The following is a 57,671-nucleotide window of genomic DNA, read 5'->3' as shown; positions in this document are numbered from 1 at the left end:
CCGCGATCTCGCAATGCGGCGAGGATTGCCCGGGCGATGCCGAACACAGCGGGACTGGCGTTGATCAGGCGCAGGGCATCGGGCTCGCGCCACGTTTCCAGGCCGACGGCCTCGACCACGCTCGCCTCTTCCACGAAGGCGCCATCCAGGCACAGGCTCACGGTACGCGTACCACCCATGGCCGCAAGTGGCAGATCAGCGGATGCTCGTAGACAATCCTGCTCTTCTGCGTTTATCACCAAAAAGACCACTCTGCCGTCGTGCGTGTGAGCACCGATCACCAAGATGTCATTGAGCCCCCACCCGGTATACCAGTTGGTCCTTCCGGTGATTCGCCAACCGTTCTCCTCCTGCACCGCGACAAGGGCCGGTGGCCCGGGTCGCCGAAGATGTGACACGGCCGCGCCCGCGATGATTGAGCCGGAGCACATCTTCCCCAGTATCTGCTCCTTCAGGGCATCGTTGGGGGAATCCGCGACCATCCGCATCGCCGGGAAATGCTGCCCAGCGGTCAGCCAGGTCGACGCGCATGCACCGGCGAGAATCTCCATGAACTCACGCATGACCGCTGCGGGCACGTCCGTTCCCCCGAAGGCCGTCGGGCCGCCCAGGCCGAAGGCCCCGATCTCGGCGAGCGCTGTGAGGTGCGACGGAGGGATAGCTCCTTGGTCGACCAGCTGGGCATTCGGTATGAGCACCTTGTTAGCGACTTGGGCGATCGCGACGATGAAAGGATTCTCGCGGCACTCTTCCGCGGGGGGCAGCGGCCACGACATCACATCCATCTCAATTGCCTTCCTGGAATTCCTGGTCGCGCGCCAGACCGGTTCGGGAAGTGACAACGCCCATGTAATGCATGATCTCTTCGTGGTTGGTCGAGAGCACCGAGTTCAGGGCGCCCGTCTTGTAATAGAGGTCGATTCGCGTCTTCTTCGGCGCCGAGGAAACCTCCCTCCCTGCTCGCAGCTCGGCAAGCAGTGAGGGAACGTCGAAATCGAGGTCTATGCCAGCTCTGACGTAGTGGTCAACGCCGTTGAGACACACTATGGGCAGATCAGGGCCACGGGCGGTGCCGACAGAACTCGGGTTCGTCGGGCAGACGGGCCGGGTGAGGAGATCATAGCGGAACACCTCGTCCAGCAGAGGTCTGAACGTGGCGGGAATCAATGGCGCCAGTCCGGCACTCCACCATTTCTCGAGTGCTCGTGTGCCGTCAGGGTCGACGAAGAGGTAAGCGATGGCTGCGGCGTAGGCCGGCGCGCCGCCACCATGTGCACGCCGAGCCATGTCACGCAAGGGCAATACCGCCTCATCATCGCTCTTCTCGACCCAGGTGCAGATATTGTCGAGTACTTGCGACTGCGTTATGCCCACCAGGTGCCTGAGCGGCGCCCAGATATGGCGCAGAACGGCATTCTCGGCGATAACACGAGCCCAGAAGAGGAAGTGCAGCATCTGCTGGTTCTCGTCGAACGTGAGATGCCGGTGGGCCAGGACGTACTCGAAGTCGTCGCTGTCGCCGCGAATCGAAATGATGCCAAGCTCTTCCTTCTTCTCGCTGAACCCGGTGTTCGGCAGGAGCATGAGCGGATAGACGGCGATGCGTGATACGACTTCCGAGAGCTCGTCATAGCCTCGGAGAAACGAGTCGACGGTCTCGCCCGGTAGGCCCCAGATGAGCTCCGCATAGCAGTCGAGGCCTTCGTCCTGCAGCCAGGCGGCCAGGTCCTTCCACTTGTTGAGCCTCATGTTCCTACGGTCCATCAGCCGCAGAGCCTCTTGATCCAGTGACTGGAGCGCCATGGTGAAGGAGCTCTTCAGGCCGGCGTCCTTCATCTTGCGGACGATGTCATAGAACAGGGCGGATTTGTTCTTCGCCCACGAGGTCTCGAAGGCTTTCGGGAAGCCGTACGTCTCTTTGACCTCCAGGAGATCCTGGACGAACTCCCCGTCGATGGGCAGCATGCCGAAGTTGGCGTCGCAAGCCACGATCGTATGGACGCCAAGCTTCGCGAAAATCTCTATTTCGGCGCGGAGCCGCTCTCGGGAGAAGGCTCGGACGCGCTGACCTATCGCGCCTCCCCAATAACAGAAAGAGCATTTGTACGGACATCCACGATTGGTCTCGAGGAGTGCCACGTCATATCGAAACTGCCCTGCCGCGTCGATCATGTCGATCGCGCCTGTAAGATACGGAGAAGGGATGACATCGAGTTGGTTCAGCGGCGGGCGTGAGGCATTGGTGACGGCCAGACCGTCTTTACGCCTCCACGAGATTCCCGCGATTTGTGGCAGCGACTCGGTCCAGGTCCCGGCTGTTCTCGCCCTGAGCAGCTCTCGAAAGGTTATTTCTCCCTCCCCGTTCACGACGATATCGACGTCCGGACACAGGCGAAACACCCGTACCGCCTGCTGGGACACGTGCGTACCGCCGAAAACGACCAGGCCTTGGGGATTGAGCCGCTTGTAAACAGCCGCCAGCGCGCTGAACGCAGAGAAGTTCCAGCCGAACACCGAGAAGGCAAGAACATCGGGGATCTCCTGGCGGAAGAGCTTGAACGCCATCTCGGTATGCGTCACTTTTCCACGAAAATTTTGAATCTCTATTGCTGTGGCCGCGCAGACCGTTTCGTCGGCCATGGCCGTGGCCTTGAGATACCCGGCTGCCAGAGGGACGGATTCAAGAGGCATGTCCCATACGCCCTGCTGCACAATGACCACACTCAACTTACTGTCCGACATCAGTCGCTCACCATATTCTTCGCTTATGCGTGCCTGGCCCTGCCCTCGGGTCTCCGCGCGGCAACAGACAGTCGACGGGACGGCCAATTGGAACAAACTGACCTTCGAGACGGTCTGGATACTCTCTGCACACGGGCCTGGAGAATGTTCGGCAGAGATCCGCTGTGTGACGGCCTCTGTCAAGCGCTACTGTTCAAGTGAGAATCGGCCGCAGTTGAACGCGGCGCCGCCCACAGGCTGACCTCTAAGGCTGACGTTGTGGCAGCTGAATGCCAGCCGAATCCACCGGTGGCCGCAGATTCGCCAATCTAGCACCCGGTGCACTTGCCAAGCAGCTGAACACGATCGAATGTGCGGGCCGGCCATGCGGCTCATCGGTCGCTGGTCATGGCCGCAGGGGCGCTTCGTTGCTGGCGAACTTCGACCTGTGCAACGAGCCCTGGCCTGGACCGGAACGTCTCGGCAGATCCCTTGCCATATACTTCGAGAAGAAATTGTTCCTCATGCCGGCTGAGAAGAGTCAGGCCCGGCTGTTCGGCAAAACCGAGATGAACTTCGTCGGCACTCAACGGCGTATCATCGTGAGGACGCCAGTGAACGAGCAGGAGAATGCCCCCCTCTATGAGGCTGTCGACGGTTTTGGTGACGAATTCTCGGTAATCGCTGCGCTCGAAGTAGCAGAGTGTCTCCAAGACTGCAATGAGATCGAACTTCTCATCTGGCCAGTCGCGAGGTAGCTCCAATCTGGAGAAATCCACTCGCCCGAGCTGATCCACGTCCTGTTCCTGTGCGTACCGTCTGCGAGCATGCTGCAGTGCCGATTCGGAGAAATCCGCGGCAAGCACCCTCTTGCATCGCCGCGCGAACTCGAGTGTGTGCACACCCGTTGCGCAGCCAGGCTCGAAAGCGTTATCGTACCGCTGATCTGGAAGTGCCGCGAGTGTGATTCGGCGTTTCCGTTCTTCATACCATCTGGATTCGAAGAGGAACGGGTCGGAGGATGTTTTGTAGCGCTCTTCGAAGTAGTCAACGCCGAATGACAATGTGGCCCCCTGTCGGGCTTGAGGCAGGTGCTTCGTGAGCACGCGGCACCCCAGAAAGGGGCGGCATCGGGATCCCAACGGCACGACACCCCCAGGACTTCTCAAGAAGTTACCTGAGCGGCTGATAGTTGGGAAGCTGCTTGACGCCTCCGGGGTCCGTGATGGGTGGCTGTAGGGCGTGATGGCATGCCGTAGGCTCTGCAGCCGTCTGAAAGTCTGGGCCTGCGGGCGGAATAGGTCGACTCCCGGAGGGATCAACATGAGAGATGTAGCGCTTACGTTCGACGTCGAGCACCCAGATCAGCCGAATGGCGACCCGCTCATCGTGCAGGCCACCCTTGACCGCCTTAGTGAAGCGGCAATACAGGCGTCCTTCTTCATTCAGGGCTCGTGGGCTGCCGCATACCCCGAAATAGCCCGGCGTATCGCGAAGGAGGGGCACCTCATCGGTCTTCACTCCCAGTGGCACACTGCTTATACCTATCTCACCGACGAGGGCATCGACGCAGACCTTTCTCGTGGCCACAAGATCGTCAAGAATGTTACCGGCCGAGATCCACTGCCTTGGTTCCGGCTGCCCTTCGGCCGTGGCTCGGACGATGCACATGTGCTTGGGCTTCTGGCTGCGTCCGGGTTCAGAAATGTCTACTGGAATGTTGATCCCGTGGACTGGGACTGTACGGCTACGACCGCTGAGGTCTGTCATGCCATGGCGGCCGGCACACGGGAGGTAGGGGGCCCTGCGGTGATTGTTTGCCACTCTTGGTCGCAGCTGACCATGGCGGCCTTACCTTCGTTCATCAAAGGTGCGAGAGAAGGGTTTCAGTTCGTGACCCTTGATCAACTGCCGGACGAGGCCGTTTCCCGGCTGAGTCCCACATCAGTATGGACCCGAGCGGGCTCACAGGGCCCATTCGTTGGCTGACTGATCCAGCCTACGAGTCCACGTGGCGTTCTCTCGCGCACCGGGCCCAGGATTCGGCTTATGGACATCGGGGATGCGGAGTCCGTGCTGCGTTGTATGGGAAGGCGGAGCAGAAACGCGCATGATTCAGCCGCGTACAACTGAGGCCACGCGGCAGTTGCACGGGGTGGTACAAACCTCACTTCCAGCGGCAACGGCCTGGTGAATGATCTGTGAGCTGCTTGCGGTCGTCAGTGAGGACTCGACGGGTACGCCATCCGGTCGCCGTCGATCGGAAACGTCCTGATCATGGCGTAGTCGGCCCGCCTGCGTGCCGCAGACCCTGTAGGACTCTGCTGGTTAGGTCGGATTGGTGGCTTGAGTTCACGACCTGATAGTCCATCTCCTGATCATGAACGGCATGGCAGCAGTCGTGGTTGTCTTCGTCCTGCCTGCCGGAACGGATGGAAGCGGTGATGTCGATACAGCCGATGCCGTGGCCGGAACTGGCGCCCGAGGTCGCGGCGGCGATCCGGGCCATCTGCCGAGGTAAACGGCAGGTGCCGTTACCAGTGCGGGTACGTGATGAGCTCGGCGAGGTGTTCGCTGATGAGGCGTTCGCAGGTGCCTTCGGCAAGGAAGACAGGCCAAAGCTGATCACCAGGACGGCTAGCAGTGATCACGGTGCCGCAGCGGGTGGCCAACCTCACCGACTGGATCTGCTGCTGGCCGCGGGTGGCAAGCAGTGCACCGCCTCCACCCATGTGGTCTTCGCGGTGCGGGATGTGAATCGGGTGGAGTCGGCCAGGGAATGCGTGCGTGGTGCGTTGGAGGCGCTGGCGATGGCCGCGCCCGGATGGGTGCAGCGGGTGCTGGAGGCGCTTGGCTGGGCCGAACGCTATCGGCTGCGGGCCGATTCCTGGCGGAGGCTCACCTCCAAGACCAAGCAAGAGGAACTGGCGCGAGTCTATGAGGCCGATGGGTACGCGCTGATCGAGGCTGTATGTGCGCCGTTCTCCCCGGCCTGGCGGCGCCACCTGCCGGCCGTCGATGTGCCGCGCATCGTGTTCCAAAACTATGCGCGCGTCGCCGACCGGCGGGGACGGCAGGTGATCGAACGGCGCCAGGACCTCAACCAGGGCGGCGAGGGCCTGCCATCGGGCAGATGCTGGCTGAGTTTGCCCCATGACCTGAATGCGCGCTGGGCGGCCAAGGGCAGCGAGTCGATGTGGAACAGCTACAAGGTGCACATCAGCGAAACCTGCCGACGCAGCGCCGCCCCTCAAGGCATCGTCTCCGACACCGGCGGCATCGACCACGGCACAAGGCCGCCGAATCTGATCATAAACATGGCCACCACCGACGCCACTGTGCCCGACACGGCGATGACCGAGAGCATCTATCAGCACCTGGCTAGGCGCGGCGGTGTCGATCAGCACCCCACCGCATCACCGAGCATCACCCCGACACCGCAAGGGATCCGCAGATGACATTACAACCAGAGCGCGGCACGCGCTGCCGGCCGCCCTCGCGCCCAGCAGCCCGAACTATGGAGGACGCAGCCGCCGGAGGGCGGCGATGATCGGCCGCGAGGTGAGGGTGGCGCTGGCCGGGGTCGGATCATGCGCTTCAAGTTTGGTACAGGCGGTAGAACTTGCCCGGCAGAGCGACGCCGACATGCCCGGCATCATGTACGCGTCGATCGGCCCCTATCGGCTGGCGGACGTCCGCTTTGTTGCCGTCTTCGAGGTCGACCGCAACAAGATCGGCCTGGATCTGGCGAAAGCGATCTTCCAGATGCCGACTGCCGCCGTGGCTCATGTGCATGTGGAACCGAAGGGGCTGACAGTCGAATGTGGCCCGGTGCTAGACGGCATCGACGGCAACCTCCGCAGGCTGATCGAACCCCACGAGAAGTGCGCATCCGTCTCGATAGACGATGTACGTGGCAGGCTGGTCGAGTCGCGCGCCGACGTGCTTGTATGTGTCCTGCCCACCGGCGCCACCGCTGCCGTCCAAGCGTACGCACGCGCCGCTGCGTTGGCCGGGGTGGCCTTCGTCAACGCCACCCCCGAGCCCGTAGCGCACGAGCCAGAGCTGGTGACGCTGTTCGAGGCGAACGGCGCACCGCTGCTCGGCGACGATCTGCGTAGCCATCTGGGGGCGACTACCCTGCACACGGCCTTGCTGGAGCTGCTGCAGTCCCGCCATCTGGCCATCACGAACACTTACCAGCTCAACATCGGCGGCAACAGCGACTTCCTCAATCTCTCCGACACGCAGCGGGCCGCCGGGAAGTTGCGGTCCAAGCGCAACGCCCTTAACGCCGCTGGCATCAACGCGAGAGACGTCTCGGCCGGCCCCAATGGGTATGTCGCCTACCTTGGCGACACGAAAGCGTGCTTCATCCGCATCGAGGCGACCTCGGTGCTGGATTCGACGCTTGTCCTCGACATCCGATTGGAGGTCGAGGACAGCCCGAACGCCGCTGGAGTGTTGGCCAATGCCATCAGACTCGCCAAGGTCGCAGCGGATCAGGGCCACGCGGGCGTGCTCGACCCAGTGTGCCCGTTCCTGTTCAAGAGCCCGCGCTATGGTGCGACCGAGTCGGAAGGACTGCGCCGGTTCACCGAGTTCGTCGAGTCTGTGGCCGTCCTGGCTGAGGGGGATGGGAGTTGACGACCGCAGCCGAGCAGACCCGCACCTTGCGCTTCGCCGCCTTCGATCTCGATGGAACCGTGCTCGATCGCTCCGGACGGTTCGTCGCCGGCCTGGACGCCGGGCTACGCCGCGTGCGCGGCAGCGGACTGATCCCGATCATCATCAGCGGCCGGTCGTACCAGAGCTTCCTGCTGCTGGCGCTAGCGGCGAACACGATCGAACTCTGGGACCATTGCGTCCTGCTGGACGAGGGCGACGTGGTGTACGACCGCGCCAACGACAACCTGCACTACCGACGAGTGCTACCGGCGCACACCGTGGCGACCCTCCTCGGCCTGGGCCAGTCTGATCTGGTCGTGCAGTGGCGGGGTACCCATCACGCGAGCAGCGCTCGGGCCGCGGCCGCGTTCGCGATGGCCTACGAACTGCCCCGTGTCGGCATCAGAGTGGGGCTGCCACCCGAAAGTGCCCGGCCCACGCGGGTGACGGTATTCGGCACTCACTCCGACCTATGTACGGCCGTTGGTAGCGAGGTCGACGTCGACGTAATCCGTCCGTTCGGAGCCACGGTGCTGCGACCGCGCAGTGCCGGCAAGGCGGCCAGCCTGGCCGCGCACCTGGCCGCCGCGTTCGGCGAACCTGATCTCACGCGCGTGATTGCTTTCGGCGACGGGGACAGTGACGCGTCAATGCTCGCAGCCTGCCGCATCGGCGTGGCCGTGGCCGGCAGCTCCGCCGCCGCTTTGGCAGCCGCTTCGATCCAACTCGACCACGACCTCCCCGGCTTCCTGGCCAATTACGACTTCACGAGCGCGCCGACAGCACGGAAGGGAGGAGCACGATGAGTCCGCCACCGGAGATCGAGACGACGCTCATGCTGTCCAACTCGAGACTGACCGAGGCCGAGCGGCCCCGGCTGCGCGAGCTGCTGCACCAGGCGAGGGACTGGTATCGAGTGCTCCGCCTACTTGCGGTGCATCAAACCGCGGGCATCGCCTCAGCCACCGTTCTCCACCATGCCATAGACGGGCGCCGCCATGTCAAAACCACCTACTTCCTCAAAGGGCTGGAGGTCGTCCATGAGGGCCAGTCGCTCATGGCGGAGGAGCAACTGGAGTTCGGCGCTTGTGGAGCGCGACCTCGATGCAGGCGGCATACCCAGCGCTCTGCTCAAGGGGGCCGCGGTGGCCTGCATGGGCTACCGGCGGATGGGCATGCGGCGGTTCAAAGACAACGATCTGCTGATCGACCACACGAACTTAGCAGCTGCCGTCGCCGCGTTAAGACAGCTCGGCTACGTCCAAGGGGACGTCCACTTCTATGAGGCCGTTTGCCACGGTGAAGTGCTGAAGCGCAAGGACCCCTTATTAGCCGAGCTCAGCGACGTGATGGTCCTGCTGAACGAGCAAGTCCTGGCGACACTTCCAGATCGGGCCGACGACCTGGGGCTGGCACAGGCGGTCCACTACATCCTGCACGCCGTCAATACGCTTTATCCCGGGCAGGTACCGCAGTCGCTGATCGGACGCTTCTTCGACGCGCACCGCGTGCTAGAGCTTCTCGAGACAGAGGATACCTATGGCTGACACGCTGGCGTTGCTTGGCGGCCGGCCCGTTCTCGAGCAGGCACCGCCGAACCGGTGGCCGATCGTGACCGATGCCGACATCAAGGTCGCCACCGAACTACTGGAGCGGGGCGAGATCTCCTATGTCGGCCGACAGGGCAAGGTGTTTGAGCTCGAGGAGATGTTCCAGCAATACCTGGGTGTCGAGTTCGCGCTGGCGGCCAACAGTGGCAGCTCAGCTCTGCACTCGGCCTACTTCGGCCTTGACCTGAGACCCGGCGACGAGGTGCTGGCGCCGACGTACACCTTCATCTCCACAGTGATGCCGATCTTCATCGTCAACGCGGTGCCGGTGCTCGTTGACGCCGACGAGTGGACCGGCAACCTCGATCCGTCGGCACTGGAGGCCCTGATCACGCCCCGGACCAGGGCCATCGTGGTGACCCACATGAACGGCTATCCAGTGGATATGCCGGCCGTGATGCGAGTGGCGCAGCACCATGGACTGAAGGTGGTCGAAGACTGCTCACTCGCGCATGGTGCAGTATGCGCCGGTCGGAAGGTCGGCACGTTCGGCAACGCGGCGGTGTTCAGCCTGCAGTCGAACAAGCTGGTCACTGCGGGCAACGGAGGGATGCTGGTCACCCGAGATCGCAGGATCTACGAGCGGGCGATCCTGCTCGGCCACTTCCTCGACCGGTCGCGGGACGACGTCCACAGCGAGGAATACCTGCCTTTCGTACCCACAGGCTTCGGACTCAACAACCGCATCCATCCTGTCGGCGCGGCGCTTGCGATCGGAAGCCTCGGACGGCTGGAGGAAGTGCTCGCTGCACGGCGCGCCAACGCCGAGCTGCTGGACCAACTACTGGTGGACGTATCGGGCCTGCACCCTCCGGTCCGCCAGCCACACATGGAACGTCCAGTGCACTATGGCTACCAGCCGCTGTATTGCCCTGACGAGCTCGACGGACTGCCGATCGACCTGTTCGTGCGCGCCGCCAAAGCCGAGGGGGTGCCGATCGCGCAGGCCAGAACCCCGCCCCTGCACCGTCAGCCAGCATTTCAGCGCGCGGACACTGGTATCGGCACCTACGGCCACTTCGACCGGCAGGGTGCGCACTACCGGGTCTACCGCGACGGCGACCTGCCCGGCAGTGAGGCCTATGTACAGCGGGTGCTGCGTATGCCCGCATACTCCACAGTCGAGACCCCGGCGCATGAGCTGTTCGCGCAGGCGCTGGCCAAGGTCGCCGCGAATGCCGAAGCGCTGCGGAATTGGGCCCGGCATGAGAAGTAACCGCGCACACATAATGGCGAAAGGGCTGCCATGAGCTGGAAAGAGAGCGACGATCCGCTGGTGCCCAAGATCCTTCGGGACGAGTTCCGGCTCGGAGCCGTTGGGGGCGTCGAGTGGTATGACCGGGAGAGCACCAACGGCGTCTTTCGTGCACAGACTACGCATGGGCCGGTCATCATCAAGCGGCTGGGTCGGCCCGGCACCATCGAGTGGCTCGAGTTTCAAGCTGACACGCTGCAGGCGCTACACGAGTGCGGGTTCCCGGCACAGCCACTGCTGCGCTGCCCCGATGGCCGGCGCACCGTACTGGCCCACGACGAGCAGTGGCAGGTCACGCCGTTCATCGCCGGCCGACCGTTCACCCCAGGCAGCGAAGCCGACGTCGATGTGGCAGCAGCGTGCCTGAGCCGTCTACATGGATTATCGGCACTGGCGCCCGAACCGTCGCCGACCAGCCCGATCCGCGACGCCGAGGCCTGGCTGCATCTGGATGAGACGGACCTCTCCGAGGTCGCTGCGACCATCCAGGAATTGGCACCGCACACGCCGTCGGAAGTGTTCGACAAATACCGGGCAGCGTGGCAGCGGGCACGCCAGACCCTGTCGCTGGAGGGCTACCAGGCTCTGCCGCACCGACTCACCCATGGTGAGTACGTGGGTTCCAACCTGCTTTATGGCAGCGACGATGTGATCTGCATCGTCGATTGGGACGGCCTGCAGGTCCGCCCTCGGCTGGCCGATCTCGCCCGCGCCAGCCTCTTTTTCCCGCGTCGGGTTCGGGGCGGCATCGAGGTCATCGAGTCGCTGGTGCCTCGGTTCCTGCGTGTGGCGACCCAGTCGGAGCCACTGCTCGACAACGAGCGGGACGCGATCATCCCTTTCCTCGAGCTCTACTTCGTGCCGATCCCGGCGTTCCTTCGCATGATTGCTGAGCGTAATCCGACGATGCTGGACTGGTACCTCGGCTGGAGCTCGGCGGCGGCCGGGCGTGTACGGCAGATTCTCACGCGGCTGTTAGAAGGGTGCTAACAGCGCATGCTGCTATGTGAGGCGGCCGGCGGTCGGGTCTGCGTACGCCTACCCGACCGATGGGAGGCATGGGCGATCCGACGTTTGGAGCCGTTCCTGCACACGACCCCGATAGCGTCGCGTCCTGCGGGCTGTTGGCTGCTGTCAGTGGACAGGCCGCCGTCGGCGGGCAGTTTCGAGCCGGTCGACGTCACGCCACCGGGCTGTCCGATCATCATCCTGTGGTTCGACCCGGCCGCCCGCGAACTGGTGATCCCGGCCGGAGCGGATTCCCGGCTCTCTGCGCACCTCACTGTGCGCTACACACGTATCCTGCTGCGGTTGATGGCGGCCGCGTACGGCGGGGCGTTCCTGCACGCGGGCCTGGTGCACGCCGGGCGTGGTGTGGCCGTGCTTGGCGGCAAGCGGGCGGGTAAGACCTCCACCATCCTGGCGGCGCTACAGCATGGCGCGACGTTCGTGAGCAATGACGACCTGTCGGTGCATCGCGTCGACGGCGGTTGGTGGGCGCAGGGCTGGCCGCGTGCGGTGTCCGTGCGTGGCCACACCTTCACCGCGCTGGGCATGTCGGTCGCTGACGTCCTCCGCGAGCAGGGTTGGTCGCTGGAACACCCCGAATCGGCGGGGATCGAACTGCCTGCGGCGGACAGCGACGAGCGGATCGTGCTCTATCCGCACGAGCTCACCGCCTTGTGCGGCGCACCCATGGCCGGTGCCGCCAGCCTGGACACGCTGGTCTTCCCCTCGTTTGGACCAGGCCCGGCAAGGCTGCTTCCGCTCACACCGGCACAGACCGCTGCGCTCCTCCGCCACAACCTTCTGCCGGTTCCTGTCAAGGATGCTGACTTCCTGCTCGCCTGCTTCCCCCCTGCCACGCCTGAAGCTGTGGCCGACGAGCTACACCGCCTTGCCCATGACCTGTCCGGCTTTGCATTGGAACAAAGCTTCACTGCCCTTTACGAGGGTGCGGTGCTGCTGCAGAACCTGTTGAGAGGATCAACATGACCAACGCGACCCCTGACATTCTCCGTATACATGCCGACCAGGGGAACGACATCGAGGCCCTGCCGTACGAACTAGTCGAGCGCAAGGGTGTGGGCCACCCCGACACGATGTGCGACGCCATTGCCGAACGCGCATCCAGCCTCTACGCCCAGTATTGCGTCGAGAACTTTGGCCGGGTCGCGCATCACTGGTTCGACAAGGTGATGCTCTTCGGCGGCGAGGCCGACATCGACTACGGCAAGGGCGAGATGACCAAGCCGTACACCGTCCTGTTCGCGGGCAAGGGTGCGTACTCGTTCGGGGACCACCTGATCCCGCTGCACGACATCCTCTTCGAGGCCACCGCCAAGACACTCGCCGAGGTGACCACTGGTTTCGAGCCGCACCGCCACCTGAATCTTCGCTGCGAGATCGTGGACCACCAGGGCGCGGGCCGCGGGCGCTCACGCTACCGGCCCGAGGAACTGGACGATCTGGTGGCGATCGGTGACGACAGGCTCGTGTCCAACGATTGCAATCTGCTTCACGGCTACGCGCCGTTGAGCCGACTGGAGATTGCCGTGCTGCGGGTAGAGCAGCTGATCAACGGACCGGAGTTCAAGTTGGCTAATCCCGACACCGGTTGGGACGTCAAAGTGTTCGGCAGCCGCCGCAACGGGCAATTCCGGCTTATCGTCAACATGCCGTTCCTCGGCGCACGCATCCACTCGCTCCACGAGTATTTCGCCCGCAAGGACGAGTGCACTGAGCAGATCTTGGTGTTCCTCACCGAGTTGCTCGGCCAGGCGCCTGAATTGCTGGTCAACCCCACGGACCGCAACGGCAGGCCATACCTGACCGCGCTCGGTTCCGTCGCCGACACCGGCGACGTAGGCGTGGTTGGCCGCGGGAATCGGCTCAATGGGCTCATCACGCCGATGCGCTCCATGAGCATCGAGGCGCCTGCGGGCAAGAATCCGCTTGACCACACCGGCAAGCTCTATGGCGTCCTGGCCCACGAACTCGCCACGCAGCTGTACACCGCACTTGGCAAGCCCACCGAGACGCACATCTTCACCTCGAAAGAGGCACCGCTCGATCGTCCAGACGAGGTGGTGATCCGCTTGCGGGACTGGACAGCCAACGCCGAGGATGAAAAGAAGATCATCGAGATTGTGCAGCACCGCCTCGCAACGATGGCGGACATCACGCGGACGCTGGTGTTCACCGGCATCACGATGTGGTGAAAGCGATGCTCACCGAGATCACCGCCAGCGTCGCCGCTTGTGTCGCGGTGGGCGATGATGTGCGCAGCGACTGGGTCAGACCATACACCCCGCCCCGGGAACGGGAACTCAACCAGTTCCTAGTGCTGCTGAAGCCGGAACTCACCGCGCCAGGCGGGACCCCCGCCACAGCCGCCCTCGCCCGGGTCTTGGGCCTCCTGGCCGAGCACCGAGTGCAAGTCGGCGCAGTCCGAGTGGTGTCTTCAGGCTACCTGTCCACGTACCGGGTGGTCGAACACCAGTACCGTATGCTCAACGAGGTATCCCGCGGTGGGCTGCCCGCCACGTCCGCCGCGGCGCGCGACAAGCTAGCTGTGGCTTACCCTTACGCCGCGGCGGACGCGAGGCGGGTCCTCGGTGGGCACCAGTTCCTCCAGCAGTGCCCCGAAGTATCGGCATTTGCGCTCGACCTGCTGACCCGCAACGTCTCAGTGACCAAGCTCGGCGCAGGTACGTACGCGATCGAGATCCTGTTTGACGGTGAGCGGCTGGTACTGCTCAACCCGTTCCACCCGCAGCAGCTGGCCCACTTCACCCGTCCCGGCCAGTCGATCGTGCTGCTGGAGTGCACTTCGGCTCGACCCCTACGCGATCTGCGGCGGGAGGTGATCGGTGCCACCGATCCCCATGACGCGGTACCGGGATCGATCAAGCGGATCCTGCTGGACGAGCAGGACAGACTCGGACTGAGCGGCATCTGCACTCGGCAGAACGCTATACACATGTCACCCGGGCCGGTCGAGGGCATGGTCGGCCTGCGCAGGTTCTTTTCCACTCCCGACGCGGAAATCGCCGTTGGGGACACCGCGTTCGGGGCGGCGCTGCTCACGAAGGGCCACGATGCCGGCGCTGTTGCGGCGCTATCCGCCGACCCCGAGGTCCACCTCGACGGACGCGTCGGGCCGCTGTTCGAAGTCACCGAGGATATGAACTGGGACGAGGCGCTGGAGTTCACAGATCACGTGCTGACAAGGGGGATGTCATGACGTTCCCGTGGGGTGAGCGGATCTGGCTCGTCGGCCCTTCGGGCGCCGGGAAGTCGACGTTTGCGCGGGCGTTGCAGGCACGGCTGCAGGTGCCGCTTATTGAACTCGACCGTATGTTCTGGCTGCCCGACTGGCGGCGGGCCGACGTATCGACGTTCGAGTCCGCCGTGTTGACGGCGGCAGCCGCCGACCGCTGGATCATCGACGGGCAGTACGACATCGCGCACCATCTGCTGCGTGAGCGGGCGGACATGGTGATCTGGCTGGACACGGCAGCGGGCACCGTCTTCCCCCGGCTGGTTCGGCGGACGGTTCGCCGGCTGACCACGCGCGAAGAGCTGTGGAACGGCAACCGTGAGCGCCTCTTAGGAGCCCTCCAGTTGCTGGGTTGGTCTGCGAGAGAGTTCCGCCGGGTGCGGGTGTGCAACGAGCACCTGCTCAACTTCCTCCAGGAACGGCAGACGTGCTGCCTGCGGGTGCGCACGCGCGAGGACCTGCGCACGTTGCTGGCGGCGCTGGAGACTTGATCCATGCGCAGGATGCGCGGTGTCAGGGAGGTGCTGGTCTGTCCTTGCGGGCAGGTGACCTGTCGGTGTTCCACGTCGATGGTGAAGGCGGTGCGGTCGTCGCCGTTGCGGGTGCGGGCTTGCACGGAGTTGTCGCTCCGCAACGGCGTTGACCAGCCTCACCTGGTGCTGCTGCCGGACGGTAACGATCAGTTCAGCAGAGGAGTAGCCGGCATGCACGTAGTGCTCTGCGGGCAGGAGGCTGGCGACGGCGCGGAGGAGGCGCCCACCTCACGAACCCATGTTCGCGGGGCCGCCGTCAGCGAGTTGCTTCTTGATATCTCTGCTGATGCGCAGGCGTCTGCGCATCTCAGCGAGTGAGAGTCGATGCTCGTCGTCCCAGGTGACGGCGTTGTGCATCAGCTCTCGCAGGGGGGCTGGCAGCCCGTCGAGATAGCCTGGGGTGCGCATGAACCGCCATGACGCATGACCGCCTGTGGGCTCGGCGTACGGCTGGAGAGAGACGTGAAGGGTCTGCCGTGCCACCCCCACGTCGCAGCTGCCTCGGTGCAGCGCATGGGCGTTCATCATAAGTACGTCGCCCGGTGCGCACTGCACCGACACCTCGCCCGGCAGCGGCGCGATGCCCTTGGTGCGCTGCTGCTCGGCCTCCTCGACGGTGAGCGGACGCCGGTGGGATCCGGGGATCACACGGAAGCATTCGTCGGCCAGCAGGCAGGCGTTGAACTGCACGTGAGTGGAGCGCCCTGACGGATCGAATGCTTCATGCTCGCCGAAGTCTCGGTGCCAGTTGAGCTGGTAAGCAACTCTGCGCGGGCCCCACAGGGCATGGCCGCCCCAGAAGCGCACCGGCTGTCCAAGCACAGCGTGGACGAATCCCATCACCCGCGCGTCGTCGAACACCGACGCGAGTTCGGGCTCGTAGAGATCAGGGGCGAACACGTGGTTGACCCCCCACGTGTCGGCACCGCCGTCGCGGGCGGTGTATCTGGTCGCGTAGCGGTCTGGTGCGACTCGCACACTGTCCTCGATTCGGATGAACGCCTTGCGCATCCGACTCAGCTGCGCGCTCGAGAAAACGCGACGCAGGAGCGTAAAGCCGTCACGGGCGAACGCGTCGATCTCCTCCTCCACGCTTCGTCCTCCGATCCTCAAAGCGGCAGGCTGACCCGACGCCGCTGTGTAAAGACGTACCAGTGGCGAAAGCCCAATTCGCGCAGGGTTTCCCGCACTGCTTCGTGCTCGTCGCCGACCCTGCTCGGATCATGCGCGTCGGAGCCGAAGGTGATCTTCACTCCGTAGCGCCGTGCACGTTCAAGTAAGTCAATGGATGGGTACCATCCGCCGCAGTCCTTGGTCTTGCCTGAAGTGTTCACCTCGATGACCGCATCGGCGTCTGCGATGTCGCGCATCATCCGATCCACCGCACCGGTGGCCACCTGCATGATCTCCGGGCAGGCAGCCTTGACCACGTCGATGTGTCCCAACACATCAAACATCCTCGTACGCGCCGACTGCGCGACCAGGTCGCAATACTTCTCTCGGGCGGCTTTCAGCGCGACCTGGTCGGCACCCATCCACCGCTCGCGGCGGAAAAGATCGACCCCGTCCATCACATGTACGGAGCCGATGACGTAGTCCAGGGGGTATTGGTCGAAGACAGCGCGGTAGACGGCGGCGTGCTCAGGAAAGAAGTCCGACTCCACGCCGACGAGAACCTCGATGCGGCCCCGGTACTCCTCACGTAGGCGCATCGCCTCGGCGATATACCGGGGAAACTCGTCCTTGGCCATCGCCACGCCAGGCTTGTGATGCTCCTCCGGCTCACAGAAGAACGGTGAGTGATCGGACAGTCCGATGATGTGCAAACCGTTGTCGATCGCAGCGTCCAGGTACTCGCGCAGGCCACCCGATGCATGACCGCAGCGGTCATGATGCGTATGCAGGTCGAACATGGTCACATCGCCGTGTAGCCGCCGTCGACCATCAGATTCTCGCCTGTGATGTAGCTGGCTTCCTCCGACAAGAGGAAGGCGACGGCCGAGGCGATCTCCTCAGGGTCCGCGGTGCGATGGAGCATGTGTCGGCCGCCGATCTCCGGGTGCCGATCCGCCTGCGCGCGGTCCAGCCCTAGTTCTTCCCGGTGGTAGCGCTCGTTGTTGGCGTTCCAGACCGTGCCTGGGTTGACGGCATTCACCCGAATGCCGAGCGTGGCGAGATCGAGGGCCATGCATCGCGTCATGTTCGCCACGGCAGCCTTGGTGGCGTTGTACGTCAGATATCCCGGCTGCGCGATGTGGCCGGAGATCGAGGCGATGTTCACAATGGAGCCACCGCGTGCGGGCATGTACGGCACAACATGCTTGACGCACAGCGCTTGACCCATGATATTGACGTCCATAATCCTCCGCCACTCGTTCACAGTGGCCTCGATCCCGCGCATAATGAATATTGCGGCACAGTTGACCAGCAGGTCGATTCCACCGAAGCGGTCTGCGGTAACCGCCGTGGCGTTCTCCACGGACGCTTCGTCGGCGACGTCGGTGTGCACGAAGCAGACGGCACCGCCGTCCGCCTCGAGCTCCTTGGCGGCGCTGCGCCCGAAATCCTCGTGGATATCGGCGATGGTGACCGCGACGCCCTCGCTAACGAGACGATTGGCAATGGCGCGACCGATGCCCTGCGCTCCGCCGGTGACTATGGCTTTCTTCCCAGTTAGACCGCGCATCAGGCTCCCGTGTTGCTTGACATTTCGTATCACATTTACCGTGTGATCGCCCTTACAGGAGCCGAACCCTAAGTCACATCCACCGACCGATCAAGCCTGTGACATTTTGTTGATCCGTGGTAGCGTCCGCGCTCGTGGGCTCCAATGTTGAGCGTTAATCCCAAAGGAGGCCAGTGACGCATGAGCATGCTTCGGTGCCGACACCGCGCTATCCGTCCGAGAGACCGAGCACGCTGATGGCGTCGTCTGAGCTGTTAGCGCGCATGTTTGGCAGCCCGCTCTACGTGTATCAGCTTCAAGAGGTCGATAATGCACTGACGGATCTGCGGTTAGCGCTGCCACGCGACACGATCGTCTACTATTCAGTGAAAGCCAATCCACACCCGGAGATTATTCGTCGGCTGCACTCGGCGGGCTGCCGTGCAGAGATCAGCTCCAGCGGTGAACTGGCGAACACGGCCCTCGCCGGAGTACCCCCGACCGACTGCCTCTACACCGGCCCCGCCAAGACGGTAGAGGAGCTTACGCTGGCCATGGAGGCGGGGGTGCGCCGCTTCTCCGCCGAGTCCATCGACGATCTGCGCCGGATCGGCGCCGTGGCCACGAAATTGAGTACGAAGGCAGAGTGCCAGCTGCGGGTGAACGCCGCTGCGGCCGGAGCTACCAGTCTGCGGATGACCGGTGCACTCACCCAGTTCGGCACGAGTGCCGCCGAGCTGGCCGCGCGAGCCGATGAGTTGTACTCGGTCCCTGGCACGAGCATCGTTGGATTGCACTTCTTCCCGCTGAGCAACGCTCGCGACGAGCAGAGCCTGATTGCCGAGTTCCGGGCCAGCCTCGCCACCGCGGCCGCGCTAAACCTGCCGATGCAGTGCCTCGACCTTGGAGGCGGCTTCGCCGCACCGTTCGCGGCCCCCGGTCGGCGGCCGCGGTACGAGCTGCTGGCCACCGCGCTCGAGCAAGCGCTCGACGAGTTCGTGCCTGCCTGGCGGGTGGGCTCTGTGGAGATCGCCTTCGAGTCCGGCCGCTACCTCACGGCCGGGTGCGGCAGTCTGGTGTGCACGGTGACTGAAGTGAAGCAGCCAGGCGGCAACGTGTTCGTGCTGCTCGACGGCGGTATCAACCATCTCGGCGGCATGGCGGGCTTGGGCCGGCTGGCGCGTCCGGCAGCCGTACCGGTCGATGTGTCAGACGACGCAGGGCTACTGGGCACGATCACCGGCCCGCTGTGCACACCGGCTGACGTACTCGGTCGATCCGTCCCCATTGGGGAGCCGGCCGCCGGCGATCTCGTGATCTTTCCCAACGTCGGCGCGTATGGGTTGACCGCCAGTCTGCTCGGCTTCCTCGGCAGGCCGATAGCTCCTGAGGTTGTGGTGGACGGGGCGGCCACGGTCTCCGTGTCGCGGCTACGGCTCGTGCGCGAAACCGAGAAAGGTTTTCAGAGATGACCGGACAGAACCGTTCCGCCGAACTCGCCCGCGCTGTAGTCCCCATACTCGCCAAGTACGCGCCTGAATGCGATGCTCAGGCGACCTTCCCCCAGGCGAGCCTTGACACGCTACGGGAGTCGGGACTGATGGGCCTGCTAGTGCCCACCCGGTTTGGCGGCCGCGGCGGCGACCTGGCAGATCTGGTCGAGATCGCCCAGATCCTTGCTGCGGGCTGCGGGTCCACCGCGATGATTTGGGCCATGCATTGCCAGCAGGTCGAGACGCTGGTGCGACACGGCTCGCCGCGACTGCACGACCGCCTGTTGCCAAGCGTCGCCTCAGGCGAGCTGTACCTCGCCTCAGTCACGACCGAGCCAGGGACGGGGGGCCACTTGCTGAGCGCAGGGGCTCCGCTGACCGCCGAGGGCCGGCGCCTGCGGTTCACCCGGGATGCGCCCATCGTCACCGGCGGCGCGTACGCCGATGGCTTCCTCATCACGCTGCGCGAGTCGCCCGACGCGCCAGCGAACCGCGTGACTCTCGTCTTCGCCGCGCGTGACCAGCTCAAAATCACCTCGCGCGGCGCCTGGAACCCGCTCGGCATGCGCGGCACCCATAGCATTGGTATGAAGATCGACGGCTGTGTCGATGAGGAGCAGATAGTAGGAGCGCCCGGCCGCTTCCGCGAGGTGGCGATGGACAGTCTCATCGTCACCGGCCACATCGCGTGGGCTGCCTGCTGGCTCGGGTTGGCGAGGGCGGCGCTGACCGAGCTGGTGGGACTGCTGCGCTCACCCCGTCGGCCGCGGAGCATCGACCTGGAGTCGGATCTGCTCGCCGCTCGGCTCGCCCGAGTGCGCATCGACCAGGAGCTGGTCAGCGCCTACCTGTCACAGCTTGTGGAACAGGTGAACCGGCACCGAGCCGCTGGGCAGTCGCTGGACACGCCCGCGACACAAATCCAAATTAACACGCTGAAGGTCGCGGCGGCGGAGCTCACCTTCGCGTCGGTCGACCGGCTCGTGCAACTGGCAGGCATGTCCGGCGGATACCTCAAGAACGCACCTATTCCACTCGAGCGTCACTTCCGTGATCTCAGGTCGGCGGCGCTCAACTACTCCAACGACCGGCTTCTCGTCGCGACCGGTCGGCTTTCCCTACTCGACCGAGAAGTACGACTCGCAGGAAGGAAAGGAGCGTGAGTTTGCCGGTGAGCTTGGGAGCCGCATCTCAACCTGGACCGGCGGCTTTGCCGACGGCGCAGGCGGCATCTATTGAGGAAGGGCAGCGACCGCCGGACGGCGAGCTGCTTCTGGTCATAGCGCCTGAACTCGTCGACATCGATTGCCTGCGGATCAAGCTGGCGCCCACGCTCGCCGAGAAGTGGCGCCAATACTCACGAACAGACTCAGGAGCGGGTGCATGACAACTACACCATGGCCGGGCCAGTTCGAGACGATGCTGCGGTCGTACCTTCCACTGCTCAGACCGGACAAACTCTTGGACGCCGAACTGAGCCTGACAGATCACGGACTAGACTCGCTGGCCACGGTCAGCCTGCTTCTGGACCTGGAGGACGCATTTGGGGTGACCGTCCCTGACGACCGGCTCACCATGACGACTTTCGCCACGCCGCAGGAACTGTGGAACGTCATTGACGAGCTGCTGATGACGGGAAGCGCAAGCTGATGGCGCCCAGACGCTTATGGTCGTGGGGGCACGAGCACTTCGGCGGTGTCGTCACCGCAGTGAAGTACCGGATCCCAGGCGACCAGCAGGCCGTGATGGCGCCCTGCGACGGCGGCCAGCTCCGCCGGCAGGCCGTCGGCTGTCTCAGGTGTTGGATCGGCGCTCAGCCAACGGCTGCGGTAGTCCGGATCCGGCATGAACGTGTGCTCGCGCAGCGCCGCTGCGGTTTCGACCGAGGCCAACTCGGTCGACTTCGGGGTCTCGTGTGCGCCGTTGGTGAACACGAGCACCGTATCAATCGCGGTGGCGGGTGCGAAGCCACAGCCGAGCAGCTCAAAGACTTCCGCGTTGCTCAGCGACAACTTCTGCTCCTTTCCCAGCGTCGGCTCCGGCCGCGTGGCAGTGCCGAACGGGTTGTGCGCCCTGATCGGAGACCGGGCGCCGAGGGCATGGAGCACGCCGAGCGCACTTGCCGAACCTTGGCCGAGGCGGATGGACATGGGCATACCCACAGCGAGCCACTCGCCGCCGACGGGGACGAGCGCGGTGCGGTCGGTGCCCACCGCGAGGCCGCCGGACTGGCCGATTCGTACCGCCGCCGAGGTCTTACCACTGCCGGAGGCACCGACCAGCAGCAGACCTCGACCATCTGCGGTGCGGGCGGCGGCGGCGTGCAGCATAATAGCGCCGCGCCGCAACAGATCCTCGCGCACCAGTTCGCGGATGGCGCGGGTAACTGCCAGCCCGAGTTCGTCGGCCTTCTGGCAGACGATCGCCCAGGATTGGAAGTCACGGGTCAGCAGGGCGTGCTTACTCATATTTGGCCGGTCGGCCACCATCGCGAACACAGCGCCAGGCAGGTCGCCGCAGCGGTACCACTCGCCCTGGAATGCCTCGCGGTAGTAGCTGGCGCCCGCGTGGATCGCACTGTACACCTCCTCCAGAAGTGGGGAGTTGGTGCAGGCGTATATCTGGGCGTCGAACAAGACGCCGTCGGCAGGGACGTGGGTCTCGACCAGGTGATGTTGGCTGGCCACGTAGTCATGTAAGGCGGCATCCGCAGCGTGGACCGTCGCAGTGACGCCAAACCATGCGACTTTCGTGACTGAGTCAGATGCCTGTGCCGCCACGCGGTCGTATACGGTCACGTCGGGTTCCTCTCCGAGATCGGCCGCCGTGCAAACCTCCCGGTGCCGGACGGGTGGCACGTCGCCGATATCCAATGAGCCATTGTCATCCTCGTGGCGGTGGTCCGCTGGTCACGGCATGATCGCGAGGTGAACGTTCGCCTGGCGAAGCGAGGAACCCCTAGTAGACGGGTTGATCACCACATCCATCGCCGTCGCAACCAGGGGCTCCGCATGCTGTTTTATCGTGCGGCCGTCGATTTGTCGCATCAGACCCTGAACTACGTCGCCGGAATGATCCAGCGCCGACGTAAGGTGATCGGGTCGATCTGGCGGCTGCTCAACCGTGGCCAGCAGGCCCTGCTGGTGCTGGACGGCACGCTGATCCACGCCGGCCGGGTCAAGGCTGCCCGGCCGTACTTCTCCGGCAAGCACCGGATGCATGGGATGAACGTCCAGGTCATCGCCTCGCCGAACGGGACGATCCTGTGGACCTCCGGAGCGCTGCCCGACAAGGCCCACGACCTGAGCGCCGCCCGCATCCGAGGCATCCTGCGCGTACTGAGAAGGCCGGGATCATCCCCCTGGCCGGACAAGGCGTATCAAGGGACCGAAGGTCTCGTGATCACCCGTACAAGGGCGAAGGGCAATACAAGCCCGAGTCCCAGAAGCAGGCCAACCGCTCCCTCGCCACGCTCCGCGGACCCGGCGAACGCCCAGCTGAAGAGCTGGAAGATCCTCCGCAAGCAGGCTGCAGCCCATCCAAGGCCAGCCACCTCTGCAAGGCCATCGCTGTCCTTGAGAACCACCGTGTCGCACAGGCCGCCTGAGATGAAAGAGGTCAATGATTCGGCATGTAAGGGACGTATATGGCGGACTCGCCACAATATCGCATGACTCGAACGCTCCAGAATGGGTTACAGTGATCGACGGGTATTAGATTCGTTCCTCATCTCGGCAGCTGGTGAATGGCAGCCGAACTCGAGGGAAGTCAATGGCGGCGCGGGGGCGCGCAGCCGAGACGCGTTTGGCGACGCGATGTCGGTACGCATTCCCGCTCGATGGCGCTAATCGTCCCAGAAAGGTCGTGATGCAGGTTCGGCCATCGGCACGCGGTGTCGTAATCAACGAGGCGGGTGAAATCGTTCTGCTGCGGTGCGAGGACAAGACACCGGTGGATCCGCGTAACCCGCACATCCTGCGTTATTGGGTTACTCCCGGTGGCGGCACGAAGGCTGGTGAGACGGCGGAGGAGTCACTGGCCCGCGAGCTATACGAGGAAGCGGGACTGCGTGACATCGAGATCGGGCCCTGTATCTGGGTGCGCGAACTCGAACTGCTCCTGTCACGCGGGCCGGTACTGTCACACGAGCGCTACTTTCTGTGCCGCAGCCGGCAGACGGAATTTTCGTACGACTTCATGACAGCCAATGAGAAGGATGTCATTCGCGATATCCGCTGGTGGGCCCCGGCACAGATTGCGACCTCAGACGAGACGTTTCGCCCCGGGGGGTTCGTCTCGCTGCTGCAGCGGCTGCTAGTGGAGGGGCCACCAGCTGATCCGATTCGGATTGAGGGCTAAGGCGTGCGACTCGAAGCACTCGGCGACGCTGCGTGGCAGCACGTGAACAATCGCTACTACGACGGCGCCCACTACGACCGCCGCTACGAGGACTACGTGCACGACGTGCAGTTTTGGTGCGATCTGGCCGAAGCGAGCGGACGGCGGGTGCTCGAACTTGCCGCAGGCACCGGCAGGCTGAGCCTGCCGATCGCCGCGCGAGGCATCGACGTAGTAGGCCTGGACATCGCTCAGGCTATGCTCTCACGCGCCAAGTCGAAGGCCGGTGCAGACGGGCCCCGGTTCCTGGTCGGCGACATGCGGGATTTCGACCTTGACCAGCGGTTCGACCTCATCATGATTGCATGTTCCAGCATCTGTCACCTGCTGTCCGACGACGACGTGCTCAGCTGCTTCGCCTCAGCGCGGCGGCACCTCGACGCCGGAGGCACGTTCGCAATGGATCTCGTCCTGCCTGCGCGGGAGACCGCGATCGCCGACGGGCAGTGGCGTCCCCGGTTCGGCTACCTGGACCCGGCTGGCAGGGGTGATGTGACAGTGCGCGGGCGCCGCAGTTACGATGTCGCGTCTCGGATCCTTACCGACGAACTCGACTATGAGTTCAGTGATGACGGCAGGGTCGAGCGTGCGACCCGGGTCAGCCGGATGTACCCCTTCGACCAGCTGTGTCCCCTGCTCGAACGATCCGGCTTCGCGATCCGCGAGTGTCATGGTGGCTTTGGTGGCGAGCCGCTCACCGACACCTCTGCCATCCAGGTCCTGATCTGCGAGCGTGCTCCCAGAATGGCCGGCTGAGTACGGCGGTAAGGGACCACCCAATGAAGACAGGGAGACGATCCCACTCCGCACGAACCAACTCCCCCCGCACATGGCGACACCGACGCAATGTCAGGAGGAAGGCATCATGCTTTCAGAGCTCGCGACCTATCGGGTCGACGATTGGAACGACATCGAGAAGACCCACACGCAGAACTTACAGTTCCTGGTGGCGCTCGCAGCTGACAAGCAGGCAATGGGCGTGCTGGTGGACCGGGTCGTTCACGATTCAACACTGCGTGATATGTGCGAGCACAACCGCACGCTGGACAAGCTGGTCCTGCATGACGCACCCGAGCGGGGCTTCCGGATCCGCTTGCACCTGTGGTCGGACAAGGAGACCGGACACCCCCACAACCACCGGTGGTCCTTCACTACCCTGCTGCTGACCGGCCACTACGATCACGTGTTCTACCGTACGACGGGGGGTTACGAGACGCTGGACCCCTCCGAGCTGACCGCCGACGGGGGATTGCCCCGGGGACGCGATATCCAAGTGCACGAGACATTCCGGACGACGGAGCGGGCGGGGGACTCGTACACCCTGCATCACGACATCGTGCACTGTACGACGACGATGCCGCAGACGATCACGCTCATGGTCCGCGGGCCGGTCGCGAAGGCCAATTCGCTCACCACCGACCCTGAGACTGGCCGATTCTGGTTCGGCCTCGGTCGGCAGCGGGTTTCCGCGACGGAGGCCAAGCGGCGAGTCATGCGTGATGAGCAGTACGACTTCTGCCGCAGTGAGCTCCTACGTCTAGGCGTCATCGTGTAAGGCCCACCATCGGCCCGGTGGCGCGGACGCGTCAGTCTCGGCGGTACCGCGTCCCTGCCACCAGATCATCCCGGCAGCCCACCGCCTGTCCAACCGTTATCATCGCACCGTAAAAGGGGCCCTTGTGATGCTCGCGCCAAACGAGCTGCGCCGCGACATGATTCGCATGATAGCGAAATCGAATGGGTTTCACATCGCACCCAACCTTTCGGTAATCGAAATTCTGTACACGCTGTACTTTCGTGTCATGAACGTAGATCCGGCGCATCCGGCTGCCCCGGACAGGGATCGGCTGTTCGTCAGCAAGGGACATTGCGCTGCCTCTACGTACGTCGTGGCCGCGCTGCGCGGCTTCTTCAACCCGGCGCTGTTGGCCACGTACAACACCGAGGGAAGCGCGTTCCCACCGATTGTCGACACCAATAGCGCGATCCGGTCCGAGATGTCCTCCGGTTCGATTGGGCGGGGCATCTCGGTAGGGATCGGCGCGGCGCTGGTGGCAAAGCGCGAGTCCCGGCCCTTCCGGACCTTCGTCCTCATTGGCGACGGCGAGTGTCAGGAAGGTTCCGTGTGGGAGGCGGTGATGTTGGCTCCCGCACTGGCTCTGGACAACCTCGTCGTCATCGTCGACGCGAACCGGCTGCAGGGGTCCTCGACCATTGACGAGATCATGGACATGTCCAACCTGACGGAACGGTTCGCTGTCTTCGGCTGGACCGCTATCGACGTCGACGGCCACGACGTCGACGCGCTCGAGAAGGCGCTTCAGCAGCCTGCGCCCGGCCCCAAGGCGGTCATCGCCCACACGGTCAAGGGCAAGGGCGTCTCAATGATGGAGAACGAGGTTGGTTGGCACTACCGGTCGCTGACCATGCCTGAACTTGTCAGGACCCTACGGGGCCTGCGATGACCAGGCCCGCGTCACCTATCTCGGCCGGAGGCGTGATCGGTAACTTCCTGCGGGAGCGCGCGGTGACCGCCGGGGACACCTATTTCATCAAAGCCGATGGCAATCTGCCGGGGACCGAGTCGTTCGTTACCGACTTTCCAAACTTCTGCCTCAACGTGGGGATCGCCGAGCAGAACGGCATGTCCATCGCCGGAGGCATCGCTTCCACCGGCAGGCACGCGTACTTCTGGAACAACTGCACCTTCCTCATATTCCGCCCCTACGATCAGATCCGATGGGACGTCGACTACGCCAATACGCGCATCCGGCTCATCGGCACCAGCGCCGGATATACCCGAGGTCCGGCAGGAATGGCCGGTGTCGTCATCGATGACATCGGCGCATTGCGTTCTATGCCGAATCTCACCATCGTGGCGCCCGGCGACCTCACCGAACTCGCGACGCTCCTCAGGCAGTGCCATGAGCTTGACGGCCCGGTGTACATGCGACTTGGGCTGGAGCGGGCCGAGCTACCACAGTTGCACCCAGCGGGCACCGAGATCGTTCTCGGGCGCGCCGCCGTCCTGTGTGACGGTGACCAGGCAGTGCTGCTGGCCACGGGCCACTTGCTTCCTGAGGCATGGCAGTTGGTGCAGGATCTGCGTACGGACGGTCTGCGGGTGCGTCTGGTCAGCATGCACACCATCAAGCCGTTCGACCAAGGGGCGGTTACGGCCATTGCCGCCGAAGGAATACCCGTTATCACTTATGAGGATCACAACATCATCGGAGGCCTGGGCAGCGCTGCGGCTGAGGCAATCGCGGAGTCCGGACATGGGGTGCCTTTCCTGCGCGTCGGTGTGCCCGACCGGCACGCGGCCACCTCTGGTAGTGCAGAGTATCTGCGGCAGGTGGTTGGCTTCCCCAGCCGGGAACAGATTCGGCGATGGTTGCTCAATCGCCTTAATGCAACCACATGACCGTTTGGCCGGCAGCATCCCAGAGTTTTTCACATGGGCACGCACCGTGATTGGGGATTTGATCTATAAATGAATACTGGGCGCATGATCGAGGACCGGCGCATGTTACTGCGCGAGCTGCGGCACGCAGGGATGTGCGCTGTCGTTGCCCTCATCGCCGTGCAGCTGATCGTCAGCGCAACGCCTGCCCTCATGGCGTTAGCCATGGCGAACCTGGTGGGTAGTCTGCTGAGCGGCACCGCGCCGGCCAGTGCATTGGCCGTACTGGGAGCGGTCATCCTGGCAGGTCGCCTTGCGCAGACCGCATCGGCGCCGATCATGTACCTGGTGACGCAACGCATCGATGCGGCAAGACGATCCATGCTGACGGAGCTGGCGGCATCGAGCGCACGAATCGGGACGTTGGAGCAGCCGCGGGTTCGTGAGCTGCTGCGCATCGCCCGTGCCGATCCGGAGTTCTGGGCCGAGCGCACGCCCGGGCAAGGCGCTACTGCCCAGATCGACCTCATTATTCGTTGGGTCGGTGTGCTCGCTTCCGCTGCGGTGCTTGCGAGTTTCGCGTGGTGGTTGGCACCGTTGGTGATCCTTCCCGGGATGCTGAGCCGATCGATCTGGCGACGGCAGTTCCTGGAACACATCGAGATCGAGCGGCTGGGCGTGCTGGCGGGAATTGAGGCAGATCACTGGCGCCGATTGGCGGTGGAATGGACCGGCGGCAAGGAGAGCCGCACGTTCGGGCTCCAGCACTGGGCCGTTGACCGCGCTCAGGAGCAGGTGATGGCGATGTCGCGACCCAAGTGGCACGCAGGCCTGCGCAGCGTGCTGCACCAGTGGAAGATCGGCGCAGTCGTCGGACCCCCGCTGCTCTTGGCGTTCGGAGTGATCGTACGGCAGGCCGACGAGCCAGGCGGCAGCGTGGCCGCCGCCGCCGCCGTGCTCGGGGCAGGCTGGGCGATCCTCAGCCTGCTCGGTTTCGCCGACGCGCTCGAGATCGAGGGCGCGATCCCCGGCTGCCGGGCCTTCGCCGAGCTGAGTACCGAGCTGACGACCGCAGCGCAGGCGGAGCCGCAACCACGGACGTGGCAGACTGTTATGGCGGCTCCGCTGGTGCGCTTCGAGAATGTTTCGTTTACTTACCCCGGCACCGCCAGCGCCGTCCTCGAGGGCCTGGATCTGGAGATCAAACCGGGAGAGCTGCTAGCCGTGGTCGGCCTGAACGGTTCGGGCAAGTCCACCCTCATCAAACTCCTCGCGGGCCTGTATCAACCAACTGCGGGTCGCATCACCGTCGATGGTGTCGATCTTGCTTCTGTGAACCTGACACAGTGGCGCGCTCGCCTGTCGGTGGTCTTCCAGGACTTCGTCCGTTACCACCTGTCCGCGCTGGACAACGTGGTACTCGGCTATGCTTCCGCGCGACCTGACCGCGAGCGCGCTAAACGCGCCGCAACCGAGTCCGGCTTCGACCGGATCCTCGCGGACCTGCCGCAGGGCTGGGGCACCCCTCTCGCCAGGTCGCGCAAGGGCGGCACTGACCTGTCCGGGGGGCAGTGGCAGCAGGTGGTGCTTGCCCGGGCGATGTATGCATTCCAGGGTGGTGCCCGCTTGCTCGTGCTCGACGAGCCGACCGCTCACCTCGACGTCAAGTCTGAGTTCGAGGTGTTCCATCGACTGGCCGAGCACAGAAGTCACGCCGGAGTCGTGCTGATCTCACACCGGCTGTCGACTGTACGACTGGCCGATCGGATCGTACTCCTCGACGGCGGACGGATCACCGAGTCGGGCACCCATGCCGAGTTGATGGTCCAGGGCGGTATGTACGCCAAGCTGTTCACCACTCAGGCGGAGCGGTTCAACCAGGGCTTCGACGACCGGCTCGACGAGGGAGACTCTGCATGATCCGCTACCTGCGCTTGTGGGTCGAGGTGCTGGGCGTTTCGTGGCGGCACGCTCGAATGCTGACTGCCGGAGTCTTCGCCATCGAGATCGGTTCGGCCGTGGCCAGCATCGGCATTGCGCTGGCCATGCGCTCCGCGGTCGACGGACTGGTCACCCATCAGACGACACCGGCCGTTGTCGCCGCAGTCGCTGCAGCGCTCGCCTGCACCCTGGTCCTCGTCCTCAACCGGCTGCACGGGCTTGTTGGCCTGTTCCTGGTGGTGGAGAAGATCAGCGTCGTCATTGAGGACCGGCTCACACGCGACATCGCCACCCTGGAACGGATCGAGCACCTTGAGCGCAGCGACTACCTGGATCGGGTCACGGTGCTGCGGGGGGCGCCCCGACGCTTGGTGACCGGCATGTGGACTGCGGTGCGCGCCATGTTCACGGTGCTGCAACTGGTTGTCATGTTACTACTGCTCGGCGCGGTCAGTGAGTGGCTGTTGATGCTGCTGATACTTGCGATCGCGCCACTGTGGTGCGATCGCAAGGGCCGTGAGATAGAGAGCGCGGCTGAGACGGCGACGGCCGAGTCCTTTCGGCTGCAGCGGCATTTGTTCGAGATCGCGACGGATGCTGGTGCGGGCAAGGAGATCCGAACCGCCCAGGCAGGTCCCGTGGTGGCGCGCTTGCAGGGAGACGCGATGGCCGCGGCGACGCAGGGCCGGTACGAGGCCCGCCTGCGTGCGGCGTGGCTGCGTGGCGTGGGCTGGACCGTGTTCGTTGTCGGCTTCGTGGCGTCGCTCGGTGCCGTTGCACAGGGGGCCGTTTCGGGCACGGCGTCCGTCGGTGACGTCGTCCTGGTGGTGACACTGACGATCACGTTACAGCAGACGGTCCAGGCAGCAGTCGGGCAGCTCACCACCACGATGAGCGCAGGTATCTATCTGGAGCCGTACCTCTGGCTCAGGTCCTATCTGGATGCTGAGCGGGGCGCCCGCACCGGCGACCGGCAGCCGCCGGCCCGCCTGTGCGAGGGGATCCGCCTCGAGCGTGTCAGCTTCACCTATCCAGCTACCAACCACCCAGCCCTCGACGAGGTCAGTGTATTGCTGCCGGCAGGTAGCGTGGTCGCGCTGGTCGGGGAGTTCGGCTCGGGCAAGTCCACGCTTGTCAAGCTGCTCAGCCGGTTCTACGAACCACAATCTGGTGCGATCACCGTCGATGGGGTCAAGCTACGCGACCTTGATACCGAGGCGTGGCGGCAGCGCACCAGCGCTGCTTACCAGGATTTTGGCAGATATCCGCAGACGACGTTTGGTGAGGCGGTCGGTCTTGGCGACATCGCCCACCTGACCAACGGCGAGGCACTGCTCACGGCGATCAAGGCTGCCGATGCGGACGGGTTCGTGGCGCGCCTGCCCGGTGGTCTGAACACGCGTCTATCGCGTATTTACGGTGGCGTCGAACTGTCGGAAGGTCAGTGGCAGAAGACAGCGCTCGCTCGCGCCAGCATGCGGCCGGACCCGCTGCTGTTTATGCTCGACGAGCCCACCGCCTCGCTCGACGCGCCGAGCGAACACGCGATCTTCCAGCAGTACATGCAGCGGGCCAGACAACTGGCCAAGTGCCACGGCGCGGTGACCCTGGTGGTGTCGCACCGGCTCTCCACCGTCGCTGGCGCCGACCTGGTGCTCGTGCTGGATCGCGGGCGCCTGGTGGAGCAGGGCACCCACGAGCAGCTCATGGCATCGGGCGGCCGATACAGCGAGCTGTACCGCCTGCAGGCGAAGGCCTACCGGTTGCGTCCAGGTTTCGATCCGCTCACCAAGTGACGCGATCACACGGCGGGACGAGCCCGCGATGATGGAAACCACCGCATCGAAAATCGCCCACCGGATCTACGAATGTCGTATGGGGATCGAAGCTCTCTCTGCCAATAACTCGCCGCCGGGGTGATGTCAGACGGCATATCAAACATGAAGCCTGATCCAGGCGTTCCGCTCTTCCAATACTCTGGAAGGCTAGTTATTATCTCAGATAGAGCGCTGGCGCGTATCAGATACAACGGTGGAGGCAGTTGTCTGCTGGTCAGCGCTGCACGTGCCAGAGAACCTGTATGAGGCGGCACGCCTTGCCCTCCGGGCAGCACCTCGTTAAGCATTCCGACAGCTCTCCATAGTGAAGGACGGGCCGGCGCATCTTCCGGATGTAAGGCAGGTGGTTCAACTGGAAGGCAATGCATTGAGTGACGAAAGCTCCCAACTTTCGATCCAACCGTTCGGAGTCACTGCACCAGGCGCTCTCGCCATTGTGGGTCTCACGGCACAGGCTATACTTGAGATTGCCGCGCGAGAGATGATGCAGGGAAATGCATATCTGGTAGGATCGCTGGCCTCGGGGCTGGGCAACCTGAAGAGCGACGTGGATATCCACGTCATACGCCCCGAATTATCGGCAACGACCGGGCCGCATGTGTATTTTGTGAACAACGTGATGGTCGATGTTGAATGCTATCCCGCGCGGTGGGCGACAGAAGTCAAGGAACGGGCGCGCAACATGACCACGGCCGACACTCCCATCGGCCGCATCTCGCTAGACACGCGTCTCCGCCGCAAGGCCTGCCGCTGGGTGGCACGCTGGCTCCATGCGGTACCCCTGGATGACGCGACTCCCCGGATTTTCGACGCGCGTGAGAGTTCGGGGATCCTGCCGATCCTGGTACGGGATGCGTACGACGCGCTGATCGCCCTAATCGCTGCTGCACGCCTAGCTGAGGGCGCTGATGCGGCGGCGAGGTCATACCTGTGGCGCCAGGCATCTCGCCGACTCCTTGAAGTCCAATGCCGCGCCGCAGGGGATGTGACTACCAGTCCAAAGTGGTTGGCATCCCGAGCCCGCAGGCTCGGCCTGTCGAACTCTTATGAGGCTGAAAACGAGAACTCCTTCCGCAGGATGGCGGAGCGGTGCGACTTCCCAGCCATCGATGAATGGGAAGTTACTCGCGTGCAGTTGGCGGCCGGCGCTGAGACAATCCAGCTCGCGGGGCGACAGCGACTCGTCAACCGTCACAACCGAGTGCTGGATGACTGGTGCACCACAGAAGGGAAGGTTGCCGACCTTGTCTCAGAATTTGGATGTAAACGCCTGCTGGAGGCGCTTCGCAGAGCTGAACTGGATCTGATGATAGACAACGACAGCCTCCGAAGGGATCTTGATCGATGGATATCACCACAGGTTACGGTTCCCGCGACGAAGGCGCCGACATCACGTGGATAATAACGTATGGTGCCGATATGTCATGGCACTATGCATTCGTAGTTCAATCTCTAATAACAGACCTTGATGCGGCCTTTGAGTACGGTGACTGGCCGCTCTGCGTCGAAACTGGGTCTCTCGCGCTGCGGGCACTGATCGTGTGCGAGCAGCGTGGAATAGGGATGTCAAGGAGAATGAACGACGTTGAACTGCAGGTGAGGCTAGCAACTGAGGACACTCGCCTAGCACGGGCCTTACGCTCCCTACCGCCTGCCGACAACGCCACGGACAAGGATGCAGAGGGGGTGATTGCTGAAGTTCGATATCATGATTCCCTTCTGCGTAGTCGCCTACCGTTGGCCATGCCGGTGCTCCGCAGTCCCGCAGGTCAAGTGCAGTCGATGCAGATTTCCGCTTCCATCCTGGCTTTGCGACGCAAGCGTGGACTTGGCAGACCCGACTGGAATCCCTCGGCAGCGAATAATGAGGAGCGCTGGCTATGTTAAGGAGCACATTCCTGAGCGCGGTTTAAGAGGCGTTCGATAGGACCAAGGATTCACCATAACACGGGCAGTCTCCCAAACACGTGAACCATCAGGCACTGCGCACTCGCTGACTGCAGCGTCCCCGACAAAGGCCTCCACGCCCTTGACGCGTCCGCCAACCTACCGCTGCTGGTCGGCAATTGCGCTGGCGATTTCATGGGCAGACAGAAGGACGTCAACGACTTGGTGTTGTTACTTGAATCCGGCAGTGAATTTGCGTGGACCGCCCCGCTTGCGGAAATAGAGCGAGTAGGACTGGGGCGATTCTGGAACGCACTGATAGATCATGTGACAACCAGTTCGGCACTCTCGGACGAAGCTAGTGCGAGAGCGCGTTCACTGAGATTCGAGGGGCTGACTCCGGAGGAGGTTGCTCTCGGTACATCATCGTGGGACGAACGGTGCCAGGCGACCGTTGAACATGCCTACCAGGTGGGAGTGTCTCGCAACGGGCACACATATGGGCTGCAGATGGCGGAAAATGCACACCGCTATTACACGGAGCAGCTCCAACTCAAGATGACTGAGAGCTGCGGGCATGGCCGAGAACACCAGGAGTTGCTCACCAACCTGCGCAACGACACCTGCGTGCGCTTGGTCCCGCTGAACATTGTCCGGAGCCTAGCTCATCATCCGGTCACGCCTGCCGAAAACACTTCCGAGGCGCGGTCAATCCCAGGCTCGAGCCTGCTGAGCGAGAGGACGGCCGGCGAGCACAGCTTTGTGTCAGCCGGCGGAGGGTTCTTCGCCCCAATGATCTTCTATAACTTGTGCTCGGTTCAGGCTTCCTTCGACGGCGTGTCATAACGAAGCCACGACGCTGTACGGCCGCAGGACAGACATCGGCCTGATCACAGTTGGTGATGCCATCAGTCATGACGGTCGTGAGGATGCTCCTTACCTCTGGCGGTCCCTTAGATTTCGAGGTGAGTACTATAAATTCCAGGGGCTTAGCACATACTTGCGTCTGGCCTCAAATCTCTGTTCCCCGAATTTTTTTCAAAAAGTTTCTTAGAAACGTAAGGCGCGTATGACATGAAACCAACAAAATACTTTGAGTTATTCTTGGATTCTCAACTCAACCATAGCTCGGGATACTTCAGTAGTGACGATGTGTCACTCGAGTCTGCTCAGGTCGCCAAGATCGATGAGATACTGGCGAAGTGTCAACTTGAACCGGATATGAGACTACTCGATGTTGGTTGCGGTTGGGGCGCTGCTGTGCGAGCCGCCGCGACGAAATATCAGGTCAGGGCCACTGGAATCACTATCGAGATCGAACAGTACTCGTATGCTTCTAGACGAGAAAAGGAACAGTCAACAGTGCCATGCGTTGATTTTAGGCTCCAGCGATGGGAGGAGTTCACCGAATCGGTTGATCGGATTATCTGTATCAACGCATTTGAGAGTTTTTCTGACAAACGGCTGTTCTTCTCGCACTGTCGTGGCCTCCTTCCGCGGGATGGAATTATGGTCATGCTCTCCGTGACGGCGGAGCGACGCATTTTCCGCGTCATGCCTAAGGGTGAGATCATAGATCTGGCCACGGCGGCCGGATTCGACGTTGAGGTTTCTGATTCTTTGGCTGCACACTATATCCGTACACTGGAGCACTTCGTCTTGAGATTGAACTCAAACCGAGATGAGCTCACCCGACTAATCGGCGAGGCCGACTTGGCGAGAGCCATCGAATACTACTCCAAATCTGCCCGTTTCCTTGAGTCCGGAATGAACGACATGTTCGAATTTGCATTCACCGCGCGTTAATCCGCTTAGGAGGTGAGGTCGGCATCGTAGATAGGGTGCGGTTTATGCCTTCATCCTTCAAGTGTCGATTTCTGGATTCTCGCGTGCTGGCTGGCGGCCTTTCCTCTTCGAACTTTTTTCCTAGGCTTCGCATCATTGACGCCTGCCGCTGAGCTGAGGGTTGATTTGGGTAGACGCTGTGCCTGCCGAAAATTCCGTCCATGCTGGTCAAGCGGCATGTGAGTATTCGTGGAGGACGCCGCCGAGCCGGTCTCGTCGGCGTATGTTCAGGTCGGTGATTCGCTCGGGGTCCGTGATCGGGTCCGGGGCGGGACGCAGCGGGGCGGATTGGTTCAGGGCTTGGTGGGCCCGGTGCTGGTTGTAAAACCGTTCGTACTCCCGCAAGGCGTGCCGCAGGTGGCGTTCGTTCCAGATCGGGCAGCGGTCGAGAAGCTCGTACCGGCACGACCGCACCCACCGCTCCTGATCGAGTTCATCCGCGGCATCCGGATACCGGTGAGCACCGTCTTGATGCCGGCCTTGGCGAGAATCGCATCCGTAAGGGCCGGGAACTTCCCATCCTGTCTCTGATCAGAAACCGCGCCCTGCAGCCCGCATCGTCCAGATCCATCACCAGATTCTTGATCGCCTGGGTGACCCAGCTTGCGCTCGGGTGCGGGGTGGTGCCGAGCACACGGACCTGCCTGGTGGCGTGCTCGATCACCGCCAGGATGTACTGGCGCTGCCCGTTGAGGGTGATGGTCTCGATGAAATCGGCGGCCAGCAGGGCGTCGGCTTGCGAGCGCAGGAAGCCGGCCCATGTGGTGGAGGCTCGTTCGAGTGCTGGATCAAGACCGGCCTGCTTGAGGATCTCCCACACCGTGGACGGCGCGACCTTGATACCCAGCATGGCGAGCTCGCCATGCACCCGCCGGTAGCCCTAGCCGGGGTTCTCCCGGACCAGGCGCAGGACGAGAGTGCGGATGGACTGGACGGTGGGCGGGCGCCCACGTCGCTTCGGCCGGCACGTACGGGCATGACGCCGTCGCATCAGATCGCGATGCCAGCGCAGCACGGTGTCCGGTTGGATGAGCAGCCCCAGCCGACGCAGGACCTCCCGGGGCAGCGAGGTCAGGAGAGAGGCCAGGAAGGCTCGGTCCTCGGGTGCGAATCTCAGTCTGGTGTTGGCGCCGAGTTGGCGTTCAAGGACGGTGATCTGGTGACGCAGGGCGAGGATCTCCACGTCCTTGTCTCGATCGCCCATGGGCAGCAACCGCAGCGCGGCGAACGTGTTCGTGACGGTCAGATGGGCCAGGCGAAGCAGCACAGCCGATCATCCTGCCGTACGCGCTCCCGTCTCCCGGGTGATCAGAGCTCGCGAAGCCCTCGCAGGGTCATGACCTGGGCGGATGTGATTATCGGCAGGCACACTGTTGGTGAAGGTCCACTTACGGGCTGCCAGGTGACGATGCCAACGCAGGATCGTCGCTGGAGTGACCGGGAAGATTTTCGTCCACTGGTGGCGGCAGACCAGCCGCGATAGCGCTGCAAGCCAGAGCCGGTCGGCGTGGTCCCACTGCGGCCGGCCGTCGAGTTCGCGGCGGAGCATCTGGTTGTCGTGACGAAGAACCAGCAGCTCAACGTCCTTGGACAGATCAGCGCGAACCAGGATCGTCAGCAGGCCGAAGAGGTTCCTCAGCAATCGATAGACCGGCGACAACAACACTTGGCGATGGTCGCAGTCTGCCCTGGACGCGCAGCAAAACCCCAGTTCACAGCACGAGGCCGTGTTTTCGAGCAGGACAGGCCTTAGCCCGGATCGGCTGACTCTGACCTGCGCTCCATTACCCGGCGCTCCGCGGCGTGCACGTCGAGGCGTCCTGCTGGGTCTCCGCCACGGCGCAGCACAGCACCGCGTACCAGCGCCAGGTAGAACAGCGCGGGCGCGCACGAGGTCCACGCCGTCTCTGGTTGCTGCCGGATGAAGTCGAGGACGTCGTCGGGGGTGGCTGGTACAAAGGCGTACGCGTCGTGTTCCCATCTGTCAACGATGCCCCGGGACCATCGCCTCCTCAGGTCCTCCTCGCTGAGGCTGGGGAGGACCGCTCGGAAGAAAGCCACCCATTGATGGAGATAGAGATCCAAGCCGAAACCGAGCAGTTCGAGGTCCAAAGCTTCCTCGGAATGGACCGCCAGTTCTTCTCTCAGCCCTCGGCGCGCCAAATCATGCAGGCTGATCGGCGAACCATCTGAGGGAACGTCGAGAGACGCGGAAAGTCCTTCACTGACGCTCGCGTTCCACCGCAGGGGATGTCCCACGACCTTGCTGCTACGACGGGCGAAGAGCAACTTGCCATCAATTCCGGTCTCCACCGCCACCATTGCTCCGATGCTGCAGGAAAGGAATGGTGGAACTGCTACCGGGTCGGAGTTCTCCAGGTACACCGTGCGGAGTGTGCCGCTTCCCTCCGGCAGAGGGCGATCAAGGTTGGTTGAGACGGCGAGAAAATCGTAATAATCTGCATCGCTCAACCTCAGGGTTATAACGGGTTCGTCACCGGTTTGGCCGCGCCCGACGGTGACACCCTCTATGGCGAATCGCGGACTGTTCCACCTGTGAGGTTGGCCGGCGGCGGCCTTGCGTGTCTCCTCTTCCTCGATCTCACGACGCCATTTCCGGACGATGGCGGGTTGTTCGACTCGCCCGGCGTGATGGAGGACCCGCACGTTCTCCTCTCGGATGGGGCGGGTGCCATCGCCCTCGAAAATGTGGCAATTCGTCACACGATTCAACAGCGTGAACGTGTCTCGATAGGCGGGGCGGCTACGGTCGTGAAGCTGAACGGAACCCTCCGCGGCGTATGTCCGGGGGGCAGCAGGTTCAGTCGTGCTCGCCATCGATAGATCGTCGTTCAGTGCGGTGAACGTTTCCACGAGTTCGGCGGCTGTCGGTCTGTCCGCCAGGTCTGCGCCCAGGCAGTTCAGCAAGACCCTGCCGAGCGATCTGTCCATGCCGGACCGTTCCCAGGCGCAGCGCAGAGTCTTGGCGCTGAAGTCGCCGGTCCACTGGCCCGTGGCGGAGGCGAGGAGGATCGTCCCCGCTGAGTGAATATCACTTTCCGTGGTGGCTTCGGTGCTCGTCCCACGGAGGGGTTGATCGTTGTGGTCGCGGAGGAAAAGATTGCGCACCCTGCTTGGCACCCCGTCCACGGAGGCGGTCATCCAGCCGACGATCTGCACGCCCTGACCGGTGATCAGCACGGAACGGTGTGTCAGTGAACCATGGACGAGTCCTACGCCGTGAGCCTGCTGCAGCGCCGTCGCCAGTTCGAGCGCGATACGCAGGATGAGCCCAGTGTCTCGTGTTCTGCGCTGCTCAAGAAAGGTACGAATACCAGGCGCGGGGCGGTCTTAGAGACGCTCGCCCTGTCCGCGGGCACACTCTGCTGCCAGCCATGGGGGAGAGTCCTCTGCGCTTCGGCCGAGCAACCGAGGTGCATGGATACCGGCCATGCGGATCAAGGCTTCTGCCTCGGTGCGGACCAGCTCTTTGGCCACCTCTTGATCGAGGAAGGGCACTCGTACCGTCACGGTGCGGCCTGCTTCGTCGCGTGCCAGGAACACGACCACGCGTTGCCAGCCGGCGCTGTTGCGGGCGTACAGTCGATACGGGCCAGCTCTACGCGGATCCTCGGGAAGGAGCGGCGACCAGGGCGGTGCGAGCTCGAGTTCTCCGGATATGTAGTGCTTGAGCCCTTTCTGTCCAGTCGGCTGAGGGAGGATGCGACCGGAGGATGAGGTGGGCGGGTACTCAAGGCGCTCAGGGACTGTCTGTGGCTCCGCGTCCCGTGGTTCTGCGACCACCTCCGGCTCAGCGGTTGCGGCCACGGGCGGTACCCCCAGCCGTGCCATCAACCGAGCGTCCAGCCAGCCGAACGGCCGACTCTCCTCAGTCACTTTGCCGATTCCCTGTGGGTGGCGTAGCCAGGCGGGGAAATCGCGCGAGCGACCCACCAACTGGCCAAGCTGCTCTGTGACCGTTCGGGTCGTGCGCAGCAGCTCATACGGAGGCACCGTGCCCAAAAGGATGCGCCGGGCCTCCTCGGAGAAGTCGAAGACGCGGTCTTGGGCCGGCGCTACCGGATCGGCTGGACCGCCACGCAGCATCAGCCCGCCGAGGAACGCCTCCGCCAGGTGTCCGCTGTCCGTGGGTGGGCCCACGGCCGCCTGTACCAGACGCATCACCGGCACTGAAAGGGGTGCCAATGCCGCAAGGTGAGCCGCCAGCCGATAAGCCTCGGGCGAAGCTGCATCACGGAACCGCAGCACAGCCTCCTGTGCATCGGCCTGTCGAGTGATGGCGTACCGGCGTGAGTGGGTCGTCCCTCGTGCATCCACAGGGGCAACATGGCGGTGATGGCCGGCGACGCGACCACACGAGCCCATGTCTGCATGGCGGCCGGCTGCGGCTCCAGCACGGGCACCGGCATGTCGCTGAAGGCCACCAGAGCCGGGGGCAGTACGCGGTCGGCCACTCGCCAGGTACTGGACGATCCACCACGCCGCCGCGTCGTCACCCGCCATGGATGGGCGCGGATACCCGACCCCTCCCATAGACGGGTGGGTAGTGCATGGACGATCGCAGTCGGTCCTTGCCGCGCCCATGCCTCCACCACCGTTCGCATCCGACCGTCGCACCAGGCGGTGCCGATGCCGTCGCTGACAACGAGTACCAGCGTGCTTCCCGACGGATCGTTCACGATAGCTGGTGGCAAGGACACGCCTCGGTCCTCGTAGGGACGGCTGCGTAGTGCGGGAGCCTGCGAGCTCCGGCTGTCCAGCCCGTACACCCGTATACCGCGGAACGCGCCGGCGTGCTTCATGAGGGCATGCATCTCTGCGGCCAGACGTTGCCACAGCAGCATGGATACGCCGTCGTCCACCACTAGGGCAAGAGTGAGCCACCGGGTGCGAACAGGGCGAAGCACTGTGTCCGGTAAGCCAGTCTCGGCCAGGACGGTTACGGTTCCCTCCACATCGAGCTCTTGTCTACGGCGGTCCAGCAGTCGTTGCTTCAACGGGCGAAGGGCTCTGCCAAGCCTCAGTTCCCGACCGCCCAGCATCCTGCCGCCGGGCGTCCGAACCGGAAGAGCAGGCCATCCGCCGCGGTAGGGTGCTCCTGACCCAGATACACCGGAGGCACTTGTCGCATGCAGCGGTTGCCCGGATTGCCGCGTCCGCCCGGCATTCGGGGTTGTGGAGGCATCCGCCGATCTCATGGCTTCGCCCGCAGCGGCTGGTGGGGGCGCCGCATCAGAGGCAGCAGATGAGGACTGCAGATACCGCACCGCGCGTGCCAGGGCTGTCTCCCCGTTCCGCGGCAAGCGCCTTGCTAGCCAGAGCGTGTCGAGCAGTTCCTCGTCGGAAAGCTCTACCCCGCATTCAGCCGCTATGCGCCGCAGGCGGTCGAGCATGGTGTCACATCACCCCACCGAGCCGGTGCAGTACGGCGTCCAGCAGTCCATCGGCGTCAAGGTCGACTCCGCCCTTGCGGAGAAAAATCGCGTTAAGTAGCTGGTCGGTGGCCAGCTCGCCGAGCGCCCGCCGTCCCAGAAAGGCCCGGAGCAGATCGTCGATGCTCTCCAGGGCGTCTGCGCCCAGGTGTGCCTCGACGATGTCGCGAAGTCTCTGCTCGTCCGGCTCGGGCAGATCGAGTCGGACGCAGCGCCGAAGGAAGGCCGGAGGGAAGTCGCGCTCGCCGTTGCTGGTGATGATCACAACAGGAAACTCCGCGCAGCGGACTTGTCCCCGCACAACCGGGACCCGTTCGTTCGGGTCGTCGGTCAGAACCTCGATCCTGGACTCGTCTTCAGGCAGGCGGGCGAGTTCTGGCACCTCGAATGTGCCCTCCTCGAAGACGGTCAGCAGGTCGTTGGGTAGGTCTACATCGCCTTTGTCCAACTCGTCGACAAGCAGCACTCTCGGCCGATCACGAGGAAGCAGGGCAGTCCCCAGGGGGCCCAAACGGACGTAATCGCCGATTCCCGGTCCGGTGCTCTGCGGGTCATGGTGGAGGTTCGCCTCACGCAGTCGGCCGATGGCGTCGTAGCGGTACAGGGCGTCCTGTAGCGTCGAGCGGCTGTTGATCGGCCAGTGCAGCACTCGGCCGAGGTCGAGTTCGTGCGCGATGGCGTGCGCCAGCGAGGACTTGCCGGTCCCTGGATAGCCCGTCACCAGCAGCGGCCGACGCAGATGGAGGGCCGCGTTCACCACGTCGGCCTCCATGGCACCTATGAGGTACGGCATGGGTCTGGCGGCACCCGTGTGAGACGGGGCGAACCGTCGCCACGGCGGGGATTCGGGGAAATCCACCCGCCGGATGACTCCGTCGCCGAGGAAGAGTCGCCATTCGCCGTCCGGGGTGCTCCTTCCGGTGCCTTTCATTGTCATGAGGGGACGGTTCCTTCCATTGGGTCCAGCAATTGCAGGCTGTGCGCCGGGGATGGATCCATGGCCTCCCACACCAGCGATGGCCGTGCCGCGTGTCGATCTGGATCGCCGAACGTTTCAGCCCGAAGGCTTCGGACCTGTTCGGGCAAGTCGCGCAGCGGTCCGCTGAGTCGCGACGGGGCGAGCCGGGACGTCTGCCCGCACGTTTCAGCCGTCCGATCCCACAGCACCACCGGAACCCCCAGGGCAAGGCACAGGTCGAGCAGCCCAGTGCGGCGTAGATGAGGACCGCGCAGCATGACGTGAGTGGTGTCGCGGTGGCTGTGCTGTAGCAGCTGCAAGGTGACTTGTTCGGCGCTGCAGTCGGGATCGATGACGAGCCGCGTTTCGCATCCGCTGGCCCAACGGCGGCGCTGCTCACCATCCCGGGTCGGTACCAGGTCGCTCATTTCTGGGCAACTGAGCGTGAGCTGGAACTCGACGCCGAGTGGGAGTCCGGGGACGAACACGTTCCGCTGCCCCGGGTGCCACTCGTCAACGGGCACATGCAGCCCTGCTCGATCCACGACGACGTTCAGCCGGGGGATCCGGTTGCCCTGCCCCGGATCAGATTGGATGCCATCAACCGCGTCCCGTATGAGCCGCGCGACCTCCTGCGGTGTAAGAGGTGAGTCCTTGGATAGCAGGCAGACGCCAGGCCCAGTTTCGCTGAGGAGCCTGATGTTGCACGTATACCGGTTCTCCGGATCCCCGGCCGCACGCTGCAGCTCTACTCGAATATCGGCCACCGAAGCAGATCGGTGCGTGGCCCAGCTTTCGGCGTCTGCTCGGCGCTGCGCCAGCGCGGAGGGGTGGACGCCGAGCCGCTTCGCGACACGCTCACTCCACTCCTGCAGCACGGTCCTTTCCCGACCACCCACGACCGCAGCGACGCACTCGACCAGATAGAGCAAGACCGGCACCTGCGGCGACCCGTCTGGCACTGGGGAGCTGTCCGACAACGCCTCCATCTCCGCCACAGCGAGTGGGATGTCATCGGGGGAGAGTCGAGATGGATGCAACACCTCGGGCAGTGGAGTGAACCGCAAGGCCTCGCGCGCAGTGCGCGGTATCAATGTGGGACTGGTCTCGACGAGCCCCTGCAGCTCGGTCACGAGCCGGGTGTATTCGCTGACCGACAGCAGTGAGGCCATGCCGGCGACCCGGCCGCGCAACAGCAGCGTGGTCAACGCCGTCCGCGCTGCCTCGTCCAAGGCTGCCAGGGCCAACGACTCACTGAGCGTCGCGAGCGCCCGGCTGTGCGTAGCCAGCTGCGCCGCGAGCTCCGAGACGGAGGGTGTGCAGGCGCCGGGTACGGGATAGCCGAGTTTCTCCGCCAACTCCTGGGCATGGAGCGCACGCGTCGCAGGGTCACCGAGCAGTGCCCAGAGCGAGGGCAAGAGATCCTCTTGAGCCTGCGTGACCGCCGACAGTACCGAGCAATCCTCAACGACATCCAATGCCCCTGCTCGAAGCAGCTCGGCACGGACCGCTTGCCATGGCAGGGCTCGGCTGCGCCGCACCGGTCGCTGCCCATCGAACGATGTCCCGTTCGGCATGATGTGCGCCACCACCAAGCCGACAGCCACAGGTTGTTTCAGCGACCAGAGGGGACCGCCGCTGTACCCTGGGCCGATGGCAGCACCGACGAGCGGAGCGTCGAGATAACCGACCCTGCCGTCGCATAGTTTGACCTCGGTATCAGCGAACGTCACCTGCTGCCCGCTCCCATGCCAGGCGCGCAGCAGCTGCCCTTGGACCATGTCCCCCCAGCTGATCGGCGTCAGCCACTCCGGAGCAGGTTCGCAGAGATCCAGGACGGCCAGATCACCTGCGGGCGACGGCGCTCCGCGACTCGACGGCGCTATCCATACGGACACCCGGGCAGTGCCCCGGTGGGGTGCCACGTCGCCGCTGTGAAATTCGAGGGTGAAGTCTTTGACAGGTGGGGGCTCGGAGCAATGGGGATCATCCCGACCTAGGGCATCGTTGATGACGTGCGCGCAGGTGAGTATCCGATGACGAGAGATGAGAGCGGCGGCGCCCGCTGCCCGGGCCTCTCCGTGGCGTAGCACTGAGACCACGGGGGCAGAAACGCCGCCAGATCTGAGTCGGCTCACCATTCAGTCCTTTGAGTGGCCGGTCCGCCAGGTCGCCGAGACGGTCATGGTGGCCTGGCCCTGCGTGCCGATGATGCCGATTTTGAGATCTTGGCCGATCTGGACGCCGAATTCGACACTGAGCTCGTCAGGCGGGTTGGCGGTGGAAACGGCCGCGTCATGAACCTCTTGAAGGAGTGGCCCAAGCGGGCTGAGCACGGTCCGCAGTGTGTCCACAGCCAGTTGGACTGTTCGACGCCGCCCGGAACCAACCAGAACTTCACTCCCGAAACCGTCGGGTAGATCCTCCGCCTTGTGCGCCGCAGCGCCTGGTGAGTCGCCGATCGCAGCAAGCTCTAACCGAACGGCCGCCCCGTCCGCCAGCGTCAACTCCGTGTACTCAGGCATCCTGTAATTGTGGCACTTGAAGAGCCCCTGCAAGCGAGAGACGGAGCGTTCGGGCGTGGAGCACATGCCGAGCGCTGCGACCCTTGTACGTACGTTGGAGCTACGTGCTCCGGGTTGCGTCCACGGAAGTGATGTACGTGATGGAGCACGTACCGAGCACTGCCACCGGTATCCATGGATGGTGCTAGCGTTGCTGAAGCGCGAAATCCATGTCGGGTAGCTGCGATGCAATGATCGATTGGGGCGGTCGCCGTGCTCGGTGCGTGCTCGTACGCCCCGTCACGTATCCTCAGGCTCTGGCGCTGCCTGACATGCAAAACGTGCTGAGGTGGCACAAACCCTCACCCGACGGCACGGTGTGACACTTAAAGATCTTGCTTCTAATCCGACGGTCGCAGGTTCGAATCCTGCAGGGCGCGCTTCTTCACCTGCGGAAACTCCAGACGCTGTCGCGTCTGTTGGCGGCATGAGGCAAATGTGGGGCAATCCTGAGTCAGCTCCCGAGCTGTCGCCCCAGTGCGGACGCCGCGTTCAGCACCAGCTGGGCTGTCTCGCGGGCTGCTTCGTGGGCCACGTCCGGGAGCACCGAGACGTAGGTGTCGGCGGTCAGCACGATGCTGGCGTGCCCCAGCATGGCCTGTACCACCTTCAGGTCGGTATGCGCGGCCAGCGCCAGCGTGGCGGCGCCATGGCGCAGATCGTGCAGCCGGATCGGTGGCAGCCCGGAGGCAGCCACCAGCCGGCGGAACCGGCCGGTGAGATAGTCCGGCCGCAGTGGCGTACCTGTAGCGGTGGTGAACACGTACCCAGAGTCCTGCCAGCCTGCATCCGCTGTCGCGCGCAGTTCCTCATGGCGCTCGCGGTGCCGGGCCAGCACCTGTATGGTTTCCGCGTCCAGGGCCACTACCCGGCAGCTGGCGGCGCTCTTCGGCGGGCCGACCATGACCTGGCCGTCGGCGTGTACTCGCTGCTGCGCCACCGTCAGCTCCGCACCTTGCAGGTCGACGTCCGTCCAGCGTAGACCGGCCAGCTCACCGCGGCGCAGGCCGCGCAGCGCGGCCAGCCACCAGGCGGCGTACAGGCGGTCCTGTGCGACGCTGGTCAGGAATGCTGCGAGCTGTTGTTCGGTCCAGACCGCCACCGCCGGACGCTCTCCCGCTTGATGCCAGCGGGCCGTCCGCCCGGCGGTCCAGAAGACTGGATGCGGTCGCCGCGGACGGGGGAGTTCGGCGCCGTTGGCCGGGTTGACCGGGATCAGCCGGGCACGGACCGCCGCGTTCAGCGCGGTCCGCAAAGTGGCGTGGATCCGCACCGCGGTGGCTGGTGACAGTCGACGGCCGGTCGGCGAGGGACGGGACGCGAGCGTCGTGAGTAGTCCGTTGACGTCGCGGGAAGTCAGTTTGTGCAGCCTGATCTTTCCCAGTCGAGGATCGAGGTAGAGGCGGATGTGCGTCGCGTAGCCCTGCCGGGTCGATGGACGGAGGGCGTTCTTGGTGGCTAGCCAGCGTGCCAGCCACTGCCCGAGCGTGCATCCGGCCCCTGCGCCGTCGTGGTCGGCAGCGGCCAGGGCCCGGCCTGCCGCTTGCGCTTCCTCGGGGTCGGTGTAACCGCCTTGGCGGATGCGCTGCCGTTGCCCGTCCAGGCCGCGTATCTGTACCGCGAAGTACCAGCTGCCGTGATCGTCATCCGCTGGCAGACGCGGACATGTCACGCCTCGCTGACGTCCCGTTTCCGCATCCACACAGCCGCATCGCCTGCTGACCTGCACACGTGTCCTTGCCATCCGTCACACCTCCCCAAGGTGCGGGACGACAGACCCGCCGGCTACCGCTCGCATCCGATCAGGGTTTCCATGCGAGGCAGCGGCCGCGAAGCTCATGATGGCACGACCGAACTCACCGCTCCGTGATCGAGTTCATTCACGGCATCCGGATACAGGTTCGCCTTGATCCCGGCCTCGGAGAGAGTCTTGTCCATGAGCGGAGGGAACGTCCCATTCCGATCTTGGAGCAGAAACGCGACTCCATCGAACCCAGGGCACACCAAGGTCTCCATCAAAGTCGGGACGGTTCAGCCCGGCGTCACGATCCGATGGAGGCGAGGCCGCGTTGGCAACAGTCGCGCCAGCGCGGCCAGCAGCGCTCGGTCGGCCCAGTCTGGTCGTGGTCGGGAGACCTGACGACGCAGGACGGCGACCTCATGACGCAGCACCAAGATCTCTACGTCCTTGGAGGTGTCGCCCCGTGTGAGAAGCGTCAACCAGCCGAACAACCGGACCATCAGCAGATACAGCAGGCGTAGAAACACGAGTGCCGAGGATAGAAGGCCGGATCAGATGCCACGGGCGAGGCTTTGGCACCTCACAGGTGCTGAACATCGTCATAAGGCATTCCGCATGTTCGCAAGTACGGCTTGATCTTATCTGGCCCGGAAACATGACCACCTCGGCTGGAACGCGGAGCCGTCCGCGCCCTCATCTCCGCCCTCCGGCGGAACCGCCCTCCGCCGGGCGGCCATCTTCACCAATTCCGATCAGTCCTCCATCAACGCGGCGGCCTCCTCGTCGGACAACTGGTCGATCTCGGCGATCAGGCGCGCTTCCACGGCGGCGGCCAGGCGGCGCACCGTCCTGGTCTGGAAGAGCGTGTTGAGCGGCAACTCGAGGTCCAGCTCGGAGCAGATCCGGGCGATCACGCGGGCGCCGAGCATGGAATGTCCGCCCAGGTCGAAGAAGTCCTCGTCCACACCGAACTCGTCGTGACCGAGCACTTCGCCCCAGATCTCGTGTACCAGTTCCTCCGCGGCGGTCACCGGGGCGGAGCCGGCGGCGGGGGCCTGCGCTCGGGGCGGTGCCGGCAGCGCGGCGCGGTCGAGCTTGCCGTTGGGCAGTCGGGGGAAGGAGTCGACGCCGACGTAGAAGCTGGGGACCATCGTGGGCGGCAGCCGCTCCTCCAGGAAGGTGCGCAACTCCGCCACCGGGACGTGCCCGTCCACATAGGCCACCAGAGCCGGCCCGCCCGAAGCGTCGGCACGGACCGCCGCTGCGGCGTGCCGGACACCGGGATGGGCCGTCAGTACCGACTCCACCTCGCCGAGTTCGATCCGGACACCCCGCACCTTCACCTGATCGTCCACCCGTCCGACGAACTCCAGCAGGCCGTCCGCGCCGCGCCTCACCAGATCGCCGGTGCGGTAGAGTCGGCCACCCTTGCCGTACGGGTCGGGGACGAAAGACGACGCGGTGAGCGCCGCCCGGCGGTAGTAGCCGCGTGCCAGTCCGTCGCCGCCCAGGCAGAGCTCGCCCGTCACGCCGATCGGCACCGGCTCCATGGCCTCATCCAGGACGTATGCGGTGGTGTTGGCCACCGGACTGCCGATCGAGATGGTCCGGTCCTGCGGCTGGAGGCGATGGGTGAGGGACCAGATGGTGGTCTCGGTGGGGCCGTACATGTTATGCACCTGTCCGGCCGCCTCCTGCAGCCGGCCCGCCAGCCCGGCCGTGAGCGGCTCACCTCCGCTGAACACGCGGGGCAGCCCAGGGGGCAGCCGGTCGATCAGCTCTGCCAGAACCGACGGCGGTGCCTGGACGGTGGTCACCTCCGTTTCAGCCCGCAGCGGGCCGCTTTCCGGCGGCGGTGCCACCACCGTCACGCCCCCGGCCAGCAGCGGCCCGAAGATTTCGAGAGCAGCGATGTCGAAGGAGAGAGGGGTGAGCAGCAGCATACGCTCGGTGGCGTCGAAGGCGAGGCTCTCGACCAGGTTGACCACGCCTCGGTGCGGCACCATGACCCCCTTGGGGACACCCGTGGAGCCGGAGGTGTAGATGACGTAGGCGAGGCTGTCGGGAGACACGTGCGGGAGTACGAGATCGCCCGGCGGGACCGAGGGGAATTCCGCGGCCACGAAGGTCGCCACCCCGGGCAGCCGTTCGGCCAGCTCAGCCGTGGTCAGCGCCAGAGCGCACCCGGAGTCCTCCAGCATGAAGCGCAGCCGGGCCGCCGGATAACGCGGATCGAGCGGCACGTAACAGCCGCCTGACTTCAGCACCGCGAGCAGTGCGATCAGCAGCTCGCCACTCGGTGGCAGGCATACGGCCACCGGTGACTCCGCGCCGACGCCACGCTCGATCAGCGCGGACGCCAGGGCGGACGATCGCCGGTCGAGTTCGCCGTAGGTCAGCGTGCTCTTCTCGTGCGGGACGGTCACGGCGGGCGCGTCGGGCTCGGCCGACGCGCGGGCACCGATCAGCTCGTGCAAGGACTGCTGAGGGTACGATCTGCGCGGGCCGTGCCAGGATGCCAGCACGTGTTGGCGGCGCGCCCCGGACATCAGCGGCAGGCGCGACAGCGGTAGCGCGGGATCGGCGGTGGCCGCGTCGAGCAGCGAGAGATACCCCTCGGTGAGCCTGACCACGGTGTCCCTGTCGAACAGGTCGGTGTTGTACTCGAGCCAGGCGCTCATCTCGCCTTCCGGGTTCTGCACCTCCAGCGTCAGATCGGTCTTGGCGGTCCTGGTGCCGAACAGGCCGCGGACGTCGTACGGCACCTGGTTGATGGCGACCTGGTACAGCGGCGTACGTGCGGGGTCGCGCGGTGGGCGCAGCTTCTCCACGATGAGGGCGAAGGGCACGTCCTGGTGGTCGAGCGCCTCCATGGTGGTGGCCCGCATCCGGTCGAGGGCCTCGGCGAAGGACGGATCGCCGCCGAGGTCGGCACGCAGCGGCAAAACGTTGACGAACATGCCGACGAGCGGGCTGAGCTCGGGCAGATCCCGCCCGGCGACCGGCGAGCCGATCACCACGTCACTCTGGCCGCTCCAGCGAGCCAGCAGCGCGGCGAAGGCGGTGAGCAGCACCATGAACGAGGTCGCGCCGGCGGCCTTCGCCAAGGCGCCCACTCGTTCCGCCAGCTCGGCGGGCACGGTGAAGGCGTGGTTGGTTCCTGCGTAGCTGAGCTCGGCCGGGCGGGGCCGGTCGGTGGGCAGTTCCAGCGGCACGGACCCGGCCAGCCGGTCGGACCAGTAGGCCAGGCCCCCGTCGAGTTCTCCGGCGTCAAGCCGTGTGCGTTGCCAGGCGGCGTAGTCGGCGTACTGGATGGGCAGCTCGGCGAAGCGGGGCGAGCGGCCGGCACGCACCGCGGCGTGCGCTTCGACCAGATCCTCGGCCATGACCTCCGCCGACCACGCGTCGAAGATCGTGTGGTGGACGACGAGCACGAGCCGCCACTGGCCGCCGCCCAGCTCCACCAGCCTGACCCGCCACAGCGGCGCGCGGTCGAGCGTGAACGGCCGGGCCGCGTCGGCCGCGGCAAGAGCGGCCAGTTCCGCCTCCTGGGCGGATCCGTCGAGCCCGGACAGATCGGTGTGGGTCAGATGCACCGGCACCTCGGGTGCGATGAGCTGCACGACCTTGCCGTCGCGCAGTTCGAAGCGGGTGCGCAGCGGCTCGTGCCGCTGGACCACCAGCCTGAGCGCCTCCTCCACCGGCTTGGGGCCGGCGACGTCCAGCCGCTTCAGGTGGGAGATGGCGCCGATGTTGTAAAGCGGCAGGTCGGGCAGCAACTCAGTGAGGAACCAGATGCGTTCCTGCGCGTGCGAGGCGGGAAACTCGTCCTCTGTCATGGCGTCTCCGTCAGGTGTCGGCGTATCTCCCGTGTGATCGGGTCAAGCGCGCTGACCTCGCCGATCGTGGCCAGCCAGTGCCACTGGTCCAGGGCGTGGTAGAGCCGGTAGAAGGCCAGGCGCCGCGCCCAGTCCTGGGGCAGTGCGCCGTATCCCGCCAGCAGCGCCCGGCGGCGCAGGGAGTCGTCGCGGACGGCGAAGTAATCGGTGCGCGCCAGGTCCATCAGCGGATCGCCGCCGAGCGCGTTCTCGACGTCGATGACGCCGGTCAGCCGCCACCGTCCGGCCTGCTCGGCGACCATGACGTTGCGTTCGTGGTAGTCGTGGTGCAGCAGGACGGGAGTCTCGCAGCCGGCCAGCAGGTGGCGATCGGCGTGGAAGCGTTCGGTCAGCGCCGTGTGCAGTTCCGGGTCGCCGCCGAACTCGGCGAACTGGGCGATCTTCAGTTCGAACTGGCCGCCGACGTAGGCGAGATTCGTCGGCTCACGCGGCCCGTCCAGGGGGCCGAACATGGGCAGTTCGACGCTGTGGATCGCGCGCAGTACCCGTCCCATGTCGTGGTAGAGCCGCTCGATCGTCTCCTCGTCAAGGTCGGCGGAGACCTGCGAGAGCGGCCGGCCGGGAACCTTGGTCATGATCAGGTATGCCTGGGGCAGGTCGTGCTTGGAGTCGTCGGCGCGCACCACGGCGGGCACCGGGGCGCCACTGCCGCTCAGCAGCTCGTAGACGTGCTGCTCCTTGCGCATGCGTTCGGTGAACACCCGCGGGTACAGCTTGAAGATCAGCTCACGTCCGCCGCTGCTGACCTCGTAGACGGCGCTGATCTCGCCGCCGGTGCGCAGCAGCACGCCGTCGACGGGCTCGCCCAGCAGCTCGCTCGCCTTGGCGGCGCTCAACGGCATGGTCAGCGCCTTGGCGAAGGCGGGCGCGCTCCACGCCAGGCTGACCGTGTTACCGGCGCGCGCCTGCAACGCCTGCGCGCCCACGAGGTCGTCGGGTTCCGCCTCAGGCACCTGGTCGTCGAACTGGGCCAGCACCGGGATACGCATCGAGACCAGCACGTGGACGGCGATGCCGAGGCCCAGCAGGATGTACATGAAAGCGAGGCCGCGTCCCTCGCCCACGCCGATCACCGCGCCGACGGTGGAGGCCAGCGCCCCACCTGGTGCCAGGAGCGGCTCCAGCAACAGTTCTCCGAGCGGTGCGACGACGGCCATGCCGACCGGCAGCGTCGACCAGGAGACCATCTGGTTGAACGCCGTGACCCGGCCGTGGAAACGTTGCGGCACCTTCACGTGAATGATCGTCATGAAGACGCCGTTGACGACAGAGAGGCTGCCCCACAGGCCGAACGCGCCCAAGCCCACCACCAGTGGCGAGGCGTACAGCCCCGTGATGACGGCGAACAGGCTCAGCAGCAGCGTGCTCAGCATGACCGCCCGCATCCGCCGGTGCCGGGGGCCTCCCCACAGTGCGACGAGCATGCCGCCGAGCGTGGCGCCCAGGCCGCCGACGAAGGAGATGAGCCCGGCCGTCTCCAGGTCGGAGAACGACAGCACCAGCGGCGAGATGGACATCAGCACCGCGGCCAGCATGATGTTCAGTACCGCGAAGTAGAGCAGCGCGGCCCGCAGGTGCCGGTTGCCCAGCGACATCCGGAACCCGGCCGCGATCTCGGTCGCCATCGGCTCGCGCCGCTCCAGGCCCAGGGTCGCGGGGAAGCGGATCAGCGCCAGCGCGACGAGCACGACGGCGAAACTGGCCACGTCGATCATCAGGATGCCGTCCAGGCCGATCCCGGCCAGCAGTGCGACGGCCAGCAGCGGCGCGGCGAACTGGGAGGTGCCGACCAGCGTCTGCACCACGCCCGCCGCGTGACCCAAGTAGCGCTTGGGCACCAGCTGAGGTAGTGCCGAGATGTAGGCGATCCGCTGGATGACCAGGGTGACCGACAGCGCCGCGGTGAGCGGGTAGAGATGCCAGGAGGCCAGGTTGCCGGTCCACAACAGCAGCCCGAACAGCAGTTGTACCCCGCCGGCGAGGCTGTTGCCGAGCGTCATCACCGCCCGCTTGCCCGACCGGTCGACGATCGCGCCGATCAGCGGCGCGACCAGAACTCCCGGCATGATCCCCAGGGCGATCAGCAGGGTGAAGCTCAGCAGAGAGCCCGTGGTGGTGTAGACCCAGATCGGGATGGCGAAGTCGGTGACCGCAGTGCCGATCATGGAGGCGAGCTGGGCGGCGGAGACGCTCAGGAAGCGCCGCAGACTGGGCGGTGGTGGCTCCTTCCCCCGCCGCTTCGAGGATGGGTCGCGCTGCGCCGGTGGGTGATCGTGCCTCTTCGGAGGGTGCTCGTCGGTGTGGGACGTGGTCTCCTCGATCCACCATCCCGCCGCCGGGCCCCGTGCGGAACGGCTCAACGCCTCGGCCGCCCCGTACTCCATGGCGATGTGCGTGTTCGTCAGGATCTGCGCCAGGTCGTCGGCGCGGTACTTCAGGTAGTAGTGGCCCGCCTCGTCCAAGACGACCAGCGCGTTGCTCGGCGACAGGAAGTGCCACTCCTTGTAGCGCTCGCGGTAGTAGTCGGTGGCCGGGTCCTGCTCGCCGACCACCGAGATGACGGGGGCGCGCAGTGGCTCGCTCCGTTCGGCCAGCATGCGTGTGAAGCTCTCCTCCGCGATCAGCGTGTCGCGTCGCTGGTTGCGGACCATGAACCCGACCTGCTCCTCGTCCAGGCCGGAGATGTCGTTGCCCATCGACTTCATCCGGTTCTCGTAGACGCGGTCGCCGCGTAGCCGGTCGGTTCGCAGCAACCTGCCCAGGGGCCCGGCGATGCGGCCGACGGGGCGGGCGAACGGGAAAATCGCCCCGAGGTAAACCGCTTCCGGCTCGCGGCCTCGTGCCTCCAGGCGCCTGGCGATGTCGGCGGTGACGGCGCCGCCGATGCCGCAGTGGCCGTACAGGACGATCGGCCCGGGTATGCCGTCGAGGATTTCCGTGACGCACTGGGCGATGACGTCTTCGAGCGGCATGACCGGCTCGTCGGGACGGCCGGGATCATGACCGGGGAAGGCCATGGAGTACAACGCGACCTCGTCGGGCAGCGCGTCGGCCAGAGGCTGGTAGACCAGGGCGCTGCCACCGCCGTACGGGAAGCAGATCAGGGTGAGCGTGGGAGCGGAGGACGAGCGCGTCAGCCGGTGCAGCAGTTGGCGCGGCCGGTCGTCCGACGGGGCGGGCCCTTCGATGAGCGCCGCCAGCATCCGCACGGTGGAGTGATTGAACAGGTCCATGACGCCGACGGAGCGTCGCTCGGCGGCCGCCTGCACGTGCCGCAGCCTGGCCACGGCCTGGATGGCCACCAGCGAGTGTCCGCCGAGCTCGAAGAAGTCGTCGTCCAGGCGGATGTCGGACACACTGAGCAATTCGCTCCAGATCTCGGCGATGGCGATCTCGGCCGGGCTGCTCGGCGCCGCTCCCTGCCCGCCTCCGGCGCCGGGACGCGGCGGCGAGGGCAGCGCGGCGCGGTCCACCTTGCCATTGGGGCTGAGCGGCAGCGCCGGCAGGAAGACGTACGCGGTGGGCACCATGTGGTCGGGCAGGAGCGCTTTGAGCGCCGCGCGCAGGTCAGCGTCGGGAACGTCGGTGACGACGTAGGCCGCGAGTCCGTCGCCGCCGGCCACCACCAGCGCCACGCGCACGCCGGGCTGTTCGCGGAGCACGGCTTCGATCTCGCCCAGTTCGACCCGCTGGCCGCGGATCTTGACCTGGTTGTCGATGCGGCCGAGGAACTCCACGGCGCCGTCACGGCGCAGCCTGGCCAGGTCGCCGGTGCGGTAGAGACGCGAGCCCGAGTAGCTGTAGGGGTCGGGCACGAAACGCTCGGCAGTCAGCGCGGGCCTGGCGTGGTAGCCCGGGGAGAGCTGAACCCCGCCGATGTGCAACTCGCCCGGCACGTCGAAAGGCACCGGGCGCAGCCGCGAGTCGAGGATGTGGATGCTGGTGTTCTGCAACGGGTGCCCGATCGGCACGCGGCTCTCGCCCGGGGCGCACCGCCATGCCGTCACGTCCACGGCAGCCTCGGTCGGTCCGTACAGGTTGTGCAGCTCGGCATGCGGCAGCCGCTCGAAGAAGCGGGCGGCCACGGCGGGCGGCAGCTCCTCCCCGCTGCAGATCACCCGGCGCAGCGATGTGCACGCCTCGACGCCGTCTTCTTCCAGGAAGAGGGCCAGCATGGACGGCACGAAGTGCATGGTGGTCACGCCGCTGCCGATGATGAGGTCGCGTAAGTAGGCGGTGTCGCGGTGGCCGCCGGGCGCGGCCAGCACCAGCCGGGCACCGGTGATGAGCGGCCAGAAGAACTCCCAGACCGACACGTCGAACCCGGCGGGGGTCTTCTGCATCACCGCGTCGGCGCCGGTCAGGCCGAATCTGCGCTGCATCCAGTCGAGCCGGTTGCCGATGGCCACGTGGGTGTTGGGCGCTCCCTTGGGGCGGCCGGTCGAGCCGGAGGTGTAGATCATGTAAGCCGGATGAGCGGGGCCCGCCGTGACGGGCGGCGCATGATGCGGCGGATCGACCGGCTCCGCCACGGACGGCCCGGACGGTTCCTCTGGAGCTACGGTTGCGATCCCGGTCTCGGGGAGCCGCTCGCGTACCGCATGCTGGGCCAGCAGCACGACGGCCTGGGCGTCGCGGAGCATGAAGTCGAGCCGGTCTCGCGGGTATTCGGGGTCGAGCGGCACGTAGGCGGCTCCGGACTTGACCACGGCCAGCAGGCTCACCACCAGCTCGATGGAGCGCTCGGCGCAGATCGCGACCCGGGTGCCCGGCCCCGCACCGCGTTCGCGCAGGCGGTGCGCCAGCCGGTTGGCCCGCTGCTCCAGCTCCGCGTAGGTGAGCCGGTGGTCGCCGAACTCCAGGGCGACGGCCTCCGGGGTGCGGGTTGCCTGGGCCTGGAACAGCTCGCCCAGCGTCTTGTCCGCCGGGTACGGCAGCCGCGGCCCGTGCGCGAGTGCCAGAATGCGGTCGCGTTCGTCAGCGGTCAGCATCTCCAGGTCCGACACGCGCAGGTCGGGAGCTTCGACGGCGGCGCGCAGCAGGGTCGCGAAATGGACCCCCAGGTCGTCGACGGTCGCCCCGGCCAGCACGTCGCGGTTGAAGACGAACACGCCGTCGAGCCCGCCCCGCCGTTCCGTGAGGAAGAGCTCCAGCTCGAAGGGGGCGGCCGTGGCCGCCATGGGGAACGGCTCGACGTCCAGGCCGGACCAGGCGGCGGTGTCCTCGGCGTAGCTCTGCAAGGTCAGCGCGACCTGGAAGACCGGGGTGCGCGAGGTGTCGCGTGTCGCTGCGAGTTCCCCGGTGAGCTGCTCGAACGGCAGCCGCTGGTGTTCGAAGGCGGCCAGCGTGGTCCGCCGCACCCGGGCGAGCAGCTCGGCGAAGGTAGGATCGCCCGCCAGGTCGGCGCGCATGGGCAGCATGTTGACGAACGTGCCGATGAGCTGTTCCAGCTCGCTGCGGGGGCGCCCGCTCACCGGCGTGCCGACGGCGAAGTCGTCCTGCCCGCTGTAGCGGCCCAGGAGCACCTGGTAGACCGCCAGGGCGACCATGTAGAGCGTCGCGTCGTGCGCCTTCGCCAGGTTCTTGGCCGCGGCCAGCAGGTCGGGGCCGAGTTCGAAGGCGCGGGAATCGCCCTCGAAGGTGGGCGCGGCTCCGCGTCGCCCGTCCAGGGGCAGGTCGATGGGCGGCACTCCGGCCAGCCGCTCGCGCCAGTAGGCCAGATCCGCCTCATCGGCGGGGCGGGTGCGCTGCCACAGGGCGAAGTCGCCGTACTGCACGGCGGGCTCGGGCAGGTGCTCTCCCGCGTAGAGCGCGCGCAGCTCCCCGGCCAGAATCTCCAGCGACCAGCCGTCACAGGCGATGTGGTGCACCGTCACCAGCAGTACGTGGTCGTCGTCGGCCAGCCGCACGAGCAGGGCCCGCAGTGGCGGCTCGGTGGCGATGGAGAAGGGTCTGGCCTGCTCCGCGCTCACCAGGTCACGGACGCCGGCCTCGTCCGCCGCGCTCCGCCTGCGCAGCTCGGTGCGGTCGGGAGCGGTCACCTCGACCAGCGGCCGTCCGCCGGCGTCGGCGGGAAAGCGCGTGCGCAGGATCTCGTGCCTGGCCACGACCGTGTCGAGGGCGCGCTGCAGCCGGTCGACATCGAGTCGGCCGCGCAGGCGCAGCACGAGGGGGATGGTGTACGCGGCGGTACCCGGAGCGAACTGCTCCATGAACCACAGGCCCTCTTGCGCGAACGAGAGAGGCACTTCGGCGTCGGGGGCGCGGCGCGGGATGCCGGCGGGCCTGGCGCCGGATCGGCGGCGCAGACGTTGCTCGACCAGTGCCCGCTTGGGGTCGGAGAGCGTCACGTCACTCGAGGAAAGCCCTGGCGAGGAGGTCACGCAAGCCTCTCTTTCTGGCGGGAACGGTAGACCAGGACGCGTGGATGAACGCCGGATGTCGTACGGGTTCGCGGGCTCGGTGATGGATGAACGTATTCATACACACTTTTAAGTGTCAAGTCGATGCCAGGAAAACGGCGGCTGGAGAGAATTCTTGCTTTGGCGAGGATGTCCGGGCCCATGTACAGAGGTGGAAAGTTCGGGGTCTCATGTCCCGCGTTCCGCGGCTCGTGGGTATACGGAATCATCCAGTGGGATGATTCCGCTGGTAGAGCCCTTGTCGAGGATGCGATCAAGCGCTCCGAGCCGAAAACGCGGTCACCCGGCCCGCCAAGAACTACTACGGTGGGCTGTGCTCTTGTGATTCTGTGTAGTCATGTATTTGCGGTTCACCCAGCGGGGTAACGCGGATGCGGCGAGTGTGCGGTATATCGCGCTCGCCCGTCATCGTCGGGTTGGCGGCAAAGTCAAACGGACGTCTTGTTGAATCTGCCGCAGGCAAGAAGCAGGCATTCGAGTGCTGCTGCCCGGACATGAAGGAGACGAAGTCCCTGACGAAGGCGCCGCGTGAGTAGCTGCCGCCGCTGCCGGCCAGGTCGCGGCGAAAAGCCGTGCGGAGCAGGTTGCGGTATTCCGCACCGTCGATCTTCCCGTCGTCATCGGCGTCGGTGGCGTACTCGTGGCGGTGACGCGTCCGTCGCCGCCGCTGTCGAGAGCGGTCTGTAGCTCGCGCCACCAGGTGGCGTACGCCTGAAACAGCTGCTCCTCGTCCTGCGCGCCCAGGTTGAGCCGCGTGGCGATCTCCCTGGCCATGGCGGCCAGATCGGGCCAGCGCAGGCAGCCGTCGCCCGTCTGGTCGAGGACCTCGGTGAAGAAACTGTCGGCAGATCGGACCGCACGGTCGTCCTCGTCGGAGGCGGGGTGAGCAGCCGTACCAGGGCGCGCGGCCTTGCCGGTCGGGCGGCGTACGGAGGGCGGCGCTCAGGTACGTGGACCGCATGAGCGTCCGGGCTTCCGGCAGGTCGGGCAGGGCGAGGCGCCGGCTGAAGGCTTCGGGGAGCGAGGCGGTGGTGATCGCGGCGGACTCATGGAGGACGCCGCCGAGCCGGTCTCGTCGGCGTACATTCAGGTCGATGATTCGCTCTGGATCCGTGATCGGATCGGGGACGGTGCGCAGTCGGGCTGTTGGTTCAGGGCTTAATGCGCTCGGTGCTGGTTGTAGAAGTGTTTGTACCCGCGCAGGGCGTGCCGAAGGTGGCATTCGCTCCATACGAGGCAGCGGTCGAGAAGCTCGCGGCGGCACGACTGCACTCGCCGCTCCGTGATCGAGTTCATCCGCGGTATCCGAATGCCGGTGAGCACCGTCTTGATGCCGGCCGCGGCGAGGACGTCGTCCATGAGGGCCGGGAACTTCCCCTCCCTGTCTCGGAGCAGAAACGCGCCCGGCAGCCGACATCGTCCAGATCCATCAGGTTCCTGATCGCTTGGGTGACCCGGTTTGCGTTCGGGTGCGCGGTGGTGTCGGGCACGCAGATGCGCTTGGTGGTGTGCTTGATGAGCGTCAGGACATGCCGGCGTTGCCCGTTGAGGGTGACGGTTTCGATGAAGTCGCAGGCCGGCATGGTGTCGGCTCGGGGGCCAGGAAGTCGGCCCACGTGGTGGAAGCCTGCTCGGGCGCTGGATCAAGATCGGCCTGTTTGAGGATCTCTCAAACGTTGGACGGTGCCATTTCGATACCGAGGGTGGTGAGCTCACCGCGGACCCGCGGGGAGCCCCAGCCGGGGTTCTCCCGAAGCAGACGCAGGACGAGAGAGTGCGGATGGAGCGGACCGTGCGCGGGCGGCCAGACCTCTTCGGCCGGCAGATACGGGCATGGTGCTGTCGTATCAGATCGCGGTGCCAGCGCACGACGGGGTCCGGGCGGACGAGGAGCCTCAGCCGTGTAGGGCCTCGCGGGGCAGCGCAGTCAGGAGCGCGGCGAGAAGGGTGTAGGGCGTCAAAACTCGCGTGCGTGGGTTGAGCTGGGGTTTCTCCGACGTAGCCGTGCGACTCGGCGGTACTCGTTGATCACTCCTCCGAGTACTATGTTGCGTTCGATCCGACCTTCCATGGACACCACCGTCACCAGGCGTGC

46 protein-coding genes (1 of these 46 cut by a window edge) are annotated in these 57,671 nt (G+C 65.1%); 25 read left to right on the top strand and 21 right to left on the bottom strand.

Annotated features, from left to right (window positions below):
• The 3 genes from ACIBK9_RS28835 to ACIBK9_RS28825 all read right to left on the bottom strand — a co-directional run.
• Positions 1-785, bottom strand: partial view of an acyl-CoA dehydrogenase family protein gene (locus tag ACIBK9_RS28835; protein ID WP_397162051.1) — the 5' portion only. 331 nt of this gene lie to the left of the window's left edge; only the first 785 of its 1,116 coding nucleotides appear in the window; its start codon is at positions 783-785; the stop codon falls past the left edge of the window.
• A gap of 1 nt (position 786) precedes the next feature.
• Positions 787-2,742 carry a KedN5 family methylcobalamin-dependent radical SAM C-methyltransferase gene (locus tag ACIBK9_RS28830; RefSeq protein ID WP_397162050.1) on the bottom strand — a complete coding sequence of 652 codons (1,956 nt, stop codon included), beginning with the start codon at positions 2,740-2,742 and terminating at the stop codon, positions 787-789.
• A 371-nt stretch (positions 2,743-3,113) separates the two neighbouring features.
• Complete coding sequence (locus ACIBK9_RS28825; RefSeq protein ID WP_397162049.1) at positions 3,114-3,827, bottom strand: class I SAM-dependent DNA methyltransferase; 714 nt, start codon at positions 3,825-3,827, stop codon at positions 3,114-3,116.
• 217 nt (positions 3,828-4,044) lie between these two features.
• On the opposite strand from ACIBK9_RS28825, the gene ACIBK9_RS28820 reads away from it, so the two are divergent.
• The 11 genes from ACIBK9_RS28820 to ACIBK9_RS28770 all read left to right on the top strand — a co-directional run bounded on the left by ACIBK9_RS28820 (position 4,045) and on the right by ACIBK9_RS28770 (position 15,027).
• Positions 4,045-4,710 carry a polysaccharide deacetylase family protein gene (locus ACIBK9_RS28820; RefSeq protein WP_397162048.1) on the top strand — a complete coding sequence of 222 codons (666 nt, stop codon included), beginning with the start codon at positions 4,045-4,047 and terminating at the stop codon, positions 4,708-4,710.
• A gap of 443 nt (positions 4,711-5,153) precedes the next feature.
• Positions 5,154-6,179, top strand: a complete 1,026-nt coding sequence (locus ACIBK9_RS28815; RefSeq protein WP_397162047.1) for a hypothetical protein — start codon at positions 5,154-5,156, stop codon at positions 6,177-6,179.
• Positions 6,180-6,267: 88 nt separating this feature from the next.
• Positions 6,268-7,368, top strand: coding sequence for an inositol-3-phosphate synthase (locus ACIBK9_RS28810; protein ID WP_397162046.1), 1,101 nt, complete (start codon positions 6,268-6,270; stop codon positions 7,366-7,368).
• Positions 7,365-8,195 (top strand): HAD hydrolase family protein, encoded by an 831-nt coding sequence (locus ACIBK9_RS28805; RefSeq protein WP_397162045.1) that lies wholly within the window; start codon positions 7,365-7,367, stop codon positions 8,193-8,195. The genes ACIBK9_RS28810 and ACIBK9_RS28805 overlap by 4 nt, the downstream gene beginning before the upstream one ends.
• 192 nt (positions 8,196-8,387) lie before the next feature.
• A complete protein-coding gene (locus ACIBK9_RS28800; RefSeq protein ID WP_397162044.1) occupies positions 8,388-8,936 on the top strand; it encodes a nucleotidyltransferase family protein in 549 nt (182 codons plus the stop codon).
• Positions 8,929-10,215, top strand: coding sequence for a DegT/DnrJ/EryC1/StrS family aminotransferase (locus tag ACIBK9_RS28795; RefSeq protein WP_397162043.1), 1,287 nt, complete (start codon positions 8,929-8,931; stop codon positions 10,213-10,215). The genes ACIBK9_RS28800 and ACIBK9_RS28795 overlap by 8 nt, the downstream gene beginning before the upstream one ends.
• Positions 10,216-10,245: 30 nt before the next feature.
• Positions 10,246-11,244, top strand: a complete 999-nt coding sequence (locus ACIBK9_RS28790) for a phosphotransferase enzyme family protein (RefSeq protein ID WP_397162042.1) — start codon at positions 10,246-10,248, stop codon at positions 11,242-11,244.
• Positions 11,245-11,391: 147 nt separating this feature from the next.
• A complete protein-coding gene (locus ACIBK9_RS28785) occupies positions 11,392-12,249 on the top strand; it encodes a hypothetical protein (protein WP_397162041.1) in 858 nt (285 codons plus the stop codon).
• Positions 12,246-13,475 (top strand): methionine adenosyltransferase, encoded by a 1,230-nt coding sequence (locus tag ACIBK9_RS28780; protein ID WP_397162040.1) that lies wholly within the window; start codon positions 12,246-12,248, stop codon positions 13,473-13,475. The genes ACIBK9_RS28785 and ACIBK9_RS28780 overlap by 4 nt, the downstream gene beginning before the upstream one ends.
• A 5-nt stretch (positions 13,476-13,480) precedes the next feature.
• A complete protein-coding gene (locus ACIBK9_RS28775; RefSeq protein WP_397162039.1) occupies positions 13,481-14,500 on the top strand; it encodes a hypothetical protein in 1,020 nt (339 codons plus the stop codon).
• Positions 14,497-15,027 carry an AAA family ATPase gene (locus tag ACIBK9_RS28770; RefSeq protein ID WP_397162038.1) on the top strand — a complete coding sequence of 177 codons (531 nt, stop codon included), beginning with the start codon at positions 14,497-14,499 and terminating at the stop codon, positions 15,025-15,027. The genes ACIBK9_RS28775 and ACIBK9_RS28770 overlap by 4 nt, the downstream gene beginning before the upstream one ends.
• A 270-nt stretch (positions 15,028-15,297) precedes the next feature.
• Here the strand turns inward: ACIBK9_RS28770 and ACIBK9_RS28765 are convergent, their stop codons facing one another.
• Genes ACIBK9_RS28765 through ACIBK9_RS28755 form a run of 3 tightly spaced genes read right to left on the bottom strand, consistent with a single transcriptional unit; the run spans position 15,298 to position 17,755 of the window.
• Complete coding sequence (locus tag ACIBK9_RS28765; protein WP_397162037.1) at positions 15,298-16,161, bottom strand: phytanoyl-CoA dioxygenase family protein; 864 nt, start codon at positions 16,159-16,161, stop codon at positions 15,298-15,300.
• 17 nt (positions 16,162-16,178) lie between these two features.
• Positions 16,179-16,982, bottom strand: a complete 804-nt coding sequence (locus tag ACIBK9_RS28760) for a histidinol-phosphatase (RefSeq protein WP_397162036.1) — start codon at positions 16,980-16,982, stop codon at positions 16,179-16,181.
• A 2-nt stretch (positions 16,983-16,984) separates the two neighbouring features.
• Entirely contained in the window at positions 16,985-17,755 is a 771-nt protein-coding gene (locus ACIBK9_RS28755; RefSeq protein WP_397162035.1) for an SDR family NAD(P)-dependent oxidoreductase, read from the bottom strand.
• Between the two features lie 173 nt (positions 17,756-17,928).
• On the opposite strand from ACIBK9_RS28755, the gene ACIBK9_RS28750 reads away from it, so the two are divergent.
• From ACIBK9_RS28750 to ACIBK9_RS28740, 3 genes are all read left to right on the top strand, one after another.
• A complete protein-coding gene (locus ACIBK9_RS28750) occupies positions 17,929-19,206 on the top strand; it encodes a type III PLP-dependent enzyme (RefSeq protein ID WP_397162034.1) in 1,278 nt (425 codons plus the stop codon).
• Positions 19,203-20,390 carry an acyl-CoA dehydrogenase family protein gene (locus ACIBK9_RS28745; RefSeq protein ID WP_397162033.1) on the top strand — a complete coding sequence of 396 codons (1,188 nt, stop codon included), beginning with the start codon at positions 19,203-19,205 and terminating at the stop codon, positions 20,388-20,390. The genes ACIBK9_RS28750 and ACIBK9_RS28745 overlap by 4 nt, the downstream gene beginning before the upstream one ends.
• A 220-nt stretch (positions 20,391-20,610) precedes the next feature.
• The gene (locus ACIBK9_RS28740; RefSeq protein WP_397162032.1) at positions 20,611-20,877 is read left to right on the top strand and encodes a phosphopantetheine-binding protein; all 267 of its coding nucleotides are present in this window, start codon (positions 20,611-20,613) and stop codon (positions 20,875-20,877) included.
• A 14-nt stretch (positions 20,878-20,891) separates the two neighbouring features.
• On the opposite strand, the gene ACIBK9_RS28735 is transcribed toward ACIBK9_RS28740, so the two are convergent.
• Complete coding sequence (locus tag ACIBK9_RS28735; protein WP_397162031.1) at positions 20,892-22,100, bottom strand: hypothetical protein; 1,209 nt, start codon at positions 22,098-22,100, stop codon at positions 20,892-20,894.
• 54 nt (positions 22,101-22,154) lie between these two features.
• Here ACIBK9_RS28735 and ACIBK9_RS28730 point away from each other — a divergent pair, with 54 nt between their 5' ends.
• The 11 genes from ACIBK9_RS28730 (at position 22,155) to ACIBK9_RS28680 (ending at position 34,500) form a co-directional block, all read left to right on the top strand.
• On the top strand, positions 22,155-22,901 hold the full coding sequence (locus ACIBK9_RS28730; RefSeq protein WP_397162030.1) for a transposase family protein: 747 nt from the start codon (positions 22,155-22,157) through the stop codon (positions 22,899-22,901).
• A gap of 193 nt (positions 22,902-23,094) precedes the next feature.
• Positions 23,095-23,586, top strand: a complete 492-nt coding sequence (locus ACIBK9_RS28725; protein WP_397162029.1) for an NUDIX hydrolase — start codon at positions 23,095-23,097, stop codon at positions 23,584-23,586.
• A gap of 3 nt (positions 23,587-23,589) precedes the next feature.
• Positions 23,590-24,381 (top strand): class I SAM-dependent methyltransferase, encoded by a 792-nt coding sequence (locus ACIBK9_RS28720; protein ID WP_397162028.1) that lies wholly within the window; start codon positions 23,590-23,592, stop codon positions 24,379-24,381.
• A gap of 109 nt (positions 24,382-24,490) precedes the next feature.
• A complete protein-coding gene (locus ACIBK9_RS28715) occupies positions 24,491-25,180 on the top strand; it encodes a hypothetical protein (protein WP_397162027.1) in 690 nt (229 codons plus the stop codon).
• Positions 25,181-25,307: 127 nt separating this feature from the next.
• Positions 25,308-26,090 (top strand): transketolase, encoded by a 783-nt coding sequence (locus tag ACIBK9_RS28710; protein WP_397162026.1) that lies wholly within the window; start codon positions 25,308-25,310, stop codon positions 26,088-26,090.
• A 32-nt stretch (positions 26,091-26,122) separates the two neighbouring features.
• Positions 26,123-27,049 carry a transketolase family protein gene (locus tag ACIBK9_RS28705; protein WP_397162025.1) on the top strand — a complete coding sequence of 309 codons (927 nt, stop codon included), beginning with the start codon at positions 26,123-26,125 and terminating at the stop codon, positions 27,047-27,049.
• An 84-nt stretch (positions 27,050-27,133) separates the two neighbouring features.
• A complete protein-coding gene (locus tag ACIBK9_RS28700) occupies positions 27,134-28,948 on the top strand; it encodes an ABC transporter ATP-binding protein (RefSeq protein WP_397162024.1) in 1,815 nt (604 codons plus the stop codon).
• Complete coding sequence (locus tag ACIBK9_RS28695; protein ID WP_397162023.1) at positions 28,945-30,765, top strand: ABC transporter ATP-binding protein; 1,821 nt, start codon at positions 28,945-28,947, stop codon at positions 30,763-30,765. The genes ACIBK9_RS28700 and ACIBK9_RS28695 overlap by 4 nt, the downstream gene beginning before the upstream one ends.
• A 385-nt stretch (positions 30,766-31,150) precedes the next feature.
• Positions 31,151-32,209, top strand: a complete 1,059-nt coding sequence (locus ACIBK9_RS28690; RefSeq protein WP_397162022.1) for a hypothetical protein — start codon at positions 31,151-31,153, stop codon at positions 32,207-32,209.
• A gap of 680 nt (positions 32,210-32,889) precedes the next feature.
• Positions 32,890-33,540: a hypothetical protein gene (locus ACIBK9_RS28685; RefSeq protein WP_397162021.1), complete on the top strand. Its 651-nt coding sequence runs from the start codon at positions 32,890-32,892 to the stop codon at positions 33,538-33,540.
• A gap of 228 nt (positions 33,541-33,768) precedes the next feature.
• Positions 33,769-34,500 carry a class I SAM-dependent methyltransferase gene (locus ACIBK9_RS28680; protein WP_397162020.1) on the top strand — a complete coding sequence of 244 codons (732 nt, stop codon included), beginning with the start codon at positions 33,769-33,771 and terminating at the stop codon, positions 34,498-34,500.
• A gap of 472 nt (positions 34,501-34,972) precedes the next feature.
• On the opposite strand, the gene ACIBK9_RS28675 is transcribed toward ACIBK9_RS28680, so the two are convergent.
• The 14 genes from ACIBK9_RS28675 to ACIBK9_RS28610 form a co-directional block, all read right to left on the bottom strand.
• Positions 34,973-35,389: a hypothetical protein gene (locus ACIBK9_RS28675; protein WP_397162019.1), complete on the bottom strand. Its 417-nt coding sequence runs from the start codon at positions 35,387-35,389 to the stop codon at positions 34,973-34,975.
• A 30-nt stretch (positions 35,390-35,419) separates the two neighbouring features.
• A complete protein-coding gene (locus tag ACIBK9_RS28670) occupies positions 35,420-35,806 on the bottom strand; it encodes a hypothetical protein (protein WP_397162018.1) in 387 nt (128 codons plus the stop codon).
• A gap of 6 nt (positions 35,807-35,812) precedes the next feature.
• The gene (locus ACIBK9_RS28665; RefSeq protein ID WP_397162017.1) at positions 35,813-36,205 is read right to left on the bottom strand and encodes a hypothetical protein; all 393 of its coding nucleotides are present in this window, start codon (positions 36,203-36,205) and stop codon (positions 35,813-35,815) included.
• 83 nt (positions 36,206-36,288) lie between these two features.
• Positions 36,289-37,740 (bottom strand): hypothetical protein, encoded by a 1,452-nt coding sequence (locus ACIBK9_RS28660; protein WP_397162016.1) that lies wholly within the window; start codon positions 37,738-37,740, stop codon positions 36,289-36,291.
• A 150-nt stretch (positions 37,741-37,890) separates the two neighbouring features.
• Positions 37,891-38,721, bottom strand: coding sequence for a hypothetical protein (locus ACIBK9_RS28655; RefSeq protein WP_397162015.1), 831 nt, complete (start codon positions 38,719-38,721; stop codon positions 37,891-37,893).
• Positions 38,721-39,953, bottom strand: a complete 1,233-nt coding sequence (locus ACIBK9_RS28650; RefSeq protein WP_397162014.1) for an SAV_2336 N-terminal domain-related protein — start codon at positions 39,951-39,953, stop codon at positions 38,721-38,723. The genes ACIBK9_RS28655 and ACIBK9_RS28650 overlap by 1 nt, the downstream gene beginning before the upstream one ends.
• Before the next feature lie 4 nt (positions 39,954-39,957).
• Positions 39,958-40,764 (bottom strand): AAA family ATPase, encoded by an 807-nt coding sequence (locus ACIBK9_RS28645; protein WP_397162013.1) that lies wholly within the window; start codon positions 40,762-40,764, stop codon positions 39,958-39,960.
• A 161-nt stretch (positions 40,765-40,925) separates the two neighbouring features.
• Positions 40,926-43,091, bottom strand: coding sequence for a trypsin-like peptidase domain-containing protein (locus ACIBK9_RS28640; RefSeq protein ID WP_397162012.1), 2,166 nt, complete (start codon positions 43,089-43,091; stop codon positions 40,926-40,928).
• Positions 43,092-43,475 (bottom strand): CU044_2847 family protein, encoded by a 384-nt coding sequence (locus tag ACIBK9_RS28635; RefSeq protein ID WP_397162011.1) that lies wholly within the window; start codon positions 43,473-43,475, stop codon positions 43,092-43,094.
• A gap of 493 nt (positions 43,476-43,968) precedes the next feature.
• The gene (locus tag ACIBK9_RS28630; protein WP_397162010.1) at positions 43,969-45,243 is read right to left on the bottom strand and encodes a tyrosine-type recombinase/integrase; all 1,275 of its coding nucleotides are present in this window, start codon (positions 45,241-45,243) and stop codon (positions 43,969-43,971) included.
• 302 nt (positions 45,244-45,545) lie between these two features.
• Positions 45,546-45,782 carry a hypothetical protein gene (locus ACIBK9_RS28625; RefSeq protein ID WP_397162009.1) on the bottom strand — a complete coding sequence of 79 codons (237 nt, stop codon included), beginning with the start codon at positions 45,780-45,782 and terminating at the stop codon, positions 45,546-45,548.
• Positions 45,783-46,007: 225 nt separating this feature from the next.
• A complete protein-coding gene (locus ACIBK9_RS28620) occupies positions 46,008-49,094 on the bottom strand; it encodes an amino acid adenylation domain-containing protein (protein WP_397162008.1) in 3,087 nt (1,028 codons plus the stop codon).
• Entirely contained in the window at positions 49,091-55,504 is a 6,414-nt protein-coding gene (locus tag ACIBK9_RS28615; RefSeq protein ID WP_397162007.1) for an amino acid adenylation domain-containing protein, read from the bottom strand. Before ACIBK9_RS28615 ends, ACIBK9_RS28620 begins: the two co-directional genes overlap by 4 nt.
• Before the next feature lie 1,230 nt (positions 55,505-56,734).
• Positions 56,735-56,935: a hypothetical protein gene (locus tag ACIBK9_RS28610; protein ID WP_397162006.1), complete on the bottom strand. Its 201-nt coding sequence runs from the start codon at positions 56,933-56,935 to the stop codon at positions 56,735-56,737.
• Positions 56,936-57,671: the final 736 nt, after the last annotated feature.

It is taken from the genome of Nonomuraea sp. NPDC050227 (assembly GCF_044459705.1).
Taxonomy (GTDB): Bacteria; Actinomycetota; Actinomycetes; order Streptosporangiales; family Streptosporangiaceae; genus Nonomuraea.
This window is presented reverse-complemented; position numbering and strand designations above follow the sequence as displayed.

Excerpts from the sequence above, each read along its gene's own strand:
- ACIBK9_RS28815 (WP_397162047.1), top strand. The coding sequence starts at position 5,154 with ATGGAAGCGGTGATGTCGATACAGCCGATGCCGTGGCCGGAACTGGCG.
- ACIBK9_RS28700 (WP_397162024.1), top strand. The coding sequence starts at position 27,134 with ATGATCGAGGACCGGCGCATGTTACTGCGCGAGCTGCGGCACGCAGGG.
- ACIBK9_RS28755 (WP_397162035.1), bottom strand. The coding sequence starts at position 17,755 with ATGCGCGGTCTAACTGGGAAGAAAGCCATAGTCACCGGCGGAGCGCAG.
- ACIBK9_RS28740 (WP_397162032.1), top strand. The coding sequence starts at position 20,611 with ATGACAACTACACCATGGCCGGGCCAGTTCGAGACGATGCTGCGGTCG.
- ACIBK9_RS28760 (WP_397162036.1), bottom strand. The coding sequence starts at position 16,982 with ATGTTCGACCTGCATACGCATCATGACCGCTGCGGTCATGCATCGGGT.
- ACIBK9_RS28610 (WP_397162006.1), bottom strand. The coding sequence starts at position 56,935 with ATGGACGACGTCCTCGCCGCGGCCGGCATCAAGACGGTGCTCACCGGC.
- ACIBK9_RS28780 (WP_397162040.1), top strand. The coding sequence starts at position 12,246 with ATGACCAACGCGACCCCTGACATTCTCCGTATACATGCCGACCAGGGG.
- ACIBK9_RS28830 (WP_397162050.1), bottom strand. The coding sequence starts at position 2,742 with ATGTCGGACAGTAAGTTGAGTGTGGTCATTGTGCAGCAGGGCGTATGG.
- ACIBK9_RS28715 (WP_397162027.1), top strand. The coding sequence starts at position 24,491 with ATGCTTTCAGAGCTCGCGACCTATCGGGTCGACGATTGGAACGACATC.
- ACIBK9_RS28645 (WP_397162013.1), bottom strand. The coding sequence starts at position 40,764 with ATGGAGGCCGACGTGGTGAACGCGGCCCTCCATCTGCGTCGGCCGCTG.
- ACIBK9_RS28680 (WP_397162020.1), top strand. The coding sequence starts at position 33,769 with ATGAAACCAACAAAATACTTTGAGTTATTCTTGGATTCTCAACTCAAC.
- ACIBK9_RS28655 (WP_397162015.1), bottom strand. The coding sequence starts at position 38,721 with ATGCGTCTGGTACAGGCGGCCGTGGGCCCACCCACGGACAGCGGACAC.
- ACIBK9_RS28725 (WP_397162029.1), top strand. The coding sequence starts at position 23,095 with ATGCAGGTTCGGCCATCGGCACGCGGTGTCGTAATCAACGAGGCGGGT.
- ACIBK9_RS28820 (WP_397162048.1), top strand. The coding sequence starts at position 4,045 with ATGAGAGATGTAGCGCTTACGTTCGACGTCGAGCACCCAGATCAGCCG.
- ACIBK9_RS28795 (WP_397162043.1), top strand. The coding sequence starts at position 8,929 with ATGGCTGACACGCTGGCGTTGCTTGGCGGCCGGCCCGTTCTCGAGCAG.
- ACIBK9_RS28810 (WP_397162046.1), top strand. The coding sequence starts at position 6,268 with ATGATCGGCCGCGAGGTGAGGGTGGCGCTGGCCGGGGTCGGATCATGC.
- ACIBK9_RS28650 (WP_397162014.1), bottom strand. The coding sequence starts at position 39,953 with ATGCTCGACCGCCTGCGGCGCATAGCGGCTGAATGCGGGGTAGAGCTT.
- ACIBK9_RS28775 (WP_397162039.1), top strand. The coding sequence starts at position 13,481 with ATGCTCACCGAGATCACCGCCAGCGTCGCCGCTTGTGTCGCGGTGGGC.
- ACIBK9_RS28640 (WP_397162012.1), bottom strand. The coding sequence starts at position 43,091 with ATGGTGAGCCGACTCAGATCTGGCGGCGTTTCTGCCCCCGTGGTCTCA.
- ACIBK9_RS28635 (WP_397162011.1), bottom strand. The coding sequence starts at position 43,475 with ATGCCTGAGTACACGGAGTTGACGCTGGCGGACGGGGCGGCCGTTCGG.
- ACIBK9_RS28675 (WP_397162019.1), bottom strand. The coding sequence starts at position 35,389 with ATGCTGGGTATCAAGGTCGCGCCGTCCACGGTGTGGGAGATCCTCAAG.
- ACIBK9_RS28685 (WP_397162021.1), top strand. The coding sequence starts at position 32,890 with ATGGGCAGACAGAAGGACGTCAACGACTTGGTGTTGTTACTTGAATCC.
- ACIBK9_RS28710 (WP_397162026.1), top strand. The coding sequence starts at position 25,308 with ATGCTCGCGCCAAACGAGCTGCGCCGCGACATGATTCGCATGATAGCG.
- ACIBK9_RS28620 (WP_397162008.1), bottom strand. The coding sequence starts at position 49,094 with ATGACAGAGGACGAGTTTCCCGCCTCGCACGCGCAGGAACGCATCTGG.
- ACIBK9_RS28695 (WP_397162023.1), top strand. The coding sequence starts at position 28,945 with ATGATCCGCTACCTGCGCTTGTGGGTCGAGGTGCTGGGCGTTTCGTGG.
- ACIBK9_RS28745 (WP_397162033.1), top strand. The coding sequence starts at position 19,203 with ATGACCGGACAGAACCGTTCCGCCGAACTCGCCCGCGCTGTAGTCCCC.
- ACIBK9_RS28770 (WP_397162038.1), top strand. The coding sequence starts at position 14,497 with ATGACGTTCCCGTGGGGTGAGCGGATCTGGCTCGTCGGCCCTTCGGGC.
- ACIBK9_RS28800 (WP_397162044.1), top strand. The coding sequence starts at position 8,388 with ATGTCAAAACCACCTACTTCCTCAAAGGGCTGGAGGTCGTCCATGAGG.
- ACIBK9_RS28790 (WP_397162042.1), top strand. The coding sequence starts at position 10,246 with ATGAGCTGGAAAGAGAGCGACGATCCGCTGGTGCCCAAGATCCTTCGG.